54 protein-coding genes (2 of these 54 cut by a window edge) are annotated in these 57,671 nt (G+C 35.1%); 17 read left to right on the top strand and 37 right to left on the bottom strand.

Annotated elements, in window-relative coordinates; translation table 11 throughout:
* Nucleotides 1-344, bottom strand: partial view of a hypothetical protein gene (locus tag RZ79_RS00910; protein ID WP_054449619.1) — the 5' portion only. 190 nt of this gene lie to the left of the window's left edge; 344 of the gene's 534 nt are visible here — the first part of the coding sequence; it begins with the start codon at nt 342-344; its stop codon lies off the left edge, out of view.
* Between the two features lie 18 nt (nt 345-362).
* On the bottom strand, nt 363-743 hold the full coding sequence (locus tag RZ79_RS00905; RefSeq protein WP_054449618.1) for a hypothetical protein: 381 nt from the start codon (nt 741-743) through the stop codon (nt 363-365).
* An 86-nt stretch (nt 744-829) separates the two neighbouring features.
* Here RZ79_RS00905 and RZ79_RS00900 point away from each other — a divergent pair, with 86 nt between their 5' ends.
* Nucleotides 830-1,720: an RluA family pseudouridine synthase gene (locus RZ79_RS00900; RefSeq protein ID WP_054449617.1), complete on the top strand. Its 891-nt coding sequence runs from the start codon at nt 830-832 to the stop codon at nt 1,718-1,720.
* Between the two features lie 76 nt (nt 1,721-1,796).
* On the opposite strand, the gene RZ79_RS00895 is transcribed toward RZ79_RS00900, so the two are convergent.
* From RZ79_RS00895 to RZ79_RS00880, 4 genes are all read right to left on the bottom strand, one after another.
* Nucleotides 1,797-4,187: a phosphoketolase family protein gene (locus RZ79_RS00895; protein ID WP_054449616.1), complete on the bottom strand. Its 2,391-nt coding sequence runs from the start codon at nt 4,185-4,187 to the stop codon at nt 1,797-1,799.
* Nucleotides 4,188-4,428: 241 nt separating this feature from the next.
* Nucleotides 4,429-5,148: a GntR family transcriptional regulator gene (locus RZ79_RS00890; protein WP_054449615.1), complete on the bottom strand. Its 720-nt coding sequence runs from the start codon at nt 5,146-5,148 to the stop codon at nt 4,429-4,431.
* A 67-nt stretch (nt 5,149-5,215) separates the two neighbouring features.
* The gene (locus tag RZ79_RS00885; RefSeq protein ID WP_054449614.1) at nt 5,216-5,545 is read right to left on the bottom strand and encodes an ArsR/SmtB family transcription factor; all 330 of its coding nucleotides are present in this window, start codon (nt 5,543-5,545) and stop codon (nt 5,216-5,218) included.
* A 12-nt stretch (nt 5,546-5,557) separates the two neighbouring features.
* Nucleotides 5,558-6,121: a cadmium resistance transporter gene (locus RZ79_RS00880; RefSeq protein WP_054449613.1), complete on the bottom strand. Its 564-nt coding sequence runs from the start codon at nt 6,119-6,121 to the stop codon at nt 5,558-5,560.
* Nucleotides 6,122-6,235: 114 nt separating this feature from the next.
* Here RZ79_RS00880 and ybaK point away from each other — a divergent pair, with 114 nt between their 5' ends.
* On the top strand, nt 6,236-6,733 hold the full coding sequence (gene ybaK, locus RZ79_RS00875) for a Cys-tRNA(Pro) deacylase (RefSeq protein WP_054449612.1): 498 nt from the start codon (nt 6,236-6,238) through the stop codon (nt 6,731-6,733).
* A gap of 12 nt (nt 6,734-6,745) precedes the next feature.
* On the opposite strand, the gene RZ79_RS00870 is transcribed toward ybaK, so the two are convergent.
* From RZ79_RS00870 to RZ79_RS00860, 3 genes are all read right to left on the bottom strand, one after another.
* The gene (locus tag RZ79_RS00870; RefSeq protein WP_054449611.1) at nt 6,746-7,387 is read right to left on the bottom strand and encodes an HD domain-containing protein; all 642 of its coding nucleotides are present in this window, start codon (nt 7,385-7,387) and stop codon (nt 6,746-6,748) included.
* Nucleotides 7,388-7,454: 67 nt separating this feature from the next.
* On the bottom strand, nt 7,455-7,952 hold the full coding sequence (locus RZ79_RS00865) for a DUF1836 domain-containing protein (RefSeq protein WP_054449610.1): 498 nt from the start codon (nt 7,950-7,952) through the stop codon (nt 7,455-7,457).
* Between the two features lie 53 nt (nt 7,953-8,005).
* Complete coding sequence (locus RZ79_RS00860; protein ID WP_237756522.1) at nt 8,006-10,144, bottom strand: HAD-IC family P-type ATPase; 2,139 nt, start codon at nt 10,142-10,144, stop codon at nt 8,006-8,008.
* 306 nt (nt 10,145-10,450) lie between these two features.
* Here RZ79_RS00860 and RZ79_RS00855 point away from each other — a divergent pair, with 306 nt between their 5' ends.
* From RZ79_RS00855 to RZ79_RS00845, 3 genes are all read left to right on the top strand, one after another.
* Nucleotides 10,451-11,308: an aldo/keto reductase gene (locus RZ79_RS00855; protein ID WP_054449608.1), complete on the top strand. Its 858-nt coding sequence runs from the start codon at nt 10,451-10,453 to the stop codon at nt 11,306-11,308.
* Between the two features lie 69 nt (nt 11,309-11,377).
* Nucleotides 11,378-11,608 carry a hypothetical protein gene (locus tag RZ79_RS00850; protein WP_054449607.1) on the top strand — a complete coding sequence of 77 codons (231 nt, stop codon included), beginning with the start codon at nt 11,378-11,380 and terminating at the stop codon, nt 11,606-11,608.
* A gap of 306 nt (nt 11,609-11,914) precedes the next feature.
* Nucleotides 11,915-13,147 carry a serine hydroxymethyltransferase gene (locus RZ79_RS00845; protein ID WP_054449606.1) on the top strand — a complete coding sequence of 411 codons (1,233 nt, stop codon included), beginning with the start codon at nt 11,915-11,917 and terminating at the stop codon, nt 13,145-13,147.
* 293 nt (nt 13,148-13,440) lie between these two features.
* Here the strand turns inward: RZ79_RS00845 and RZ79_RS00840 are convergent, their stop codons facing one another.
* The 10 genes from RZ79_RS00840 to RZ79_RS00795 all read right to left on the bottom strand — a co-directional run bounded on the left by RZ79_RS00840 (nt 13,441) and on the right by RZ79_RS00795 (nt 22,322).
* Complete coding sequence (locus RZ79_RS00840) at nt 13,441-13,917, bottom strand: P-loop NTPase family protein (protein ID WP_054449605.1); 477 nt, start codon at nt 13,915-13,917, stop codon at nt 13,441-13,443.
* A gap of 57 nt (nt 13,918-13,974) precedes the next feature.
* Nucleotides 13,975-14,361, bottom strand: a complete 387-nt coding sequence (locus tag RZ79_RS00835) for a VOC family protein (RefSeq protein WP_054449604.1) — start codon at nt 14,359-14,361, stop codon at nt 13,975-13,977.
* Nucleotides 14,348-14,530, bottom strand: a complete 183-nt coding sequence (locus RZ79_RS00830) for a hypothetical protein (RefSeq protein ID WP_054449603.1) — start codon at nt 14,528-14,530, stop codon at nt 14,348-14,350. Before RZ79_RS00830 ends, RZ79_RS00835 begins: the two co-directional genes overlap by 14 nt.
* A 61-nt stretch (nt 14,531-14,591) precedes the next feature.
* Entirely contained in the window at nt 14,592-15,140 is a 549-nt protein-coding gene (locus RZ79_RS00825) for a biotin transporter BioY (protein ID WP_054449602.1), read from the bottom strand.
* A 142-nt stretch (nt 15,141-15,282) separates the two neighbouring features.
* Nucleotides 15,283-18,522, bottom strand: a complete 3,240-nt coding sequence (locus RZ79_RS07225; RefSeq protein WP_054449601.1) for a coiled-coil domain-containing protein — start codon at nt 18,520-18,522, stop codon at nt 15,283-15,285.
* A gap of 300 nt (nt 18,523-18,822) precedes the next feature.
* Nucleotides 18,823-19,134, bottom strand: coding sequence for a carboxymuconolactone decarboxylase family protein (locus tag RZ79_RS00815; protein ID WP_054449600.1), 312 nt, complete (start codon nt 19,132-19,134; stop codon nt 18,823-18,825).
* Between the two features lies 1 nt (nt 19,135).
* A complete protein-coding gene (locus tag RZ79_RS00810) occupies nt 19,136-19,561 on the bottom strand; it encodes a cupin domain-containing protein (RefSeq protein ID WP_054449599.1) in 426 nt (141 codons plus the stop codon).
* Between the two features lie 12 nt (nt 19,562-19,573).
* A complete protein-coding gene (locus tag RZ79_RS00805; RefSeq protein WP_054449598.1) occupies nt 19,574-19,978 on the bottom strand; it encodes a MerR family transcriptional regulator in 405 nt (134 codons plus the stop codon).
* A gap of 108 nt (nt 19,979-20,086) precedes the next feature.
* Nucleotides 20,087-20,890 carry a hypothetical protein gene (locus tag RZ79_RS07280; protein WP_054449597.1) on the bottom strand — a complete coding sequence of 268 codons (804 nt, stop codon included), beginning with the start codon at nt 20,888-20,890 and terminating at the stop codon, nt 20,087-20,089.
* Between the two features lie 475 nt (nt 20,891-21,365).
* The gene (locus RZ79_RS00795; protein WP_080997418.1) at nt 21,366-22,322 is read right to left on the bottom strand and encodes a biotin--[acetyl-CoA-carboxylase] ligase; all 957 of its coding nucleotides are present in this window, start codon (nt 22,320-22,322) and stop codon (nt 21,366-21,368) included.
* 141 nt (nt 22,323-22,463) lie between these two features.
* Here RZ79_RS00795 and RZ79_RS00790 point away from each other — a divergent pair, with 141 nt between their 5' ends.
* From RZ79_RS00790 to RZ79_RS07120, 4 genes are all read left to right on the top strand, one after another.
* Nucleotides 22,464-23,186, top strand: a complete 723-nt coding sequence (locus RZ79_RS00790) for an ABC transporter ATP-binding protein (RefSeq protein ID WP_054449595.1) — start codon at nt 22,464-22,466, stop codon at nt 23,184-23,186.
* Nucleotides 23,186-24,265, top strand: a complete 1,080-nt coding sequence (locus tag RZ79_RS00785; protein ID WP_054449594.1) for an ABC transporter permease — start codon at nt 23,186-23,188, stop codon at nt 24,263-24,265. The genes RZ79_RS00790 and RZ79_RS00785 overlap by 1 nt, the downstream gene beginning before the upstream one ends.
* Nucleotides 24,266-24,268: 3 nt before the next feature.
* A complete protein-coding gene (locus RZ79_RS00780) occupies nt 24,269-24,910 on the top strand; it encodes a TetR/AcrR family transcriptional regulator (RefSeq protein ID WP_054449593.1) in 642 nt (213 codons plus the stop codon).
* Nucleotides 24,911-25,034: 124 nt separating this feature from the next.
* Nucleotides 25,035-25,631, top strand: coding sequence for a helix-turn-helix domain-containing protein (locus RZ79_RS07120; protein ID WP_080997417.1), 597 nt, complete (start codon nt 25,035-25,037; stop codon nt 25,629-25,631).
* A 32-nt stretch (nt 25,632-25,663) separates the two neighbouring features.
* Here RZ79_RS07120 and RZ79_RS00770 read toward each other — a convergent pair whose 3' ends face one another.
* Both RZ79_RS00770 and RZ79_RS00765 read right to left on the bottom strand, forming a co-directional pair.
* Complete coding sequence (locus RZ79_RS00770; RefSeq protein WP_054449592.1) at nt 25,664-26,413, bottom strand: ABC transporter permease; 750 nt, start codon at nt 26,411-26,413, stop codon at nt 25,664-25,666.
* Between the two features lie 10 nt (nt 26,414-26,423).
* The gene (locus tag RZ79_RS00765) at nt 26,424-27,308 is read right to left on the bottom strand and encodes an ABC transporter ATP-binding protein (protein ID WP_054449591.1); all 885 of its coding nucleotides are present in this window, start codon (nt 27,306-27,308) and stop codon (nt 26,424-26,426) included.
* A 70-nt stretch (nt 27,309-27,378) separates the two neighbouring features.
* On the opposite strand from RZ79_RS00765, the gene RZ79_RS00760 reads away from it, so the two are divergent.
* Nucleotides 27,379-27,642, top strand: coding sequence for a hypothetical protein (locus tag RZ79_RS00760; RefSeq protein ID WP_054449590.1), 264 nt, complete (start codon nt 27,379-27,381; stop codon nt 27,640-27,642).
* Nucleotides 27,643-27,671: 29 nt separating this feature from the next.
* Here RZ79_RS00760 and RZ79_RS00755 read toward each other — a convergent pair whose 3' ends face one another.
* Both RZ79_RS00755 and RZ79_RS00750 read right to left on the bottom strand, forming a co-directional pair.
* A complete protein-coding gene (locus RZ79_RS00755; RefSeq protein ID WP_053795030.1) occupies nt 27,672-28,508 on the bottom strand; it encodes an SPFH domain-containing protein in 837 nt (278 codons plus the stop codon).
* 10 nt (nt 28,509-28,518) lie between these two features.
* Nucleotides 28,519-28,719 (bottom strand): hypothetical protein, encoded by a 201-nt coding sequence (locus RZ79_RS00750; RefSeq protein WP_053795029.1) that lies wholly within the window; start codon nt 28,717-28,719, stop codon nt 28,519-28,521.
* A 159-nt stretch (nt 28,720-28,878) separates the two neighbouring features.
* Here RZ79_RS00750 and RZ79_RS00745 point away from each other — a divergent pair, with 159 nt between their 5' ends.
* Nucleotides 28,879-29,487, top strand: coding sequence for a helix-turn-helix domain-containing protein (locus RZ79_RS00745; protein WP_054449589.1), 609 nt, complete (start codon nt 28,879-28,881; stop codon nt 29,485-29,487).
* A gap of 34 nt (nt 29,488-29,521) precedes the next feature.
* Here the strand turns inward: RZ79_RS00745 and RZ79_RS00740 are convergent, their stop codons facing one another.
* The 10 genes from RZ79_RS00740 to RZ79_RS00695 form a co-directional block, all read right to left on the bottom strand.
* Nucleotides 29,522-29,947 carry a YjdF family protein gene (locus RZ79_RS00740; protein WP_272946479.1) on the bottom strand — a complete coding sequence of 142 codons (426 nt, stop codon included), beginning with the start codon at nt 29,945-29,947 and terminating at the stop codon, nt 29,522-29,524.
* A gap of 127 nt (nt 29,948-30,074) precedes the next feature.
* Complete coding sequence (locus tag RZ79_RS00735) at nt 30,075-31,427, bottom strand: APC family permease (protein WP_054449587.1); 1,353 nt, start codon at nt 31,425-31,427, stop codon at nt 30,075-30,077.
* A 342-nt stretch (nt 31,428-31,769) separates the two neighbouring features.
* The gene (locus RZ79_RS00730) at nt 31,770-32,810 is read right to left on the bottom strand and encodes a zinc-dependent alcohol dehydrogenase family protein (RefSeq protein WP_054449586.1); all 1,041 of its coding nucleotides are present in this window, start codon (nt 32,808-32,810) and stop codon (nt 31,770-31,772) included.
* A 195-nt stretch (nt 32,811-33,005) separates the two neighbouring features.
* Nucleotides 33,006-33,248, bottom strand: coding sequence for a hypothetical protein (locus tag RZ79_RS00725; protein WP_054449585.1), 243 nt, complete (start codon nt 33,246-33,248; stop codon nt 33,006-33,008).
* A gap of 156 nt (nt 33,249-33,404) precedes the next feature.
* Nucleotides 33,405-34,568: an LPXTG cell wall anchor domain-containing protein gene (locus RZ79_RS00720; RefSeq protein WP_054449584.1), complete on the bottom strand. Its 1,164-nt coding sequence runs from the start codon at nt 34,566-34,568 to the stop codon at nt 33,405-33,407.
* A gap of 185 nt (nt 34,569-34,753) precedes the next feature.
* A complete protein-coding gene (locus tag RZ79_RS00715; RefSeq protein WP_054449583.1) occupies nt 34,754-35,935 on the bottom strand; it encodes an LPXTG cell wall anchor domain-containing protein in 1,182 nt (393 codons plus the stop codon).
* A 146-nt stretch (nt 35,936-36,081) separates the two neighbouring features.
* Nucleotides 36,082-36,369 (bottom strand): hypothetical protein, encoded by a 288-nt coding sequence (locus tag RZ79_RS00710; protein WP_054449582.1) that lies wholly within the window; start codon nt 36,367-36,369, stop codon nt 36,082-36,084.
* An 89-nt stretch (nt 36,370-36,458) separates the two neighbouring features.
* Entirely contained in the window at nt 36,459-37,313 is an 855-nt protein-coding gene (locus RZ79_RS00705; protein WP_054449581.1) for a DUF4097 family beta strand repeat-containing protein, read from the bottom strand.
* Entirely contained in the window at nt 37,300-37,908 is a 609-nt protein-coding gene (locus tag RZ79_RS00700; RefSeq protein WP_054449580.1) for a DUF1700 domain-containing protein, read from the bottom strand. The genes RZ79_RS00705 and RZ79_RS00700 overlap by 14 nt, the downstream gene beginning before the upstream one ends.
* 2 nt (nt 37,909-37,910) lie before the next feature.
* The gene (locus RZ79_RS00695; RefSeq protein ID WP_054449579.1) at nt 37,911-38,216 is read right to left on the bottom strand and encodes a PadR family transcriptional regulator; all 306 of its coding nucleotides are present in this window, start codon (nt 38,214-38,216) and stop codon (nt 37,911-37,913) included.
* A 292-nt stretch (nt 38,217-38,508) separates the two neighbouring features.
* On the opposite strand from RZ79_RS00695, the gene RZ79_RS00690 reads away from it, so the two are divergent.
* Entirely contained in the window at nt 38,509-40,011 is a 1,503-nt protein-coding gene (locus tag RZ79_RS00690) for an AbiH family protein (RefSeq protein ID WP_054449578.1), read from the top strand.
* A 205-nt stretch (nt 40,012-40,216) separates the two neighbouring features.
* On the opposite strand, the gene RZ79_RS00685 is transcribed toward RZ79_RS00690, so the two are convergent.
* Nucleotides 40,217-41,623 (bottom strand): sucrose-6-phosphate hydrolase, encoded by a 1,407-nt coding sequence (locus RZ79_RS00685; protein ID WP_054449577.1) that lies wholly within the window; start codon nt 41,621-41,623, stop codon nt 40,217-40,219.
* A 262-nt stretch (nt 41,624-41,885) separates the two neighbouring features.
* Here RZ79_RS00685 and scrK point away from each other — a divergent pair, with 262 nt between their 5' ends.
* The 3 genes from scrK to RZ79_RS00670 are packed head-to-tail and all read left to right on the top strand — an operon-like array spanning nt 41,886 to nt 45,062.
* Nucleotides 41,886-42,782 (top strand): fructokinase ScrK, encoded by an 897-nt coding sequence (gene scrK, locus RZ79_RS00680; RefSeq protein ID WP_054449576.1) that lies wholly within the window; start codon nt 41,886-41,888, stop codon nt 42,780-42,782.
* Nucleotides 42,783-42,800: 18 nt separating this feature from the next.
* On the top strand, nt 42,801-44,156 hold the full coding sequence (locus RZ79_RS00675) for a glucose-6-phosphate isomerase (RefSeq protein ID WP_054449575.1): 1,356 nt from the start codon (nt 42,801-42,803) through the stop codon (nt 44,154-44,156).
* Nucleotides 44,157-44,171: 15 nt separating this feature from the next.
* Nucleotides 44,172-45,062 (top strand): ROK family protein, encoded by an 891-nt coding sequence (locus RZ79_RS00670; RefSeq protein ID WP_054449574.1) that lies wholly within the window; start codon nt 44,172-44,174, stop codon nt 45,060-45,062.
* A gap of 35 nt (nt 45,063-45,097) precedes the next feature.
* Here the strand turns inward: RZ79_RS00670 and RZ79_RS00665 are convergent, their stop codons facing one another.
* A complete protein-coding gene (locus tag RZ79_RS00665) occupies nt 45,098-45,289 on the bottom strand; it encodes a hypothetical protein (RefSeq protein ID WP_034535354.1) in 192 nt (63 codons plus the stop codon).
* Between the two features lie 169 nt (nt 45,290-45,458).
* Here RZ79_RS00665 and RZ79_RS00660 point away from each other — a divergent pair, with 169 nt between their 5' ends.
* The gene (locus RZ79_RS00660) at nt 45,459-46,022 is read left to right on the top strand and encodes an NAD(P)H-dependent oxidoreductase (RefSeq protein ID WP_054449573.1); all 564 of its coding nucleotides are present in this window, start codon (nt 45,459-45,461) and stop codon (nt 46,020-46,022) included.
* An 18-nt stretch (nt 46,023-46,040) separates the two neighbouring features.
* Complete coding sequence (locus tag RZ79_RS07220; protein ID WP_155443265.1) at nt 46,041-46,211, top strand: hypothetical protein; 171 nt, start codon at nt 46,041-46,043, stop codon at nt 46,209-46,211.
* Between the two features lie 56 nt (nt 46,212-46,267).
* On the opposite strand, the gene RZ79_RS07215 is transcribed toward RZ79_RS07220, so the two are convergent.
* Both RZ79_RS07215 and RZ79_RS00650 read right to left on the bottom strand, forming a co-directional pair.
* Nucleotides 46,268-56,320 carry a DUF1542 domain-containing protein gene (locus tag RZ79_RS07215; protein WP_054449572.1) on the bottom strand — a complete coding sequence of 3,351 codons (10,053 nt, stop codon included), beginning with the start codon at nt 56,318-56,320 and terminating at the stop codon, nt 46,268-46,270.
* Nucleotides 56,321-56,751: 431 nt separating this feature from the next.
* A protein-coding gene (locus RZ79_RS00650) for an MFS transporter (protein ID WP_054449571.1) crosses the window boundary here: on the bottom strand, nt 56,752-57,671 show its 3' portion. 409 nt of this gene lie beyond the right edge of the window; 920 of the gene's 1,329 nt are visible here — the last part of the coding sequence; its start codon lies off the right edge, out of view — the gene reads right to left on this strand; its stop codon occupies nt 56,752-56,754.

Here is a 57,671-nt window from a genome sequence, read left to right as displayed (position 1 = left end):
TCAATACGCATCTTTGAACGGTTCACATCAGGCGATTCTACGAACATGTAGACATTTAACGGGCAGCCGGTCTCATCACTCATCATCTTTGAGATATTTTTGATATATCTGTATGGTAAGTTCACGATGTTATTTTGTAGGTAAAAACTAATATCTTCGCTTTTTACTTGTAGTAGCGCAGAAGCTAGTCGGCCGCTGTTCACTTGTTCTTCCATGAATTCCATCAATGGTTGAAATGCTTTAGCAGCGTCTTTCTTTAGATCTGCTAAAGATACTTCAGCTGAGTAAGTTTCAAAACTTTCAGCAGTTACATCATCGATAAATTTTTGTGCATCCATTTCCATATTATTAAAACACCTATCTTATTTTTTTACGTTCTTTTTAACGATTCTTACGTAGTCGCTTTTGATTTGTTTTGCAGCGATTCGATACCACAATAAGTTCACAATAATTCCTAGCACCGAAAATACGACTGCTAGTACTGAAACACCACTATGGCTTTGGGTCGCAAAGATAAATACAATTCTAATCATTGCTAAAGTATAGATACCCACAACGAATAATAGGAAGTGGTAAGCTAGACGCCACTTAAGTAAACCACCTATAATTAGAAGTAGATATAATACTGCAGCGACAATAATTGTCTTGATTAAATCTTGGGCATTTTCACCCATTAATAAATCACATATAATAAACATTACTAGTGATAAGATACTCCAAAGGCTGATAATCTTTTTATCCATAATGCCCTCCGGTTTAAAATTACTATTTACACCTTATCACAACTCGACTAAATATAGTAACACATTTGACTAAAAGAGGTGAAAAAATGAAAAAATGGGAATATAAACTCAATATTTCAGGGATTAACGTGGAAACATCGCTACGAGAATACCTACAAAAGCAATTATTAATCCCTAAGCACCTCATCTTCACCTTGAGGACCAACGAACGCGTCTTGGTCAACAATAAGTATATACCCATGAATTTTGCAATTAAAAACGGCGATAAAATCCATCTCACATTTGTGGAGGATGATTTTTCGTTACCGGTGCAAAACCTAATCCCAGATAATTCAGTCAAACCGGAAATCTTGTACGAAGACACAGACTTATTGGTTGTCAATAAACCACGCGGATTCAAGACTCACCCCAATCAACCCGGTGAAACCAACACACTATTGAACTTCTGTGAGGCCTACCTAAACCAAACCAATCAACATGCGTTTATGATTCATCGATTGGATCAGTTCACTTCAGGAGCCATCATCGTGGGCAAGAATCCTGCGGTGGTTCCTATCTTGGTTCGACTAATCAAGGATAAAGTCATTTATCGAAACTATCTCGCCTGGACCGATGGTATTATCAATCCAGCTTCTGGAACAATCGAAAAAGCAATTGGATTTGACCCTGAAGATAAACGCAAACGAAAGATTGATGGGGGCAAACCTCTTCAAGCTAAAACCGACTACATGGTGCAATCTACCACCAATGACCATTCTTTAGTGGAATTATCACTGCATACTGGGCGCACTCATCAACTCAGGGTCCATTTAGCATCCATTGGGCACCCAATTGTGGGCGACCCTTTATATAACCCTAATTCAGATAATGATGATATGCTACTTCATTCCTGGAAGTTAACACTAATTAGACCTTATTATATGGATCAAATCGAGATTAAATCGCCCCCTCCCGATTCATTTGAAAAATTTATGTAAACAAAAAGAACCGTATCGAAAGATACGGTTCTTTTCTTTATGGTTTGACCATGAGTAAATCAGATAAATTATCTAATTACTTTAATGGTTTCCATTGCCATTCGTTAACTTCTGGTAAGTCAGTACCAACTTCACGGATGTAAGCATTGTGCTTGTCAACCATGTCGTTCATACGTTGTACGAATGATGCACCCTTAACAGAGTATTCTGGAATGTCGTTTACAACTTCCTTAGCTAGGTCGTAACGATCTAGTTGGTTCAATACACGCATGTCGAATGGTGTAGTGATATCACCGTTTTCACGGTAACCGTGAACGTGAACGTTGTGGTTGTGACGATCGAAGAATACATCCTTAACAAGACCTTCGAATCCGTGGAATGCGAATACAACTGGCTTGTCAGTAGTGAATAGACGGTCAAATTCTTCATCAGTTAAACCACGAGGGTCAACCTTAGGTGAACGTAGTTTCAAGAAGTCAACAACGTTGATGAATCTGATCTTCATTTCTGGGAATTCGTCATGTAGTAATGAGATAGCAGCTAGTGATTCCCAAGTTGGTTCAGTACCAGCAGCAGCAATAACTACATCAGGTTCTTGACCTTGGTCAGTTGAAGCCCAGTCGATGTAACCTAAACCATTGTTTACAAGGTTAGTAGCTTCTTCAATTGAGAACCATTGTGGACGTGGGTGTTTTGAAGTAATGATTAAGTTAATCTTTTCTTGGCTGGCGAAAGCAACGTTACCAACAGCTAATAATGTGTTAGCATCAGCTGGTAAGTATTCACGAATGAATTCTGGTTTCTTTTCAGCTAAGTGAGTTAACATACCTGGATCTTGGTGAGTGTAACCATTGTGATCTTGTTGGAATACAGTTGAAGTATCAACAAAGTTCAATGATGGGTACTTCTTTCTCCATGGTTGGTCAGCAGCTTTACGTAACCACTTGAAGTGTTGAGTTAACATTGAGTCAACAACACGACCGAATGATTCGTAAGTTGCGAAGAAACCATGACGACCAGTTAATACGTAACCTTCTAACCAACCTTCAGCTTGGTGTTCTGAAAGTTGTGAATCGATTAAACGACCTGATGGTGCAACGTATTGGTCATTTGGTTCCATAATTTCTTCCATCCATTGACGGTTAGTTTCAGCAAACACACCGAATAGACGGTTTGACATTGATTCGTCAGGACCAAATGCACGGAAGTTATCTGGGTTAGCCTTCATAACGGCACCTAACCAGTTACTCCATACAGCCATATCTTGGGCTACAGTTTCACCTGGAGTCTTAACGTCAACAGCAAATTCTTTAACGTCAGGTAAGATAAGTGGCTTAGGATCGATACCACCGTTAGTAATAGGGTTAACTGACATTCTTCTGTCACCCTTAGGTGCTAGAGCCTTAATGTCATCCTTGATAGTACCATCATCGTTAAATAATTCTTCTGGCTTGTATGACTTCAACCAGTTAACGATTAAGTCAGCGTGTTCCATCTTGTCTGATGAAACATCAACTGGGATTTGGTGAGCACGGAATGAGTTTTCGATTGGGTTACCGTCTAAGTCAAACTTAGGACCAGTCCAACCCTTTGGAGTTCTAACAACGATAACTGGCCATACTGGTTCTTTAGCAGTGTCAGCAGTTTCGTTTTCACGTGCATTCTTTTGAACATCTTTAATTTCTTGAACAGCTTCGTCCATAACCTTAGCCATCTTTTCGTGGTAAGCCATGTGATCATCGAAGTCTTGTTCGTTTTCAACGAAGTAAGCTTTCCAGCCCATACCCTTGAAGTAGTCAGTAATTTCTTGGTCTGACATACGTGACATGATAGTTGGGTTAGAAATCTTGAAACCGTTTAAGTTAATGATTGGTAGAACGGCACCATCTTTAACTGGGTTGATAAACTTGTCTGAGAACCAACTTGCAGCTAGAGGACCAGTTTCTAATTCACCATCACCAATTTCAACAGCGGCAATTACATCAGGGTTATCAAAGATAGCACCAACACCGTGGGCTAGTGAGTAACCTAATTCTCCACCTTCATGAATTGAACCTGGAGTTTCAGGGGCAGCATGTGATGCAACTCCACCAGGGAATGAGAATTGTTTGAATAATTTAGCCATACCCTTTTCATCTTGTGAAATGTTTGGGTAAATGTCTGAGTAACTACCATCAATGTATGAGTTAGATACCATAACTTGGCCACCGTGACCTGAACCTTCAATGTAGAACATGTTTAGGTCATACTTGTTAATAACACGGTTTAAATGTGCGTAAATAAAGTTTTGAGATACGATAGTACCCCAGTGACCGATAGGCTTAACTTTAACATCGCTTGATGTTAATTCTCTCTTTAATAATGGGTTATCTTTTAGATATAGTTGACCTACTGATAAGTAGTTAGCAGTACGCCAGTATTTATCTAATTCTTCCAAGTATTGCTTGGAATCGAAATCTTGAGCCATTAATTAACACTCCTTTTAAAATAAAAACTATTGAAATTAATAATGGAAAAATCATCAGACTACGCCCGATAATTTTAATTACAATGAATATAATAAAGACTTTTTACAAAAAGTCAACCTTTTTGCAAATTGATACGGTCCAATTCCCACATTGCAATTAAACCATTATTACATCGTCATTATTATGAACGATTTTGGCATAATAGTCCAATGATTTTCATAACTTTTTCGTATTAAATTTTTATACCATAACGAAGGTATTGTAACGTAAATATTGATAGTGAAGACGCATGTTGGAGACCTCAAACGGAGTACCATCATCTAAGAAGAAAATCCCTTCCATAACACCAACTGGTTCCGTTGGTTTTAGATTAAGTAGTTTCTGATCTTGTTCATTCGATGGGCTCGCCAATATGGATAGGAATGAACGTGTGACACTCTTGTTAATTGTGTCTTCAACATAATTAAAGATAGACTTTTCAACAATCTCTTGTGTTAGTTCAGGAGCAATTTTAATTGGAATGTATCCTGTTTCTATCATGAACGGTTTGTCATCAAACAAACGAAGTCGTTGAATTTCGTACACGAAATCTCCATCGGCTAAGAATAAGTCTTGTTGAATTTCCTTGCTGGCAGGCACAACTTTGAAACTCAATAGCTTAATCTTTGGAACTTGTCCCTGACTTTTCATACTGTCAGTAATCCCTAAGTTAGAACCTTCATAATGAAAAATAGTCTTATTCTTCATAAATAGTGGATTAATAAAAGTTCCTGAACCACGTTTTTTGAAAATAATGCCGTCATCAGCTAACACCTTCAACGCCCGTTTCACTGAACTGCGGCTTACGTGGTATGTCTCACTTAATGTTCGCTCGTCGGGCAAGCGTTTGTTAGGAAATTCGTTATCGACTATCTTTTGCTTTAAGTCAGATGATACTCTCCTATAAACTAAATCAGCCATTTTCTACTCCTCACGATTAATTTTCTAAAAATCAGTATAACAGATTTATCGATACAACTTCGCAAATTTAAAACAAATTCCTTGGATGAGGTTTTCCAGCTATCTCATGTTTTACGTGTTGAATCATATCTGAAATCATTTCAACCACGTGCGGATCGTCGACACCATACATAACACTGGTACCAACTTTTTCCTTACAAACAATTTGATAATTATATAGGATACCCAATTGTTTTGAAACGACCGGTTGGCTTAACTGTGTCTGCTGACAAATCTCGTTTACACTCAATGGTTTATTATCCTCCATCAATACAGTAATAATTATAATTCTGCGTTCATTACTTAAAACCTTATAGATTGATGCCACTTCTTCAATGATTTGTTTTTTATATTGCATTAAAAACATCCCCTAAAACCAAGAAATAATATGTGCAACTAATCCACTATCAAATAGTACATAAACTCCGACACCAATATAAACCAGCTTCGTCAAAATTTCACCATATTTTTCCATCAAGTTATTAACCACTTTAACTTGTCCAATTGATTTAATAATGAAGATAATCAAAATAGATAGCACGGTCAACATCAAAATAACTCGAATGAATTGAATCGTATCAATATTAGAAAGAACTGGTAAGAACAACGCAAGATTACATCCTGCACATACGGATAAATAGGTCACTAGCGTAATCACTACTGGTGACTTGTGGCTGACTTCTCTAGCATCTTCGTCTTCATCCTTTAATGCCATGTAAATAGGTAGTAACCCAAGCAACCCTAATATCCACTCTGGTAGAAAATGTGATAGGATTTGTCCCACATTAAAGCTTAAAAGAAGCAGCCCCCACAACCCGATTAAATAACCAACTGTAACAGACTTTAAATCATACTTCTTTAACAAGAAAAGCAGAATAAAAAAGAAATCAAGATTAACTCCTAAAAAGGTAATTAGTATTAGTAACCAATTCATAAATTTTCCCTTTCGAACATACCTTTATTGGTATATATAATTTTTGGTATATTTTATATAATCGTTAATCGCTTGTCAATTCTATGCTAAAATGAATGGCGAGGTGATTTTGAAATGGGAAAAAAGAAGAAAAATAAGGTTCATAAGACATTAGTTGAACAAATTCTTGATAAAAATAACATTTCTTATATCCAACACCAATTCGCAACACATGACGAAAATAACGTCGCTCAATTAGAAGTAGAAGAAGGCATGGATCAACATCGTATCTACAAGACATTAGTCCTTGAAGGTAAAGATACTGGTCCCGTTGTTGGCGTGGTGCCATTGGATCAACATTTGGACGAAAAGAAGCTGGCCAAAGAATCCGGAAATAAAAAGGTCAATATGGTTCCTCTAAAGGACCTATTGAAGACCACTGGGTACGTTCATGGTGCTAACACGCCTGTTGGTATCTATGAAAAATTCCACTATCCAATCTACATTGATAACGAAGCCAAGCGACAAGGACAAATTCTAGTTTCATCTGGCCAAGTTGGACGTTCTGTGGAACTAGATGCAACTGATTTAGTTAATTTAGTCCACGGTCACTTCGTTGATATCGTCAAGTAATTACGCATCTAATTATTGAATGCCTCGCCATTCATTTTTAAATTCTCTTACAAAATCGTGCATATATTTACTACGTTTGTCTGCCATTTTTTTAGCAACCGACGTATTCATCAACTCAGGTAGCTTAAACAATTTTTCATAAAAATGGTTAATGACAGTTGTATGTTTGCGATATTGACTTTTGTCCATATCACTGCGAGGCACTTGTTGAGGGTCATAAAGGGTATCACCAAAGTGGCCCCCAAAATACATAGCTCTAGCAATACCAATTGCACCGATTGCGTCTAGTCGATCGGCATCTTGGACAATTTGACCGTTAATCGTAAGCTCATAGTGATGCTTTAAGTTCGCACTGTAAGACATGTGCGTGATGCTATCCATCACTTCATCAATTTGACTCGAGGTGTAATCCAATTCTTTTAATTTGGATTGCACCTCTTTTTGTTTGTCATATGTATTTTCTACTAACTTATCATCGATAACGTCGTGTAAATATGCAGCGGTTAAAACAATCAATAAATCAGCATTGTCAGTCTGATTGCTGATTTCTTTTGCCAAATTAGCAACTCGTATTATATGTGAAAAATCATGTCCGGTAGCATCATTAGCTAGCTGTTCACTTACATATTGCTTTAAATCATCTATTTTTTTCATCTTGATTCCACCTTTTTTATAATTATAAGCTAAACAAAAAGCGCTCCTCAACTAAGGAGCGCTTTTATTATTCATAGATCATATCTTCAAATATTTCGTTAGCAATTAAACAGTTCACAATTGTATCCGCAATAGAACTTAATAGTTGCTCAATTTCGGAATCATTATTAGCTACAGACTTTCCATCTGCAATGTGATGAAGTTTTTCCACCAACATTTCTATAAATTCATCATAGGCCTGTTTAGGAAATTGTTGTTTAGTAATTTCGTCAATTCCCCTTCTAATATCTTTAATGGAAAAGACCGGCTTTAATAAACTGATAATTATTATATCTGCCACATGGACAGTTTGATATTTCTTTTTTACTGGCGCAAATGTCGCCTTATTTTTGACGTAATTATTAACCATAGACTTAGTTACGGTATCCATCCCTAGTGGTCCAATCGCCTCGTTGACAACGGCCACTAGTTGATCCATGTATAAATCAAACTTAGGAAGTTCTTCCCATTTAGGCAAAGTAACTTCTTTCATTTGGTCCTGCCACTTAGTATATTTGCTGTTCATCAGATCACCTCAATATCAATATTATATCATATCAAGTAGTTTTATATACTAGCTTAAATGGAGTCGTCAAATTTACTTGGATTAATTTTAATCAAGATGCGACGAACAACTGACGACATCAAAATGAATACCGGTACTGCTGTGACAACAACCAATGCTGCTGGAATAAATATCGGCATTTTGAATACATCGACCAATGAGAATATTGATGGGAAAAATATAAAGATGGATGCAAAAATTACAATTGACGGAATAATAATTGATAACTTAACACGATTTAATGGACGAGATGCTTTAAATAAAGCTATCCAATAAATAAATCCAGTCACCAAAACACTAATCGTGGCTCTTTGCACGTAATCAAAGTGGAAAGCTTTGCCAATGTAAATAATCAACACAACGTATCCAACAATCGTCATAGCTGCCGGCAAGGCGATATTATAAATCTTAGCACTAAATTGGTTAGTAACCCTCTGGTAGTTAGGTGCCAGAGCTAATAGGAATGATGGTAACCCGACCATAAATGTATTGATTGGCGTTAATTGAATTGGTTGGAATGGATAGCTGTGAATACTAAACATAAACAAGATTGTTAATGACAATGAGAACATCGTCTTAATCAAGTAAAGAGATGCCACACTTCCAATATTATTGATAACACGACGACCTTCAGCTAAAACGTCTATCATTGCTGAAAAATTAGAGTTAATTAATACAAAATCAGCAATTCCTTTAGTACTTTCACTACCGGAAGCCATTGCGATTCCACAATTAGCTTGTTTCATTGCTAACATGTCGTTAACACCATCACCTGTCATAGCGACAGTGTTTCCATTCAATTGATAAGAACGAATTAACCGTTTCTTTTGTTGTGGGGTAACTCGGCCAAATACAGCGTTATCCTTAACCAACTCTTGATAATCTGCATCAAATGGCACTTGTGTCATATCAACCGTTTTATCACTGTCTTTTAGACCAACCCTACTAGCAATCGCGCTAACAGTTTTGGGATCATCTCCCGAAATTACTTTTAAGCTAACACCCTGTTCTACAAAATACTCAAGAGTACTCTTAGCATCAGGTCTAATCTCATCACTAATTAACACCAATCCTAACAATTCGGCATCATCTAAATCATCGGTTAAATCCTTATTACTCTTTAACAAGGCCATAACACGATAACCTTGATTAGCATAGTTACTAATCGTATCTGAAACCTCTTTTGTCATGTTTTCAATGATGAATTGTGGCGCCCCCATAATGTAGTTTCCTTCGTTGGTTTGCACACCACTCCATTTTTTATCTGAAGAAAATGGAAAACTCTTTAAAACAACCACGTTAGGGTTTGAAATAGCCTGCTTAATTGCAGCTGAAGTTTCATTATCATCCTCAAATGCATACACTAAACTACCCAAAATATGGCTTAATTCATCCTTTGAGTGGTTATTAAATGGCAATACATCTTCCAATTTCAATTTTCCTGAAGTAATGGTTCCTGTCTTGTCTAAACAGATTGTGTCAACACGAGCTAGCGTTTCAATTGCAGGCAAAGCACGGACTAAAACTTTATGACGAGCCAACTTGGCAGCAGATACAGCCAGTGTTACTGATGACAATAGAACCAATCCCTCAGGAATCATTCCAATCATCGCCGCAACCGTCCCTAACATGGCTTGGTTAATGTCATCACCACGCATAATTTTTGTATATAACAATAGCGCACCAAGCGGTACAATCACAAACGTTAACCATTTAATAATCTTATTAATGGTCTTTAGCATCTTGCTATCAGAATCTTTTTTGGTACGACTAACCTCAAATTCCATTCGATTCACAAAAGTGTCCTCACCGACTTCAGTCGCAACAATCCTGGCACTTCCACTCAAAACAACACTTCCAGAAGTAACAGAATCACCATGTTGTTTTTCAATGGAATTAGTTTCACCTGTAATTTGCGATTCATCTACTTGTAGAGAATCAGAAGTCAATACTTTACCATCAATTGGAATTTGATCTCCATGGCCGATTAATAAAACATCACCTAAAACAATATGGTCGTCTTCAACCTTTTTAATTTGGCCATCACGCACGACCCTAATTAGTCCTTGTGATAATATCGCCATTTTATCTAACTGGCGTTTGGATCTAATTTCTTGGATACTTCCGATAATTGTGTTTGAAATCGCAATCACTAAAAACAATAGATTTTTATAATCGCCCGTATAAAAAACCATTGCCGCCAAAACTATATTAATAAAGTTAAACAATGTGAACGCATTTCCTTGTAATATCTGAGGAATAGTCTTGGTAAAACCCTTCCGTTTAGTATTATGTAAGCCTTGATCATATAAATGTTTGGCTTGTATAGTAGTCAATCCTTTTTGACTGTCGATTCGTGATTGCAAAAAAACACCCCTAACGTGTAAAAAATTTGATTTGTCTAGTTTTTATGGACTATCATTGACCCTGGTACTTAAAAATAAAAGGAGGCCATTAACATGCCTAATTCAATTAAAGATACCATACAGCTAAGAGACGGAAATCAAATGCCTATAGAAGGCTTTGGAACCTATAAACTAGCTGATCAAGATAGTATGAATGCAGCTATTAAGTCGGCCTATGAAGCCGGATATCGATTATTCGATACTGCACAGTTCTATAATAATGAAGAACTACTAGGTAATTCAATTAAAAAGCTACAAATTAACAGAAATGAAATATTTATTACGACAAAAATTCCTGAACCAAAACAAGGATACCAATCAACATTAGATGCAATTGATGAGTCACTTGAAAAACTTCAAACTGACTACATCGACTTGTTATTAGTACACTGGCCTGTTCGTTCACACTTTTTTGATACTTGGCGTGCATTTGAGGATGCCAAAAAAGCAGGAAAAGTGAAGTCCATCGGGGTAAGTAATTACCATCAAACTCATTTAGATTTATTAAAAACTAAAGCTCATGAGATGCCTGTAGTAAACCAAATCGAAGTCCACCCTTACCTAAGTCAAAAATCCATGCTAAAAGCAAACAAGGATGAAGGAATTGTTACACAAGCTTGGAGTCCAATGGGTCGTGGTGCTACTCTAAATGACGATACCATCCAAGAAATTGCCAAATCTCATGGTAAATCAACGGCCCAAATCATCTTAAGATGGCACCTTCAAAACGGTGTAACTATCATTCCTAAGTCAAGTACACCACAACGAGTGGTTGAAAATGCGGACCTATATGATTTTGAATTATCAGATCATGAAATGAAGTTAATTGACGATTTAAATCAGGATTTCCGTACCGGTGATGATCCTGAAGTCGTTTATGAAATCGAGCATCAATATCCAAAACATAAATAACTTATTTATAACTAATTGTACGACGAGTATAATTAGTTATATTCATACATAATAAAGGGGCTTTTTCATATGTTAATGATTGTGCTTGTTATTTTAGGAATGTTTATTCTGTTGGGTATCGGATTCGTTGTCGTATTTGGATGTTTAGGCATCTTTTTACTAATTGACTCTTTCTTTCATCGAGACGAAAGAAAAGCTCAACGTCAAAAAATGGATGAAGAAAACCGCAAAGCAGAACAAATGCTTGCTAATATGCGTAGAGAAAACGAAAAACTAAGACAGCAAATAAAAAATAAATAAATTACAAATATTAAAAATATTATAAAAAAATTTGACAGTATTATTTTTTTAGTCTATTCTAATAAACAACTTGAAAGTAGTAATTCAAATCAACTTGTTAAGCGAGCATCTGATTTAGTGAAACGAGATGCCAAGTTCTTGAATGAAGGCAGTCAAGATATATCAATTGAATCGAAATCTTAATGCGCATTAAGAACCAGAGGTATCAAGTGCGAGCTTGATATAAAAATAAGGTGGAACAGTGTTGAAGACGCCCTTGTACGAAAGTACAAGGGCGTCTTTTTTGTTTAAAAAGGAGATTAAATTATGTACGATTTTTCAAAAGAAGATCCAGAAATTTTTAAAGCGATTGAACATGAAAACAATCGTCAAGATAACGTGATTGAATTAATTGCATCAGAAAACATTGCATCCAAGGCTGTACGTGCAGCTCAAGGTTCTGTATTAACGAATAAATATGCGGTAGGATATCCTGGAAAACGTGTCTATACTGGGAACGAAGCAATTGATGAAATTGATAGAATTGCTAAACAACGTGCAGAAGAATTATTTCACGCAGAATATGCAAACGTTCATCCTCATTCTGGAAGCCAAGCCAACCAAGCTGTATATGCCGCTTTCTTAAAACCCGGTGATAAGATTCTTGCAATGAGTGAGCATGCTGGTGGTCATTTTACCCACGGTCAAAAACATAACTTCTCCGGTCAACTTTACGAGTCTCATTTTTATGGTGTTGACCCTAAAACAGAATTACTAGACTTTGAAAACATTCGCCAAATCGCTCTAGAAGTAAAACCAAAACTAATCATTGCAGGTGCATCAGCATATAGTCATATTATCGACTGGAATGAATTTAGAAAAATAGCTGATGAAGTCGGCGCCATCCTAATGGTCGATATGGCCCACATTGCAGGACTAGTGGCTGCTGGAGTCCACCCCAACCCTGTTGAAGTTGCTGACGTTGTGACTACAACGACCCACAAAACCTTACGTGGACCACGAGGTGGTATGATATTAGCCAGGGCAAAATTTGCAGATAAGTTAGACTACGCAGTTTTCCCAATATCACAAAGTGGTGCTTTAGAACACGTTATCGCAGCCAAAGCCGTTGCATTGGGTGAAGCCTTGAAACCCGACTTCCATGAATATGCCGTTAATGTAATCAAGAATGCTAAGGCAATGGCCAAGGTGTTTAATCAAGATGAAAAGATTCGTGTTGTATCTGGTGATACCGAAAACCATGAAATGACATTGGATTTAAACGCAGTTGGTCTTACTGGTGATCAAGCAGCTGAACTACTTTACTCTGTGGGAATTGCCACTAACAAGGAACTATTGCCGCTAGAAAATGGTGATACTATGGAAGGAATCCGAATTGGTACTCCTACTATCACTAGTCGTAACTTCAGTGAAGATGATGCTATCAAAGTAGCCACTATCATTGTTGATGTATTAAATCATCCTGGGCATCAAAACATCTTAGATGATGCCAAGCAACAAGTACATGACCTAATCATTAAACATCCCATTAGCAGATAAATATGTAAAAAAAAGACCTTCTTGAGAGAGAGTGGTCTTTTTTTGAGAGAGATAAGAAAATATAAATGTATTAATGAGATGAGAGGTCTCATTAATATAATAAATATGAGTTAACTGATCGCCTTTATGCGAACAACTGTTCTTATTATATATGACGATCTAAAAAAACACAAGAATTAATATAAAATAAAAATGAATCATTAGCAAGGGTGTATAACATTTTTGTGCACATTTTAATTAGATATTAATTATTTACAAATATATTTCTCTTTTAAATCCAATTTAATATAAAATCAGAATAATGGTAAATCATTAATATCATCAATGATTTGATTAGTATATTCTTCAATTTCAGCGTTCTCTAATTTTATGTCTTCAACTGAAAGTATATCTGAATCATTCCACCACGATTTTAGTTTGTCGATATCGTGTGGCTGAATTTTTTGTTTGTTATGCTTCAATGTTTGTTCGAACGAATCATTAAAGTAATACACTAATTGTTGGCTACCAAAATCTTCAATGAAACTATGTAGCATTTCTCCATATACTTTCTTGGGCAAAATCCCATCCAAAATAACATAATGGAAGTGTTTTTTGCCATAGTTAACCAGCTTTTGAATCATTAGGATTTGTGTATCTGTGTGTTTTTCAGTTATATCTTGTTGAACCAACATTACGTTCGTGGTTCCTAGTCTTTCTTGTAGTGCGGATGCAACACTGGTCTTCCCAGTCACTGCATTTCCCCTAAGCACAATTAATACAGGATCCATATTACTCCTCCATTGTCTAATTATATAGCAAATAAAAAACAGCATAAAACGCTGTTTTTAATAATTAGATATTTCTACTAAATTATCATCTGGATCTCGTAAATAAACCGAAATAATTTTTCCATATGCTCCAGATTTTTCAACAGGGCCTTGAATAATATCGCAACCTTTGCTTTTTATTTCTTTAACGACATCGTTAATTGGAGTAGATGTCACTAAGCAAAAATCTGCCGAGCCTGGTGTAGGAACTTTTGCCTTTGGTTCAAATTCATTTCCAACCTCATGAAAATTAATTTTTGAATGACCAAATTTTACGGCGTATCTTTTAATATCACCTTTATTAAAGGTGATTTTTTCCATCCCTAAAATTCCATTATAAAAATCAAGACTATCTTGAATGTTATTGACTGTTAAAACAAAATGGTCAAAATTACTTATTTTCATATTGTGCTAATACCTTCTTCCATTCTGCAACATGTTCTGGCGTGTCTGGCTTAGGCATTAACATGTAGTTAAACTTGATATCTTCAATATCATCAGTTGAAGTCACTTTTTCAACAAGTGGACGTAACTTCCAACCTAACATAGGATTAATCATTTTTGATGTATCCATGAAAACATCCCCTTTTTGTTTTTGTCACCATTATATACGTCAATACGAGAAAGGAAAAATATTAAGCATTTTTATTAATGATTGGTAATAATCGTTTAGCAACAAAGGCAGCAATAACAGCCTTAATAATGTCGCCTGGAATAAATACCATGTTAGCAAGTAATGATTGACCCAATGTGATATGCATCTGCACACTGATCCACACAATTGCAATTGAGTATGATATTACGATACTTACTATAATAGTAGAAATTAATACATTCCAAAAACTATTTTTATCAACAAATGTACTACATAATCGATTAAAAAGCGCCATTAGTGAAGGCATTAATAGCCACGACAATAGGTATCCTCCAGAGGGGCCAATGAAACTAATTGCTCCACCATGTCCTCCAGTAAGAACCGGTAGGCCAACAGATACCATTGCCATTAAAATTGCTACTGAAATAGTTCCCTTCTTACCTCCTAATAATAAACCAGCTAACATAATTCCAAAATTCTGCAGAACGATTGGTACCGGAATAATTGCGACTGGAATCGCTGGTACGAATGCCAATGCAATAATTAACGCCGTCATCAGCGCGATTTGTGTCACGTCTCTCGTTTTCATATCTCTCTCCTTATTGTTAACCGTATTTTTGTATAAAGTTAACAATTTCATATATTATCAATTGTTAACCAACATGTCAAAATTAAGTTGTCAATTAAATGCATGCAAAAAAGACGCTATCGTTTGATAGCGTCTTTTAAGATTACTTAGTTAACTTACGAATTGCTTTTCTTAGTTGTGCACGTTTGGCGATTAGGCTACGTCTGTGCTTCTTAGTTAAGTGCTTGAATTTTAACTTCTTATTTATCTTAGCAATTGCCTTTTGATCGGTTTGTATTTTTTTAGCAGCACGTTTTGTTAACTTCTTTTGATGTTTCTTTGTCTTCTTAGCAACTTTCTTTGACTTCTTTGCTGCCTTTTTAGCAGCTTTCTTTGACTTCTTTGCTGCCTTTTTTGCTTTTTTAACGGACTTTTTTGCTGCCTTTTTAGTTTTTTTAGCATCTTTCTTTGACTTCTTATTTATCTTCTTACTCTTTTTAGAATGCTTCTTAACAGTCTTTTTGACTGCCTTTTTCTTAGTAGGCTTTACGTAGTTTTTCTTAATTTCCTTACGAAGAGCTGTTGCTTGCTTATTAAGATGTTTTCTAGTCTTCTTGGATATCTTCTTACTGTGTAACTTTTTGTTGATTTTTAAAAGTTTCTTCTTGTCTCGTTTAACAATCGCTAGTTTAATTCTTTTCTTTAATGCATTTATTTTCTTTATAATTGCTTTTTTTGAACGTTTAGTTAGTTTCTTATTCTTTAACTTCTTGGTTAAATTGGCAAGAACTTTCTTATTTTTTTTAATTGATGCTTTCTTAGTTTTATGATTATTCTTTGCATCCTTACTATTTTGATCATCATTTGTCTTGTTGGGTTGCTTATCATTGATGCCATTTTGCTTGCCTGATGGTTTGTTATCAACATTAGCTTTTTGACTATCTGACGCATTCTTATCATCATTAGCTTTTTGAGCATCTGATGATTTCTTATCATCATTAGTCTTTTGATCATCTGATGGCTTCTTATCATCACTAGCCTTTTGAGCATCTGATGACTTCTTATCATCGTTAGCTTTTTGATTATCTGATGACTTTTTATCATTCGACGCAGCATCAACAAGTGCAGTGGCATAGTTGGCTTTCAATTGATTAATTTCAGTGGTTATACTATCCAAATTCACCTGTGCTGAATACATTTCATTAGTATCATCTGTCTTGAGTTTATCAACATGGCCATATAATTGAGATAAATCATCGCTTAAGTCTTTAGATGAAATAACTTTCTTTTCATCCATCCCATTCAATAAAGTAAACTTATCTTTAAGTGACTTAACATTTGATAACTTCATTTCAAGATTATGAACAATTTCTGCTATTTTTGGTGATTTTTTTAGATTTTCAATCAAGTATTGATGGAATTGTTTTTCATACCCACTTGGTATACCAGTTAATGGGCTTTCTTGATAGCTATCAGTATCATCTTCCGCAAACATTCTTAGAAATAATTCATCATCATCTTTAATAACCATATTTGACTGTTGTTCATTAAATTTGTTACCGAAATCATCCTGTTTAGAATTTTGATCTGCATCTAATTTATCCAATGCATTTCCAAATAATTCATGATATTTATTAATATCATTTTCAACATCATCTACACCAATCAAATCAGTTTTAGCATCTAAAGAAACGTTGTCTTGCATTGACTTAACAATACTCTGAACTTTTTGTAATGAGTTTTTATCATTTACCCCAACTTTTTTCAGATCATTTAGCGCATTGTACAGACTATCATAATTATCTTTAGTATCATCATTCTTAAATTCGGCAACTACTGTAATAAAAGAAGCTATTTTATTATTAACATAATTTTCAGAGTTCTTCTTTACTTCAGCATTATAATTATTGTTATCTTTATCTGCTTGAGAGAATGCAACATGCAATGCACTCAACTCATTTGCAATTTTATTTTGAGTAGCATTTATTAAATTACTATCGTTTTTATTTAAATTATTATTTAAGTCATTAATTGATCTATTGAATGCTGATAATTTATCATTAATACTTTTAACATCAATACCCTTGTCTAAGTATGAACTGTCTAACTTTGCTTCATCTATCTTTTTTGAAAGATCATTTAAAGAATTAGTAATTCTTACTTGATTTAATTTATCAATATTATCTTTAGTAGTCTTATTATCATCCATGGCAGCATAAAAACTTCTATTAAGTGATAAATCAGCGTTAACAATTCGATTTTCAAATGAATTAATTCTTTTATCTGATTTTGAACTGTGACCTTTTATTTTATTTAATGTATTTTGCAAATCATTTGTTTTGGAAGTGATTTTTTCAAGAACCAAAATAATATCATTACTATTACTTTTATCGAAATCTTTAAGTGTTATATTTATCCCATTTAGCTTTTTATCAATTGAATTAACATGAGCTTTGCTCATATTTGAGGTATTTTTTTTATTTTCTTTCTTTACTTTTTTAATTTCTCTTCTTAATTCTTCAACTTTTGAATTAACGTTAATTAATTGATCTTTATTTAACTTATTGTAATCTTTTCGATTATAATTTTTTACATCATTAAAGACAGAATTTAATGAGGCAACTGATTCATTTATAGATTTTAAAGAACCGTCAATCTTCAATGATTCATTTGCATTAGCATTATTTAATTTTGATTGAGCATCCATTAACTCATTTAACAAACCATTGATTTCATCAACATTGGAAGCATAAATTTTATCATCGGATTTTGCTATAAGATTTTTTTGAACACTAATAGCCTCATCCATAGCCTTATCTAAATCATTCAGATAAACATCAATGTTCTTTTCTTCTAATTCAATAATTTTTGAATCAGTTTTATCATTGTTTGATTGAACCTCATTAATAGTATTACTTAGTTGATTTAAATCAGAATCAATCGAATCCTTTAATGACTCATATTCAGCATCATTTTCCATTTCACTATCATACTTATCAAGTATCTTCATCGCTTCATCCAGTGCTTTGGAAATAAAGTCTAGATATTTTAACTTTGCATCTGCTTCGTTTGAAGATTTATCAAATTTGACGGAATTCATTGCATCTTGAATTTCTTTAGCAAATGTTGCTTGAGTATCTTGATCATAATTAATTGCTTCGGATAAATCGTTAATAAAATTACCTTTAACATATCCCAACGTTTGTTGGTAGTAATCTTCTAATTCAGACTCTATCTTAAGAGCAGAATTAATAACCTCCTTGGTTTCGACACCATTATTTAATGTGGATAACTGATTTCCCTTATTTATTGACGCTTTCGCATAATCATTTGAACAATATGACATTAAAATAACCGAAAGCGGAATAATTGATAACGCCATATTTTTAAACTTCTTGTTCATTTAAAAAGAATCCTCCTAAAAATATAAATGAAAATAATACGAATATTTTCATGTTAGCATGTTACTTTTTTTAAAAATGAACTATGTTAAATATTTTATTATCTTTTAATAATAATTAATTTATAATTAATACAAATAAATATTTACACTAATTTTTCTCTAAACAAAAACAAAATATTCGAATATAAAGGATCATCTTTCAAGAAATGAAAATGAGAATAAAAAATAACCGGCCTTGTGCCGGTTATTAATACATATTAGTGTTTATTTGTTATACTCTTTCGTAACCAAAGAAAGTTATTAGAATATTTTTCTTGCCACATTAAACGCCGACCATGCTTTTGGCCAACCAACATAAAAAGACAAATGTGTGATGATTTCTGAAATTTCATCTTTAGTAATGCCGTTTTCTTTACCCATCTGAAGATGAGATTTCAATTGTTCGAAATTACCTGCAGCAATTAAACTACTGATTGTAATCATACTTCGTTGTTTTAAAGAGAGTTGTGATTCTCTACTCCAAACTTGACCAAATAGTACATCATCATTAATTTCGGCAAACTTAGGAGCGAATTCACCTAAATTATCTCTTCCAGCTGTCTGTTTTTTCATATTAATCACGCTTTCCTTCGTTATTGGCTTGATTGTACTGATTATCATTTACTGATTCTAGCCATTCTGGAGTACCAGCAGTGATTGCAATATGTGAAAACCAACTATCTGAAGTAGCACCATGCCAATGTTTAACACCATCATGAGTTACCACGACATACCCTGGTAGTAATAATCTAGCTGGTTTATCTTCTTCTTGATACAATCCCATTCCACCAGTCACCAATAGTAACTGGTATCCGTCATGGTGTATATGCCAATTATTACGACATCCCGGTTCAAAAGTAACATTTCCGACACCGACATTCACTTCGTCTTTTGGACTAATCATTCCACTTAGGTAGCTTTGACCAGTAAAGTATTTTGCGTATACATCGTTCTTAGGTCCACGATCAAAAATAATCCCATTCTTTACTTCTTCATTCATTAATGATAACTCCTATCTAAATCGTTTAATATATTCTTCGAAGTTTTCGTTGACCTTATACTTTAGTTTGCCATCATACCAATCAATTTTAAGAGATAAAATTTTCAAGTGAGACTTACGCTCGTTAATCTCAGCAATGCTTCTCTTCCTAACAGACTGTAGCAGCTGCTTTCTCTGATTAATGGTGGAATCTCCTTGTTTGCGCAATTCAACATATTCTTGAATTTCAGTCATCAACATACCTGTTCCCTTAAGGTGCAAAATAAAACCAATCCACTTTACGTCTTCATCATCATAGTATCGACGATTATTTTCGTCACGTTTAGGGATAATTAACTTCTGTTTATCGTAATATCTCAATGTGTATGTGGTTAATCCGACTTTGGTGGCAAATTTTCCAATACTGTATTTGTTCATAAAAAGTCCTTTCTACTAACTTCAATAACAAATGTACCAGTTAGAGTTAACTCTAAGTCAAGTATATAAAAAAAGAATCATCATTTCGATGATCCTTTTTTATTTTGACTATTCTTTGTGAGCAGCCTTTTTGTGTGAAGTCTTCTTAGCATGTTTCTTAGTTGCTTTCTTTGAGTGTTTCTTTACATGCTTCTTTACATGCTTCTTTGCGTGCTTCTTTGAAGCTGACTTCTTATGTGAAGTCTTCTTTACATGCTTCTTAGTAGCTTTCTTTGCATGTTTCTTAGCAGCCTTCTTTGCTGCAGCCTTCTTAGCAGCCTTCTTAGCTTCTTTCTTAGTTGTCTTCTTTGCAACTGTCTTCTTAGCAGCTTTCTTTGATGATTTCTTAGCTACATGTTTTTTAACAGTCTTAGTTTCAGCAGACTTAGTTGCTTCTGGTTTTGCTTCTGATTTATTAGTTTCAATGGCTGTATCAGTCTTGGTTGTTTCTGGTTTAGTTTCTGACTTAGTTGTTTCAGTAGCTGTATCAGTCTTGGTTGCTTCTGGTTTAGTTTCTGACTTAGTTGTTTCTTTCTTATCGCCTGTTGTAGCTGAAGTTGCATCCTTCTTAGTATCTGTTGTTACAGTTTTATCATCTGATTTTGATGAAGATGAGTCTGATGACTTAGAATCATTGGTTTTATCTGCTGATGCAGATGATGTATTTGTAGTACCTTCTGAATCACTCTTGCTTGTATCTTTTGATGCAGCTTGAGTTGTAGTACCTTCTGAATCACTCTTGCTTGTATCTTTTGATGTAGTTGGTGTTGAAGTAGGTGTTGAAGTTTCAGCAAATGCACTTACACCAGTTGAGAAAAATAGAGTTGCGGCAGGTACTAGAGCTAGCACGGCCTTTTTAAAGTTCTTTTTCATAATAAAATCCCCCTCAAAATCCTTACTCAGGATTCGTTTTTAATTTAAAAATTTCGGTAATGACGTTGTCATCATCGTGAAACAGTAAATCTAAAAAAACTGTATAGATGCATCATATATGTACTATACAATCAGGTGATCTTTTTGGTTAAAATGAAAAAATATAATCAAAAAAATCATCTTTATTGATACAAAAAATAAGAATACGATTAAGACGTATTTAAGCAAAAAACAACAGACAAGATACATTGCAAACCAGACTAGATTATATTGTTATAATCTATATTTAATATATCACTAATATTCAAAAATAGATGAATAGAATATCACTAAATAATGTACACATTGTACATATATATTCAAGAAACGCTGATAATATAACGTTTGAAAGCATTAAATTTTTTTAAAGATAATTATATATAATTCAACAATTTGTTTAATTGGTGAAAAAAAGACACCTTATTCAAGGTGTCTTTTAAAAATTCACTTTTACTACTTCACCATTATTAATTGTTGTTGATTTTCCCTCAACATCTAATAACAAATGACCCTCTTTATCGATTCCAGTAACTGTCCCATCAATTGTCTCTTTTGTCGTATCAACACTGACCTTTTTACCATTCAAAAATGACATTTTTTGATAATCTTCAATGAAGTTAGCTTCCAAATAATGAGGAAATTCTTCGTCAAATCCGTTGACGATGTCGGAGACTAGTTTATTCTTATCAATCTGTTTATCACTAATCCAACCAACCTTATCCTTCATTTCGTCCGGAATCTCTTTAGATGATAGACTAATGCCAACACCCACAACAATTGCGGAAGGCTGCATTAATTCAGCATCCATCACTAATTCAGTTAGGATACCGACAACTTTCTTGTTATTTACATAGATGTCATTGATCCATTTAACCCAGAACTCCTCTTCTGGATAACTCTTCTTTAGTGCTTTAGCAACCACTACTGCGGTCATGGTCGTTAGCAAACCAGGATTTAGATGTTTGGCATCATGGAATGGCACCACCATGCTCATGTAGATTCCACTCTTAGCTGGAGAATAAAAACTTCTCCCTCTTCGTCCGTGTCCTTGAGTTTGTTTTTCAGCAATCACCAAACGATGTTTTCCATCTTGACTTTGGTCATTGATTTGCTTGGCGTATGAATTCGTAGATGTAATTTCCTTCTTGAAAATGATTTCGTATTCATTATTTAAGTCTGATTCGATTAATTGTGGGTTTAGTTCGTTGTTTCCTATGTACTTGTATCCTTGATTAGTCTTGCTATCAATTTGATGACCTTGTTGTCTCAATTGATTAATTAGCTTCCAAATCATCGTACGGCTAATGTTCATTTTATTTGCTAATTGATTACCAGAAAGCCAGTCACCTTTATGTTCGATAAACAACTGCAATAATTGATCTTTTTTCATCATGAACTTCCTTTCGTTAATAAGTAAATAATATCATAATAAAATTTTTTCAAAAAAGTATTTGCTTTTTTAATTTACATGTTTTAGAATGATTCTCGCTAGGTGAGTTAGTACTCACTCACCTAATTGTTAGGAGGTATTATTATGACGGACAAAATCATTTCAATTAACAATTTAAAGAAAAAGTATGGAAAGCAAGTTGTTTTAAACAACGTATCATTTGAAGTCGATTACGGACAAATCGTAGGTCTAATCGGACCATCCGGAGCCGGAAAATCTACTATTATAAAGCTAACCTTAGGAATGGAAAAAGCTGACAGCGGCAACTCCGAAGTGTTTGGCATTCATATGCCTAACCGTAAAATCCTAAGCAAGATGGGATACATGGCTCAATCAGATTCACTCTACAATTCTCTGTCAGCAAGAGAAAACCTTCTTTTCTTTGCCAAGATGCGTGAATTAAAAAAAGAAGATTTGGATAGCGAAATAGAGCGAGTATCTAAAGTCGTTGATTTAACAGATCAATTAGATAAAAAGGTCGATAACTTCTCAGGAGGTATGAAACGTAGATTATCACTAGCAATCGCTCTTCTAGGTAATCCTCAGCTACTAATCTTGGACGAACCAACCGTTGGAATTGACCCAGTACTTAGAAAAAATATTTGGACAGAATTGGGTAAGTTAAGAGATAACGGTTGTTCCATTCTAGTAACTACTCACGTTATGGATGAGGCTGAACTAACCGATCGTGTTGCTCTTCTAATCGATGGAAACATCATCGCAGACGACGCTCCAAATAATCTAAAACAACAATATGATGTAGATAGCATTGAAAATGTATTTATGAAAGCCGAAGGTGATATGTAATGAAGACACTATCAATCTCAAGTCGTATATTAAAAGAAATTTTTCGTGATAAAAAAACATTGGCAATGATTTTTATCATACCTATTATTGTCATGGCATTGATGTCATACGTTTTTAAGTCATACAATAGTACAGATATCAATATAGGTACTGTAAATATATCACAACAAGTGGAATCCAACCTTACTAAAGTGAAGAACGTCAATGTCAAGGAATTCAAAAACGAAAAATCTGCCGAAAATGCATTGCGTGATAATTACATTGATTCATTTATCATTTACAAGAACAATGATTACAAAATGGTTCACGCTAACATTGATGCTTCAAAGACTAGCATGACAACGGCTGCGCTATCATCTGCACTTACTCAAACAAGCCTTAAGAACATGTCTACTACGTTAGCAAAGATTTCACCTGTAAAGCAACATCAACCTAAAATTCATCTAACTAATGAATACAAGTACGGTAGCAGTAAGACAAACTTTTTTGATAAGATGATGCCCACTTTAATGGCATTCTTTGTTTTCTTCTTCGTATTCCTAACTTCTGGGATGGCACTTCTAAAAGAAAGAACATCAGGTACATTGGACCGTCTATTAGCTACTCCAGTTAAGAGATCTGAAATCATTTTTGGATACTCACTAAGCTACGGACTAATGGCTGTATTCCAAACAATTATAATCGTATTATTTACAATCAAGGTATTAGATATTGAAGTTGTCGGATCAATATGGCTAATCTTATTAACCACATTCTTACTATCACTAGTCGCAATTGCCGCTGGGTTACTTCTATCGACTTTCGTTAAATCAGAATTCCAGTTAATGCAATTTATCCCTCTAGTGGTAATTCCACAAATCTTTTTCTCTGGACTAATTCCTCTAAATTCTCTTGATAATTGGGCAAAAGTATTATCATTTATCTTCCCAATCAAGTATGCATCAGAAGCAATTAGTAACGTGATGATGAGAGGCTTTACATTCACCGGGATTGTTATAGAATTGATAGTAATAATATTATTCATTGCTATTTTAACTTTCATAAATATTATTGGATTGAAACGTTACAGAAAGGTATAATCAATGGAACAATCTAATTACACCAGTTTTAATGATTGGCTTGAAAACAGCAAAATGCCAAATGGTAAACGTCAGGTATTAAAGTCTGCTGTCAAGCTTTTCTCACAAAATGGATACCAATCGACTTCGACCTCATCAATCGCCAAAGATTGCATGCTAAGTGAAGCCACTGTGTTCAAACACTTTAAAAACAAAAAAGAATTACTAGATACAATCATTACCCCTGTCGTTAACACATTAGCTCCAAGTTTTAGTGAACAATTTGTTGAATCAGTCAGTCATCACACCTTAAAAATCGATGAAATGATTGAATATATCATTACTGATCGTTTTCATTTTATCGAAGAAAACCACCAAATTATTAGTATCATGGTCAGCCAATTATTGATTGATGATAAATTAAGGGATCAAATTGAAGAAATCATGTTACCAAAACTATCCTTCATCATCGAAAAGGCAAATGATTTAATGAAACAAGATGACAGTGTTGCTGACGTTATTTCTGCTGAAGAATTATTTAGAATCATCAGTGGGCAATTGTTGGTATCAACCGTAATTGAATTTAAATTTCCATCAGACAACTGGGATACTGAAAAACAAATTCAATCAATGATTAAAATCTGCAAGAAAGTAATTCATAAATAGAAAAAGGCATCTTTAATAGATCCTTTTTGTTGATTTATCAACGTTGCAAAGAAACTTAGCTAGCTCTTCTCGGTAAAATTTTATATAATTCTGTTGATAAATTGAACGAAAGGACCCGATAAAAATGCAATTTGGTGATCGATTAAAACAACAACGCAAGATTAAAGAATTAACTCAAGATGAGGTAGCAGAAAAATTAAATGTTTCTCGACAAACCATCTCAAGTTGGGAAAATGAAAAAAGTTACCCCGATATCAAAAGCTTAATTGCCTTGAGTAATATATATGATATTTCATTAGATACCATGCTAAAAGAAGATAATGGTATGAAGGAATTCATCGAAAAAAATGACGTACGCAAAAACTTAATTGGACTAATATGTACCGCTTATTCTTTCGATATATTTATCATGTTTTTGTATGGAATTATTATTACTAATCCTTCTGTTATCGGCATTAATAAATTCATTATATCTTTGATAGCTCTTTTTGTTGTGATGATTGTGTCATTAATTAACAAATTCCTAAATAAAATAGGTTTTAAAAACTTCGACCTATTTGGTGAACTTTTTCATTTAAATTATAAATGGTCTAATATTATATCAATATCCTTTCTAGCGATTTTAGCAACTGCATTTTTTACCCAACATTTAATCATCGCATTTTTTCTAATTGTAATTTTAGAAACCGCAATTGTAGTCTATTATCTAAAAAATAAATAAAGCAAAAAAGGCCTGACATTCGTCAGGCCTTTTTATTTATTTCTTTGCACAAAGATGTAGTTTCCTATTAGCATAAAGATGAATACATAAATCGGTATTCCAATAAAGTAAGCATACATTGGCAATAGAGTTAAGTGACTATATGATGAATCACCAGATTGGTTAGTGATATTTAACATGTTAATTGGATTAAATCTTAGTAGCTTGTTTGATGCAATAACCATAAACATTAAATTAGACGCGATTGAAGCTGAGAAATACAAAATAATACTGATAGTAATTGATAGTCCAGATGATCTAAATATTGATGCTAAAAGGAAACATAGACTAACAATTAACCATGTTGAGAAAAACTCACAGACAATATTGGTAAACAATGATTTCATATCAGCTGATGTAATTGCAACTCTTGTGAAAACAAAGTTAATGATAAATGTCATTATAATCGCGAGTAAGTATAAAACAACTGACTGAATAAAGACAAAAATGACCTTACTAAAGTAAATCTGAGTTCGACTAAATTCTTTAGAAATTAATAACTTGATGGTCCCATATTTATATTCGTTTAAAAATATATTACTAGCCATGAAGATTAAGACGAAAACAATCCATAAAGTCGCATTATAATTTTCTATGAATAATGATTTACCTTTAAAGACATTACTATATTTCAATGACAAAATAGCCATTGATAACATAAAAAGCACTTGAATTATCATTGAAATAAACGTCGATTTTTTATGATAGTTTTTAAACATTTCTTGCTTAATTAGATACAACATTTTAACTCTCCTACTTCTCATCCAAGATTTGGATTAAATCATCTTCAAAATCATCATTAATGGTTTGAATAGATGTAAAACTAATTTGTTTGCCGTTTATCAAATCGATAATTTCTTGTAATTTAAAATCACCAACAATCGTTAAACCATCGTTGTCCAAAGAAACTTTAATATCATTGTCTTTAAGAATTTCTGCAGCAGAATTATTGTCTGATGTATTAACGACAGTTTTGTTCACTTTGTTACCAAAGAATTCCAAGTAGTTATCAAAAATTTTGGCACCCTTTTTAATGATAACAACACGGTTAATAATCTTTTCTAATTCAGCAAGAATGTGGCTGGATATTAAGAATGTAGTGCCTTCTTTGTTCAAATCAACAATTAAATCTCTAACTTCTTTGGTACTTTTTGGATCCAAACCATTAACTGGCTCATCCAGAATTGCGAAGCTTGGACGATTAACTAGTGCCATTGCAATTGCTAATTTTTGTTTCATCCCTAGCGAATAACTAATCGCATTTTTATTTATGTAATTTTGCATATTCAATCGATTGACTAAATAATCAATCATCTCGTTATCTTTGGTTTCAGAAAACAATTCAAGATGTTGCAATCCACTTAAGTATGGATATAACACCGGATTTTCAATTAACGAGCCAACACCTTTTAACCCATCTCTTTTGGAAACAGTAATTTCTTTGCCATTAATTCTAATTGAGCCGCCATTATTATCAATCATCCCTAAAATTAATTTCATAATCGTAGTCTTACCGGCACCGTTTTCACCAACTAATCCCACAATATCGCCTTGATTAATTTCAAACGAAATATTATTTAGAATCAATCTTTTACCAATTCGTTTGTCTAAATTGTTAATCTCAACACTTTTTGTCAATTGAATTCTCTCCAATTCTGCTATATTATATCTACATAATACATTAATTAAGAACGGATGTGAAAACGAAATGGGGTTCATTATTTTCCTACTAGTGATTGCTGCACTTTACCTACTGGAAGTTTACGTACTAACCGATACAAAATATTTTTGGGTTGGCGGAATTCTACCACTACTAATTGATATTTTGGTAATCTTTCTAATGGTTGTTTCAAAAAGTTATTCATTCCATGATTTCGCAATGGTATTTCTTGTCTTCTTTGGAACCCTTTGTATTTGGGGTTACGGCGATGATAGACACAAGAAGAAAAATGGCATTAAAAAAGATAAATAAAAGGCCTGACATTCGTCAGGCCTTTTTTATTATTCTTTTGTTTCTTTTTTTTCGTTGTTTTGCTTTAGTAGTTTCGCAAAAGTGGTCATTTGACCATATGAGTCTGCACCGTCGTTTGGCACTACTACCATATTGGTGTCTGAATTTGCTAAATTACTAAATGCTTCGATGCTTTGAGCATTGAAGTACTTGTCATCGGCACCACGTAAAGCTTCTTGAATCTTGTCGATTCTGTACTTTTCAGCATCAGCCTTAGTCTTAGTAGCTTGTGCATTGGCTTCAGCAGTCGCAACTAATGCTTCATTTTGTGCTTTAGTACGTAGTTCGACTGACTTTGCATCCCCTTCAGCACGTGAGATTTCAGCTTGGCGTTCACGATCAGCTGTAAGTTGAGTGTTCATAGCTTCTTGAATTGCCTTACTTGGAGTTAATTCATCGATGTTAATACGATCAACGTTAATTCCATAGATGTCGGTTAAATCACCGATTGCATCAGCTAATTCTTTATTGATTTCCTTGGTGGAACCCAATACTTCGTTTAAATCCATACGACCAATGATATCTCTTAAATGACCACGGACTAACTGAACCATCGACATTACTGAATCGGTGTTTTCGTATTGGTACTTAACAGGTTCAGTTACGTGATAGTTCAAACTGACACTTCCCAATACTTCAGCGTTATCTTTTGTAATCAATGAATACTTTGGTAGTAATTTTGGTTGCATTGCAAGACTAACAGTTCTAACGCGTTGAATCACTGGAATGTAGAAATGTAAACCAGAACTTAAAGTGTGGCTGTACTTTCCTAATGTTTCCACTAATCCTTCGTTATTTTGACGAATGACTTTAACTCCAAATGGCATAATCAATACCTCACTTAATTTTTTGTAAATGAAGAGTATTACCTGTGTTATTCACGACCTGGTAATCAGTTCCATCCTGATAAGTAGAATTACCGGATAAATGGTATCGATACCAAATACCCCCAACTTGAACCAATGATTTATCAGACGAGAAGTCATCGGTAGTAACGACTCTCCCTAAAAACATTCGATGTTCTAAATTGTCAGTCATGAAAAACACCTCCCCCTTTATTCATGACCCATTATCCCATTGTTATATTTAATAGTCGATACATTTTGTACAAAAAACATATAAGAAAATTTAATACTAAAATGAATCTTTTTTAGATATAATGATGACAAATAATTTAATAGAAAAGAGATAACAAATATGGAATTCGGTGAACGTATCAAAGATCAACGTGAACTTCTGCATCTTTCTCAAGAAGAAGTAGCAAAACGTTTACGTGTCTCAAATAAAGCAATTTCCAACTGGGAAGATGAAAAGAGTTATCCAGACACCAGTACATTAATTGACATTAGTAATCTCTATAAAATACCATATGACGAATTTCTAGATGATTATCCTCGCCTAAAAGAATCCATTTCAAAGGACAAGATTAGAAATAATTTTCTAGAATTAAATTACGGTATTTATGCAATATTCTTATTAGCATTGACCATATCACCTATGAATAATGGATTCTTATTCGAAATACTTATTGTAGGCATACTTTTTCTTAGAATAGCATGCGATTACTTCACGAAAAAAACTGGCTTATTAAAGTCAAACCATGATTTATCATTGGTAAATCGTAACAGCAGTTTACCAATTAAAATATTTTTTATTTTAGGTTTCACGATATTATTATTTTTACTTGTATGGGGAATTTACGGCATTTTCACCGATGAAGGTAATTTCAATTTAATCTTATCTGGAGTTTTCCTAGAAATAATGACATTAAGCATATATATAATTGATAAGTTCAATATAAAATAAAAAACGTCACAATCGTGACGTTTTTTTAATACCATCAATGTCCTTTATGTTTTTCCATCTTCTTATGTTGTTTCATTTTAAAATTAATTAATTTCTTTTCTTTATTATATTCACTTTTTTTCTTTTTACTGGTCTTCTTATCTAGTCGACTCTGTTCCTTTAAAGCTTGTTGGGCTTTGGTCCCAATGCCTTTAGACACTTCTTTTCTACTGATTCTTTGTAGTCTTTTAGGATTAATTCTTTTCTCTGAAACCTTAACTTCATCAGAAGATTTTTGATAAAACTTAAATCTTGACCACTTTTTATTTATAAGATTATTTATTGAGTAGGCGGATGGTTCTGATGTTCCTAGCGTTACTTTAGCTACTTCATAATTATCATCAAATGTATTTTCAATAATCAATCGATAAAAAGGAGGATCAAAAACTACAACCGCCTTACCTTTAACAAACCTATCGATGTTTTGACCCTCCTCTTCAATATAAATTATGTTTAAATAATAAAACTATTAGAACCATATATCAACATAACTTCGAATAATTTGTAAATACCAAAAAAACGCCACATAAGTGACGTCTTTTTTTTAATTAATCTTCTTTTCTTCTCTTTTTAATTACGTATACTACCAATCCAATAATAATCCATAAAATTACTGCGTATGGATATAAGTTGCCAGGGAAGTCTGGGATTGGATATAGGTTAGTCCACATTGGGTAAACTAACACTAAAATTCCTAGAACTGGAATCAAAATATGTTTAATAAATGAACGCTTAATAGTATCTCTATGCTTATGGAAATATAGAATCGTTCCAAGACAAGCTAGACCATAAACTGTCAACATACTTAAAACTCCAAGTGTTGAGGAGTTAGCATAAATTACTTCAGGTCCATAATGAACACCAAAAATAAGATAAGCCACTGCCATAATAGCCGTTAACAACCAAATTGAACGAGTGGGACTATTTAGTTTTTCATTAAATTTGCCAAAGTATTTTGGTAGATATTTTTTTACACCCATTGCGTAAATCATGTATGCACCAGCGTTCATGATACCAAGTACGGAGCCAAAACTACTAATTAGAATGGCAAAGTCCATAATCAAAGCCATTGGTCGACCCATATACATTAATGAAAGATCGTTTAATGGCGATGAAGAATGAGCGAAATCTGAGACATGGTGGATACCAAATCCGATTACTTGCATATAACTAGCAATAACAAAGAAAATTCCGGCAAAAATAATTGTAACAATAATAGATAATGGCACTGAACGTTTTGGATTCTTTGTTCTAACAGCTACAGTTGTAACACCTTCAAAACCACAGAAAGAAAGGATGGCAAATACCATTCCTTGTCCAATTCCAGATACACTACTGTGAGTTGGAACAAATGGTTGGGCACTAATGCCATCACGTCCACCTTTGGCAAAAATAATAACGGTTAGTACAACCAAAATAGCAATCGCCAAAAATTCAATTGCAATGGCTGATTTACTGGTAAGCTTTAGACCAAATGTAAGAACTAGTGCAGCTCCTAATAAAATTACAAACGCAATAATTGTATTGTTGAAATTAAAACCTAACTGAGCAAAGAATACATGTGCAAAGTTAGTATTCGCCCCCATACATGAAACCGCTAAATTCACATAGGCAAATGTTAGCGTCCAACCACTAACTAAACCTAATCTTTCTCCTAAAGCTTGTTGGTTATAAGCATATACTGAACCAACGTCTGAAATATGTTTTGATAATTCCGCAAAACAGATACCTACAAAAAGTAATCCGATCGCACCAAGTAGAAACGCTAATGGTACATTAATTCCAGCAAACGGCACTGCTGGTACGGCGTTAAAGGCAATTGAACCAGTTGGAGCAACAGCTGCAACGGCTAACGCAAACGTCTCAAATTTAGTAATCTTTTTTGACTCATCTAAATCCATTATTTATTTCACTTCCTAAGTATTATGATGTGATGTATGTATTCCCCTCCAAACAAAAAAGCCGCTGATCCCATCACTATAGGTCAGCAGCTCTTCTCAGATTAATCGTATGTATCACGACGCGATTAAATAACCAGAGGAGAAGCCGCTGGTTTACAACAATCGCACATGTACATGTTCATAAAATTATTCATATGTGTCTCCTCCTCCGATATATTTCCTAACGATTGTATCGTATACTAAACTTTTAATTATGATAAGTCAATTATAAACACTTAATAATTTTCTAATTTATATTATGAAGATATAAAAAAAGACCGACATTAGTCGATCTTTTAAATATTAATCGTTAACAACAGTAGCCTTGATAGTGTTTCTTTCAGCCATGTCTTTGTATGCTTGATTAATGTCTGCTAGTTTGTATTTACCAGTGAACACTTTACCTGGGTGAATGGCACCTGATAGTACGGCATCCAATAATTCTTGTCTATCGTAAGTAGTAACTGAAGCGATACCACCAGCAAGTGCAATGTTCTTACCAAATGGGGTCACAATATCTAAGTTACCTGAGTGAGGCAAACCAACACGACCAACCTTAGCGCCTGGACGAGCAACGTCTAAAGCAGTTTGAGTTGATAGTTCAGTACCAACACATTCTAAAACAGCGTCTGCACCGTTACCGTGAGTTAGTTCCATAACCTTCTTCACAGCTTCATCACCACGTTCAGCGATAATATCGGTAGCACCGAATTCCTTGGCTAGCTTTTGTCTGTCTTCGTGTCTACTCATTGCGATGATTTGTTTTGCACCGCGTAGTTTTGCAGAAATTACACCACATAGACCAACGGCACCATCACCGATAACAACGGCAGTGTCACCCTTTTGAACATCAGCAGTACGAGCTGCATGGTATCCAGTAGCCATAACATCTGATAGAGCTAATAGTGAATCTAACATTTCATCACTGTAGTCTTCTGGTTTACCAGGAACCTTAACTAGTGACCATTCACCGTGTTGAGCTCTTAGGTATTCAGCTTGGGCACTTTGAGTAAAGTTATCTGAATGGTTTAGACAACTTCCGTCGTAACCAGCTAAACAAGCGGCACAGTGTCCACAACCGTGAGTAAATGGTACGATTACAAAATCTCCAGGTTGTAGAGTAGTGATATCTTTACCAACGGTTTCAACAACACCCAATGCTTCATGACCATTGTTGTAAGCTTTCTTTTTGTATTCGTCTAAACCACGGTATGACCATAAGTCTGATCCACAGACACAGGTACGAACTACCTTTAGGATAACGTCATCATCTTTTTCAATCTTTGGCATGTCGACGTCTTGAACTTCGACTTTACCAGGTTCAATAAATACTGCACTTTTCATAATTGAATCCTCCATAATTTTGATAACTATAATTATTTCATATAAAGTACACTTTAAGTCAAATAATAAGACTCAAAAACATTTGATTTAATCGCTTGCATCTTACGAACAAATGTTCTATTATAACTGTAACATACATTTATCCATGAATTCATTCAAAAAAGACATCTTACAACGCTGCGTAAGATGTCTTTTTTATTCACCTTCGAATCTAAGTCTAACCTGATTAACGACTAATATGGATTCTAGAACATTTAGGAATCCTTGCCCGTAGATGATGATTGTGTATCGGTGTAAATCAATCGTTAATATTACGGTTAGAATTACCACGATTAAAGGGATTATTAGACCCGCTAATACAAAGTGTTTTCCAGATCTAACGTAGTAATGTGTGCAACATAGACCTAAGAAAAAGATAAAAAATAGAGTTTCTAACATTAAGTACTTCTCTCCTCTTGAAGTACACTTTACACCCCTTATTCTAAAATGTCTTTAATAAATTTTCTCATAATTGAAAAAATTTTACAAAACACTAATAGACCAATCGTATTAACATTAAACTAAAAGTTACAAATTAGACATTTGTATAAAATACTATTTATTTTTTCTTCTTAGGCCGAAGTAAGCAAGGCCTAATCCAACTGCAATGGTAGCAACACCTAATGCGATTGCTCTAGTTTGGTTAGTGTTATCACCAGTTTGTGGTAATTTAGCACGAACGTCTTTCTTATCTGCAGCTGGAGTTTGTTGAGCCTTCTTGTTTTCACCCTTGTTGACAGGATCAACAATGACCATTGTCTTTTCATCATTCTTTGGAGCTTGTGATGCAGCTGATGATTGTGCTGAACTTTCAGTTGAAGTAGCAGCTGATGAGGCAACGGCTGATGAAGCACTTTCTGATTTTACAGTTTCAGTTGCTGAACTTGATTGTTTAGTAGTTTCGCTTGATTGTGATACTGGCTTAGTTGCTTCACTAGTTGAAGCTGATGAAGTACTTTCCTTCTTGTCATCGTTTGATGCAGATGATTGTTCTGCTGAGCTTGATTGTGATGAACTCTTTACAGTTGCGTCAGAAGCACTTGATTGAACTGTAGTAGTATCAGAACTTTGAGTAGTAGTTTCAGTAGTTGTGTTGTTTTGTTGAGTGTTTTCGTTAACAACTGTGGTGGTAGGTGCTTTTACTGAAATGTTTACAGTAGTTTGACTGTTATCAACAACTGATGGGAATGAATCGTATCCATATTGGTGAGCTTTAGCCCAAGCAATTAAATCATTAGTATCAGTTTGGCCAAAGTTAGTTACACCAGGTACTGTTTTAGTTTCAACAGTGTGACCGTTTTGGTCAACTAGGTTGATGGTTAATGTGTGAGTTGGTTGAGTTAGCTTATAAGTGTAGCTACCAGCTCTGCTTAAATCCAAGGTATCAGGAACATTGTTATCACTTGTGCTAACACCAGGATAATCGCTTAAACTGTTTAGTAAGTCTGACTTATTAACTTGTGCATTTTGAACTGGATAGGTAATTACCGATGGGTAAAATTGATTATCACCAGCTGGTTTTTGGAATTGATTTCCATATTGATCAGTAAATGTAATTGTTACTAATGATGTTTGTACAGTTTCATCCGCGTGAGCTGTGTATGTAAATGCGAATCGTCCTGCTTGTGTTCCGGTCAATAGTACCCCCGTAATTGCTGAAACGTAAACGAACTTTTTAGTGTTCTTGAATAGTTTTGAATTCTTCTTATTAAACTTCATAGTACAACGTCTCTCTTCTTTATAAAATTTTAATTACAATAAAATTAAGCTTCTTTAAGTATTATATATTTTTTTAAATTTTTTATGCACTTTTTGGCTCGATTTTATACTTTTTTAAACTTTTAAACCATTTAATGACAAAAAAAGAAGACCCTAAGGGTCTTCTTTTCGTATTTATAGATAGATTATCTATTCTTTCTTCTTAATCCAAAGAATCCAAGAACAGCACCAACAATCATAGCGATAACACCAACACCAACAATTGCTTGTTGATTAGTCTTGTCACCAGTTTGTGGTAACTTGTTAGATTCAACATTTGCAGGTTTACCAGCATTGTTACCAGCCTTTTCTTCACCTGGGTTTACAGGATCATAAATAACTGATGTCTTTTCGTTATCCTTGTTAGCTTCTGACTTCTTTTCAGCCATTGATGATGCTACAGATGAAGCAACTGATGATTCAGCTGATGAAGTGTTTGTTGATTCAGAGCTTTGGTTTGCAGCTTGTGATGAGTTAGTTGCTTCATTGCTTTGGCTAGCCTTTGAAGATTCAGCTGAGTTTTGTGTTGAGCTTTCTGCGCTTGATGCATTTGAACTTCCAGCGCTTGAAGCTTCACTGGATTGACTTGAACTAGCTGCACTTGATGTTTCAGCTGATGAGCTTTCACTTGAAGTAGAACTTTCATTAGTGTTAGTTCCAGTTGAAGCAGCAGCTGACGATGTAGTTGTTGAAGCACTTTGTTTGCCTTCGTTATCGTAAGATGCTGAAGCTTGACCATGAATAGTAGTGCCACTAGCGCTTGATACATTAGCCTTTGATACTTCAACGTTGTATTGATTTTCATAGTTGAATGGATCTGAGTAACTGTAGCTGTAGTCATTTGAGAATGGTGCAACTAAGTCCTTGATGTCAGTTGTACCAAAGTCGGTTACAGTGTAGCCCTTAGTAGCAAGAACAGCATGAGTATCCTTATCAATGACGTTAACTGTCAAAGTGTGAGTTGGTTGGTTCAAGGTGTAATTGTATTCTGGCTTGCTCAAATCAATGGTGTCAGGAATATCCTTGTCGTTCTTGATTTGGTCAGTGAAGTCATATGTCTTGTCATGATAATGCAAAGTGTATGAAAGTCGTGACTTTTGGAAGTTATTGCTATCACTTGAAGCAGTCACACCACCAAGGGAGTTCTTGTTTTGATCTTGGAAGTTAATTGTTGAATTGTATTTGTATTGATGTTGAGACGTATTGTTGGTGGTATCCGCCTTAGCTAAATAATTACTGGATGAATTAGCATATTGGGCTCCAGCAAATAATACCCCAGTCATGGCTGCGGCATATACCCATTTCTTAGTATTATTGAATTTAGTCATAATACACAGCTTCTTTCCTATTTCTTTTTACAACTCCATTTTAGGAGTTTTTTTGACGAAGTGTATATTAATGGCGGGATTTTTACCATTTCTTAAAAAAAATTACAAAAAAATAAAGACTGACTCAATCGAGTCGGTCTTATTCTTTAAATATTCCACTTACCGTCTACCTTTTTGAACTTAGGTGCACGGTGTTTTTTAATATCTTCTTCAGCTTCACTTACAGCTTGTTCACGAATGTCTTCTGTGTATTCGGAAATCATATCAATGAAGTCGTCGTCGGTGATATTTTGATCATTTTGGCTGTTATATTCTTCCTTACTATTCTTTAATAGCACTTGGCCAATTTCTTCGACGTCAGCGTCACTTAAGTCTGAGTAGACAGCTACCCATAAATTATACATGTAATTAAAAACGATTTTATCGTTAAACACGTTATTGTCCCTCCTGATATGATTTTCATTATTATACTTATAATTTTACTATATTTGCTAATAAATTTATATGCTATATCGTAAAATGATTATTCTAACACCGTAATTGTTCCTGTATTGGACTTAAATCGATATTGTTTGTCATTGTTCACCGCCTTAGTTGCTGTTTTCACATCCGGCTTCGGACCAGATGTCTTCACATCTAGTTGCGCATCTTCTGATTTCTTTAATTGTGCAAAGATATTACCAGTATCCGTAGTAACTGACAGATGGCTTTCAATCGTTGGTCTGTCGATGTTAACATCCCCATTAGTTGCCCTGACTTCCAATGACTTAAAGCTACTATTGTGTAGGTCCACGTAGTTGTCGCCGGCATAGATTTGGCTAGTATCCCCATTGAAAGTACTATCGACGACTGAGACACGGCCTTCGATGCCGCGCACGCGAATTGATTTGGCGTTAGCGTCCTTGATTTTGACGTTACCCCATCCGGTAATATCCATTGGTAACTTGTTGCTGTAATGTTTTATCTTTAGACTGAAACGATTGTCTAGTCCATCAACCTTAGTCAATTGGTGACTTGGCACGGTCACGGTCACAAATGATAATCGTGATAATTCACCCATTTGGAAGTTGGTTGAGAAGCTACTTTCGTTATTGTCTTGGCGTAATTCCAGCGTATTATTTTGCACCTTGTATTCCAGTGGATGATCCTTGGAATCGGTTGATGTAATGGAAAACTTGCCACCAGATTTGATTGTTAAATTGATGTTTCCATATGCACTAATCTTGTCGTATGCTTTTACCGGCTTGGTGTATGTCTTGTCCATATTACGACTAAAGAAAATATCGGTGATACTCTGGTCGGCCTTAGCGTATCCAATTGAGAAGACGATTCCACCAGCAACGATTAGACCTAATCCGATTAGACTAAATTTCTTCATTGTCGACTCTCCCTTCAGCATTGCCATATCTTAGGCACTTCTCGTATGTCCAGATTGTGACGTGTTGAATCCAGTTGGCCAACTTTCTCACTAACCATTTTGATAATGGATATAGTTCCATGGAAAGTCCTAGGGAGAATAGTGCCACTCCTAATACCATGATGCTTTCAAACAAGTGACCGGTAATGTTAGTCACACCCCATACCGTTGTACATAGAAAAACGATAAAGGTCAAAATTAATACTAATACCACTGCAAGAACCATTAAGCTGGCTGCCAAAACAGCACCAAAAATCACTAGAATTAGACTGATGACTACTGGAACTAGTAGTGGACTGGCAAACAATGCCAAGATCACAATTGATGGTAGTTCCCAGAATTTTTGTGGTATTGAACTATCTGAATTGTTGATAGAAACATCGGCACGAATTTGTAGTGCTAAACGGTTTGGTGAACCCAATTCCTTCACACATTCCTCGTATGTAATTAAATTTCCGTCAGTTAGATAGTCAGTGTAGTAGCTGATAGCGTCCATCGCGTCTTGTTCTCTAAGTTTCTTTAAGTGTTGAGTCAGTTCCCCGATATACTGATTCAATTTTATCCCCCCATTAAGTCATCGATGCCGCTCTTAAACGTCATCCATTCTGTCTTTACTTCTTCTAGCTGTGTCTTCCCTGCTTCAGTAATTCGGTAGTATCTGCGATTGCGTCCTTCAAACGATTCGTCGTATGTGTCGACTAATCCCTCTGATTTTAAACGGCGCATGACCGGATACATTGTCGAATTCGAAACGTTAATGGATTCTTGAACCCGCTTAGTAAGTTCATATCCATACATTTCTTCTTGTTCCAATAGACCCAAGACACAACCATCTAATAGCTTTGTTGCTACTTTAATGGCCATTTGAACATCTCCAGTTATATTTCAAATTATATTATACGACATATAATATTATACAAAAATAAAAAAAGCAACTAGAAATTTAATCTAGCTGCTTTTTGCTAAAATTTTTAATTATACTTTTTTAAATTAAAATTAAATACAAATTAACCAATCCGATCATATAAAAAACAGTGAACTTATATATAAACATATGTATATTTTTTTCAACATATTTTTATGGAAGCTTAAATTTAATTAAGATAAATAGATGTTATTATTCCTCTGATAATACTAATATATATGGAGGTTTTTTATGGATAGTTCATCTAAAAACAAAAGTTTAATTATTTTAGGGAATGGGGCGGATTTATACTGTAAATTAAATACAACCTTCAAAGATTTTTTAACACAGAAAAATAATAATAATATTTCCAATATATATGAATCTTTAAAGGCTATAAAAATATGTGATCTTAGCCTAAAAAACATTTTTTTGACTTCGACATATGAAATAAAAAATCATAAGTTTCTACAAAAAATTTATCGATTTCCTATTTATAAGTTATTGAATAAAAACATTTCCATTGATTCATTTCTGGATGGTGAATTTAATCAAGACAATTCTAATCCCAAAGAAATAGAAGAAACAAAAAATAAAATTAAACAAGAAATAAATAAGGTAATAGAAACTCTCGAAACAACCATGAAAGATATTTCAGAAATGAATTTCTGGGAAATACTATTAATCCTGATGGATCAGACTAACGGTTCATGGTATGACATAGAGACTTGTATTCGAGATTTTTTAACAATGCAAAGTTTTCTTAGTGAACCTGATAAGTCTGCGATAGAATATATTCACGATTCTATCAGGGATTTAAATAGTGAGGAGTTCTTCTCACTCAACGAAATAAATAACTATAGTCCATTAAATAATTTCAACTTTAGGTTTATAATTTATGTCATTATTAACAAGATTATTAATGATGACAATAGTAGAAAACTATGTTTAACTACTATCCAATATCAAAGTTTTTTATTAGACGAACTACATGAATTTGAAAATAAATTCAGTGATTTTGTTATTTCTGAAATAGATAAAAAAAATAAAAGCCGAAATATTTATTACATTTTAATGAATAACCTAATTAGTTCTTTAATTGACTTATCATATAATGATAAAGCAAACATATTATCTTTTAATTACACTTCCGTAAACACAAATGATAAATTAGTAGACAAATTTAAACACATTCATGGTGGTATATACTTAAAAGGAGAAAAAAGTGGGAACATAAACAAAAGCAATGTTATTTTTGGAATAGATAGCAATACCTTTTTCCCGATTAAGTTAAGTCAGAAAAGCATTGATTTAATTTATCCGTTTACAAAAACACAAAGAGTTATTGAATTATCAACTGATTATAAAAAAGAAAGTAAACATGTAAACGTGATAGAAAACAATATCAATGAAATTGTTTTCTTTGGACATTCTCTCGGTGAATCGGACTACTCATATTTTATATCCATTTTTGATTACTATAAGCTGCATGATTCAAAGATAAAATTAAAGTTTGTTTTCAATCCCAAAAGAAATAATAGGAAACCAGATGATAACGATGTAAGAAATGCCAGATCACGCCAAGCAAAAAAAATATCGAACTTAATTAATAGATATGCAAATACATTAGAGAACAAAAGTCATGGAAAAAATTTACTGCATAAATTATTGGTCGAAGATAGAATTCAAATTGTTGATATTAGAGATGTCGATACAGATGAAAATGCAACGTCGAAAAAAGATAAAGCAAATTAGAAGAAAAAAACAAAAATAGAAATTTAATCTAGATATTTTATCAAAGATAAGTGCTTTATTAGGACTGATATGACAAATGTGCAAAATTTTCATTTGCTATAATGTGGTAATTTACTGCATAACCTTACTTAGGTATTTTCAATTTTTTGTTTCTTATAAACATAAAGCAAAAGGCAACTAGCCATCAAGCTAGTTGCCTTTTGTCTTACATATTGCTCATTTTATTTTGTTTAACACTCATATTTTCACTATTAACCCTGACTTCATTACCGTCGTGGAAGAACTGTCCGGTCATGGTAATCTTGCCACCTAAGATGTAGATTTCAAATACAGTGTTGTCTAAATAGAAATCAACTGAGGAAGCTTCACCCTTGAATGTTCGAATTGAAACTTCTTGACCCACATTTTTGCGTTTCAATGTCCATTCTTGGTCGCTTTCGTCGTATGACAAACGAAGATAGCTATCTTCTGATTCCAAGTTCAAATTGAAGTGTTCATCAAATGGAGCAGCCTCAATGTGTTTTTGTAAATCAGTGTCACTTGCTTCGTCTTCTTCAATTAGCTGTTTGAATTCTTGAACCGGGCGCTGGGTTAAATCGCCGTTTTCAATGTGCAATTCCCTTACCATTGAAAGTTCACCTTCCCAGCCTTCTTGATCAGATAGGTATTCGGTATCAGGTAAACCAATCCAGCCGACTGATAGCAAACGACCATCTGGAGCGTTCAAGACTTGGGTTGCGTAGTAGTCGAATCCTTCATCTAATTGTTTCATTTCAGAAGGATTGATTAACTTCATTTCTTCGAAGTCCAGGTCATCCGCCACAATGTATGCATTTGGGTGAACATTATCATAATGGAATTCGTGTTTATCAGCGCCTTGTGGACAGAATATAACAACAACCTTACCATCGATGAAACCAACATTTGGGCATTCAGCCATATATCCTAAGTTGTCGGTTCCTAGGTCTAACTTCTTGTATAATTTCCAGCCGTTTTCAATGTCTTTGGTGCGGTAGGTTAGGATTTCACCGGCATTATCGACGGTTTGGGCACCCAAGAATGCGTAGTAGTAGTCACCGTGTTTGATGACTTGGGGGTCTCTAAAGTGACCGGTAACTCCTGCTGGTTCACTTTCAATCAATGGGTGATCTAGTTTTGAAATATTATTATTGTCATCCATCCACGCACCTAATTGGTATGGATGTCTAGCCATCTCTTCACCCTCAAATGTGTTTCCGGTGTACATCAAGAATAGCTTGCCGTCAACGTTAATGGCACTACCGGAATAACAACCATTTCGATCGGAGTATAAGTCCGGCACCATTGGTTTGTCGATAAACTTCCAGTGAACTAAGTCGTCTGACACCATGTGTTGCCAACTCTTTAGTCCGTGCACAGCCCCGTATGGGAATGCTTGGTAAAACAAGTGCCATTGGTTATTGAAGTATGAAAAGCCGTTGGGATCATTCAACAAACCGGTCTTAGTGGTAATGTGATATCCAGGTCTCCAGTGGGATTTCGCAATCTTTGTTTCTAATTCTTTTAATACTTTGGGGTCCCAATCTTTGTATAGTCGACCTAATCGATCAATATTCCAATACTTTGTATCCATTTTTCTAGCCTCACTTTTTCTTATTATTTGTGCATAATTGTAGCAGTTTCAAAGTGCAAATGAAACCGTTTACATCATCTTTATAAAATCTTTAAAAAGCCTGTCACCATAGTTATATATCCATGGTAATCCATATTTTAATTCTTAACCTTTTTTTAATCATTTTTTACTTGTATTTAGTAAAATCGGGTCCATAATAAAAATTGGGAGCGCATACAAAAACTAATACTCCCCATAGAAAAAGGTTAAAGGAGATTCAAATATGAAATTTGGTAGCATTGAAGCAGGCGGAACAAAATTTGTTTGCGCCGTAGGTAATGAAAACTATGAAATTCTTGATAGCGTGAGAATTCCTACCACCACTCCTGATGAAACATTAAGAAAATGTATTGAATACTTTGAAAAATTTGACGATTTAACAGCCATGAGTATTGCGTCATTTGGTCCCATCGAAGTACGCACAGACTCACCAAAATATGGTTATATAACAGACACGCCAAAACCAAACTGGTCCAACACTAACTTCTTAGGAACAATGAAGAAACACTTCGACATTCCAATTTTTTGGACTACTGATGTTAATGGATCTGCTTATGGTGAATACATTACATCAATTAGAAATCATAATCCATTACAAACACTGGTATACTATACTTTCGGTACTGGTGTTGGAGCCGGAATTATCAATGAAGGTTCATTCATTGGTTCTCTAGGTCACCCTGAAGCTGGACACATTTATCTAAAACGCCACCCAGACGATTTAGACTTCAAAGGATTATGTCCATACCACCACAGCTGTCTAGAAGGTCTAGCAGCTGGTCCTACTTTTGACGTTCGTTGCGGTAAGAAAGGTAAAGATGTTTCTATGGATGATCCTGTATGGGACATCATGGCTTACTACATTGCCCAAGCGGTAATGCAAGCTACCCTATTCATCCGTCCACAAAAAGTTATTTTAGGTGGTGGAGTAATTTCAGAACCAGTGATTCAGAAAGTTCGTGAACAATTCAAGGAAATGTTCAATGACTACGTTGGAGTTGGCGACTTAGACTACTACATCACTATGCCTGCATGTGAAGACAACGGTTCAGCTACAATCGGTAACTTCGCATTAGCATCAAGACAATACTACAAAGAAAACATCGTTAAGATTGATTAATCGATGGAGGAACATAAAATGAAACGAGTAGAATTAGACACAAAGGGATTAAAATCCTTTGTTCAATCAAATGAATTAAAGGAAATCGCACCAATGGTACAAACCGCTCGTGACTTACTAGTTCACGGAACCGGTGTTGAAGCCAAAATGGGTGACTGGGTAAATCTACCCGAAGAATTCGATCAAGTAGAATTTGACCGCATTAAGGATGCTGCAAGAGACATTCAAGAAAACTCAGATGTCCTAGTTGTTATCGGTATCGGTGGTTCATACCTAGGTGCCAAGATGGCATTAGATTTCCTACACGGAAGTTTCTTCAACCTTGAAGGTACTGACAAGCACCCGCAAATCTTCTTCGCAGGAAACACAATTAGTCCTGCCTACACTGCCGACTTACTACGTGTAATCGGTGACCGTGACTTCTCAGTTAACGTGATTTCTAAATCAGGTACCACTACTGAACCAGCAATGGCATTTAGAATCTTCAAAGAAAAGTTAATTGAAAAATACGGTGAAGAAGAAGCTAACAAGCGTATTTATGTAACTACTGATGCTAAAAAAGGTGCTTTACACGACGAAGCAATTGATCAAGGCTACACTAGTTTCGTCATCCCTGATGGAATTGGTGGGAGATACTCTGTCCTAACCCCTGTTGGTCTTCTTCCAATCGCAGCATCGGGAGCTAACATCGATGACTTAATGGGTGGTGCACATGAAGCCCAAGTTGAATTAAAGGATGCTCCTTTATACGAAAACGATTCACTTCTATATGCAGCATACAGAAACATCTTATATCGTAAGGGCTACACTAACGAGATTCTTGAAAGTTACGAACCACATCTTCGTTTCTTAGCAGAATGGTGGAAACAACTTGCGGGTGAAACTGAAGGAAAGAACTACAAAGGGATCTACCCTAGCTCAGCTATCTTCAGTACCGATTTACATTCATTGGGTCAATACATCCAGGAAGGGATGCGTAACCTAATGGAAACAGTTGTTGAAATCAAACAACCTGCTTCAAACCTAGGCATTCCTGCCAACGAAGAAAACTTAGATGGTCTAAAGTACCTTGAAAACACTACAATGGACGAAGTTAATAAAACTGCTAGAGAAGCCGTTGTTATCGCCCACACAAACGGTGGCGTGCCAAATATGTTGGTAAATGCTGAAGACAACAGCGAAGCTACTTTAGGTTACTTAATCTACTTCTTCGAATTTGCGATTGCAGTTTCAGGTTACCTAAACGGTATTAACCCATTCAACCAACCAGGTGTTGAAGACTACAAGCAAAACATGTTTGCCCTACTTGGTAAACCAGGATACGAAGAAAGACGTAAGGAAATTCAAGAACAAGATAACGAAAAATTTCACTAAAAAGAGGCGTTGAATATGTTATTAGGAAGTCTCTGTACCACTGATCACAACCAAATGGTTTGTGCTGTTGGTGACGGTAAGTGCAACATCTCAGACTGGATTGTAATTGATTTAACTGAACCTCAAGAAACTTTGAAAAAAGCTATCGACTACTTCAAAGGTTTTGACGATTTAGCAGCTATTGGTATCTCCTCATTCGGTCCTTTGGAACTTCGTACTTACTCTTCTCAATACGGCTATATTAAAGAATCCTCCCGTCCTAACTGGCAAAATATTAACCTATTGGGCACATTCAAACATCATTTCAATATTCCAATCTCATTTACAACTGATGTTAATAGTCGTGCCTATGGAGAGTACATTAGCTCAATTCTAACCGATGATCCTATCTTGAGTCTGGCATATATCACAATCAGTGATGGTGTCGGGGTCGGAATTGTAAACGATGGAAAGTTTGTTGGACACATGGGTAGCCCTGAAATTGGTCATATCATCCCCCAAAGAAACGTTAACGACCAAGATTTCAAAGGAACCTGCCCATATCAAGGTGATTGTCTAGAAGGTCTTGTATCAACCAAGGCCATTGAAGCCAGAACTCACCAACGTCCACAAGAAATCTCAATGTTTAACCCCCTATGGGATACTGTGGCGTTCTACATCGCACAATCCGTAATTCAAACCACTGTCTTCATCAGACCACAAAAGGTTATCTTGGGCGGTAGTATCTTAAACGAAATAGAATTAGGTAAAATTAAGGAACAATTCAAGAAGCTATTTGATGGCTACCTTGATGTTGGTGATATCGATCAATACATCACCCTTCCTAGTCAAGATGCTGACAAGTTATCAATTATTGGTAATCTTGCTTTAGCAAAACAACAATTCTATTCAGAAGACATTAGATAATAAAAAAGACGCCAAAGGCGTCTTTTTTATTATCTTTACTTGTCTTCGTTTTCACGTTCGTTTCTACGTTCTTCTGACTTACGACGTGCTTCGTCAAAACTGTCTTTAGCTTTACCTAAAAAGTTTTGAGCCTTACCCTTTATTTCATCTAATTTACTACCTGTTGCTTTACCTTTTAATTCGGTTGCTTTACCAACAACTTTATCTTTTGCATTTTCTAAACTCATAATATCACCTCAAGATATTTATTGGATAAATTACTTTATCTGACACTATAATAAAACATTTTTGCTGTAATGACGGTAAAGTTTTTACTAAGATTATGTTACAAATTTAGAATTGGTAAAATGATTTGTATAAAGATATAATGATGATAAATATTCCGGAGGAAATAATATGAGAATTCTAGTTATCCAAGGTCATCCAGATGAAGATTCCTTTTCACATAGTAATGCATTGAACTATGTGAATCACGCCAAATCATTAGGCCATGAGGTTGAATTAATCGACTTAAGTAATACCACATTCGATCCCGTCTTACGTTATGGTTACAGACAACACATGGAAGATGAAACTTTTCCCAAACATGTCCAAGAATTGGTAAAGAATGCTGACCACATAACATTCTTCTTCCCAATTTGGTGGTCTGCTGAACCTTCTGTATTAAAGGGACTGTTTGACCGCGTTTTCACGCCTAAATTTGCCTATATTTATCATCCAGATGGCAAACGCGAAAAATTACTAACAGGTAAAACGGCTAGTGTATTCACAACAAGCCATGGACCTGCTTTCTTCTACAAAATGTTTGGTAACGTCTTATTCAGATGGAAGTACCTATTATTGGGATACTGTGGAATTAAAACCACCCACTGCCTTGATTTAGGAAACATGGAAGACCAGCAAGATACTCTTGAACGCCGTCAAAAATACATTCAAAAATGTGCTAATACAATTAAATAATATTCGGAGGATTTACCAATGAAAAACATCTACACAATCTTGATGATTGTCCTACTATTAATCAATTTAGCACTAATTAGTAACGATATCTTGCCACACACCACTGTCGGCACTATCTTTCATTTAGTCGTAATTATCGCTTTATTCGTCACAGTTATCATGTGGATTAAAGATCGTCATAAAAAATAAAAAGACTGCTCATCTGAGCAGTCTTTTTTGTTTACCTAAATTACTTTAAGCAAATGTTATTTAATTTTTTGAACTAAGTTCTTGTTAGCACTGATGTAACTACCATTAGTTAATTGTAGTCTGTAAGTAGTACCAACCTTCTTCACCGCTTTAACATTCAAAACAGTTCCGCGCTTGTATGACTTCACAGACTTAGTTAACTTAAGATCCTTATATGCACGAATTCTAGAACCAATTACTCGAACCGCGCGCACATTGCTGATGTAGTACAAAGGCTTTACGTATGAAGGATTAGTGGTGATGTAACCCCACTTCTTGTGATTTACTCTAAATAGTCCCTTCTTGTTACGTACAATTTGGTTAACCTTGTATCTCTTTAGTCCATTCTTGTTGGTAGTTTCGCCAACAATTCTGAACATTACAGCATTTGGACGTGCTTGTTTCTTGTAACCTTGGATTCTGTTCTTGTGACTAAAGTTAACACTTGAATATCTGTAGAATCCTTTGACCATGTAAACGTTACGTGGTGTAGTTTGCTTGCGAACCAAGTTCTTGTTAGCGGTAATGTAGTGACCGTTAGTTAATTGCAATCTGTAAGTGCTACCATACTTCTTTACTGCCTTAACCTTCAAAGCAGTGCCATGTTTGTAGCCTTTAACAGCCTTACTAAACTTAACGTTCTTGTATTCACGGATTCTTCTACCAATAACCTTAATTTGTTGAACATTGCTACTGTAGTACAAAGGTCTCATGTAAGAAGGTCTAGCGGTAATGTAACCCCACTTCTTACGGTCGACTTTAAATAAACCGTTCTTCTTAACAACAATTTGATATACCTTGTATCTCTTTACTCCGTTCTTGTTGGTAGTTTCGCCAATGATTCTAAACATTGCTGCGTTTGGACGAGATGTAGCCTTGTAACCTTGAACACGGTTCTTCTTAGTGAAGTTAGTGCTTAGATATCTGTAGAAATTCTTAACCATGTAAACATTACGTGGAATAGTTTGTTCAGGGCCACTTCCGTTGTTTTGTTTCTTAACGTGTTGAGAATCAATGATTTGGATGTAATCAGCAACTGCTGCATTAATGTCATCAGCATTAGTCAAACCATCAATGGCTGCTTGTGCATCCGCTCGAGCACGTTCAACGTTGTTTCTTTGACGTTGCTTTTCAGTCTTACTCAAGGTCTTATCAGCATCAATGGCTGCCTTAACCTTGTTGGCTTCATTATTGATAGCATCCTTAGCTGAGGTCTTTTGATCATCCACTGATTGACCAGAAACATGGTCTGCATCAATCTTTGCATTACCATTGCTGATGGCTTGGTTAATGCTGTCGGCATCTGGTGCGTTGTCAATGTCTTGTTCAGCAGCAGCTTTATCATCATCCACTTGAGCCATTTGAGCATCCTTTTCAGTCGTAGTCAATGTGGCGTCATTTAAGATGTCGTTCTTAACCTTGGCAGCTTGGGCGTCTAATTGTGACTTAGCATTTTCCTTTTGTTGAGATAATGAAACATCACTTGATTTGTGTTGTTCATCAATATTAGATACACCTTGATCACTAGCGGAATTAATATCATCTGCATTTGTTGATGCATCAATTTTATCTTTGGCAGCTTGGTTTTGGCTATCTACATTTTGCTTTTGTTGTGCCTTTTCATTGCTGTTTAATGTGACATCATTGTCGATAGCATTCTTAATCTTTTCTGCTTCTGCATCTAGTTTCTTCTTAGCAGCAGCTTTTTGATCATTGGTAGAATTACCTGGTTTATAATCACCGGATGTCTTGGTATTACCAACTTTTAATGATTGGTTAATTTCATCAGCATCTACAGCGTTATCAATGGCTTGTTCAGCTGTAGCTTTGTCAGCATCTACTTGCTTAGTTTGAGCATCTTTTTCGGTTTGAGTTAAGGTGTCATCATTTGCGATGTCTTGCTTAATCTTGGCTGCATTTGCATCTAATTGTGATTTAGCAGCATTCTTTTGAGTATCGATTGAATCAGCAGACTTATGAACGTCATTAACATCAATCTTGCCTACGCTTACCGAACTATTAATATTATCGGCATTTTGGGCATTATCAATTGCTCGCTTACTTGCTGTCGCATTTTCATCAACCTTAGCGTTTTGAGATTCTTTTTCAGCACTAGTTAGAGTGTTATCTGCATAGATAGCCGCCTTGATGTTCTTTGCCGCTTCATCAATTGCTGATTTAGCATTTTCCTTTTGAACATCTAATGAAGCAGCAGGTTTATGTTCAGAACTAACTTGAGAATCCGAATCACTTCCAGCCTTGTTGATTGAGTCAGCGTCGGATGCATTATCGATGGCTTGGTTACCAGATTTTACATCGTCTTCAACCTTAGCTTTTTGTGATTCCTTTTCTGCTTGCGTCAATGTTACATCGTTTTCAATGTCTTGCTTAATCTTATCTGCTTTTGCAGTCAATTGATTCTTAGCGTTTGTCTTTTGAGTATCAATGGAATCAGCAGAATTATGATCATCACCAACTCTGGCACTTGTATCATCTACGGCTTTGTTGATACTGTCAGAATTTTTAGCGTTGTCGATAGCTTGTTTTCCAGCAGCGACATCTGAGTCAACCTTAGCCAATTGATTGTTCTTTTCAGTTTGGGTTAATGTTGCATCATTTGCGATGGCATTCTTAACCTTAGCAGCTGTTTCATCTAATTTAGCCTTAGCATCATTCTTTTGATCTGATAATGAAGCTCCTGGGATGTAATCAGCATCAAGTTTTGGATGAGCATCACTTAGCGCTTGGTTAATATTGTCAGCGTCAGATGCGGCATCAATTGATTTTTCAGCGGAAGCCTTATCATTATCTACCTTATCCTTTTGAGCATCCTTTTCTGCTTGCGTTAATGTGTCATCACCAAAAATTTGGTTGATTAAATCTTGCACATATTGAGATAGTCTATCTTTAGCTGCTTGTTTTTGGGCATCTAATGATGTTCCCGGAACATAGCTTTGGTCAATATCACCAATCATTCGATCACTTAATGATTTAATATCATCAGCATTAGTTGCAGCATCAATCTTATCTTGGGCAGTTGCATTTTCACTATCTACCTTATTCTTTTGAGCAGTCTTTTCAGCACTGGTTAAAGTGTTATCTGCATCAATGGCTGCCTTAGTTTGCTTTGCTTTATCTTCAGCAACTTGTTTAGCAGCTTGTTTTTGAGCATCTAACGATTGACCTGGTACGTGTTGTGCATCTACTTGTTCATTAGTATCGTTTACTAATTTATTGATGCTATCTGCATCTGTAGCTTTTTCGATGTTTTGCTTACCATTAGCTACATCTGAATCCACCTTAGCCTTTTGGGTTGTTTTTTCGGCACTAGTTAAAGTGTTATCCGCATCAATGGCTGCCTTTGTACTATTTGCTTCTGCATCTAATTTGGCATTTGCAGCTGTCTTTTGATTATCTAATGAAGTTCCTGAAACATGGTCAGCAGAAACCTTGTCGTTAGCATCACTGACTACCTTATTAATACTATCTGCATCTGATGAATTATCAATTGTTTGCTTGCCAGCAGTAACATCTGAATCCACTTTAGCCATTTGATTGTTCTTTTCAGTTTGAGTTAGTGTTGGATCATTTTGAATATCCTTCTTAACTTTATCTGCTTGATCATCCAACTGTTTCTTAGCATTTGTCTTTTGATCAGCCACAGAAGTGCCTGGTTGGTGTTCATTTTTGACCTTGTCGTTAGTATCGCTGACTAGCTTGTTGATACTATCAGCATCATTAGCATTATCAATTCCTTGCTTACCAGCTTTGACATCGTCATCAACTTTATCTTTTTGAGCATCTTTTTCAGATTGAGTTAATGTTGCATCATTATCGATTGCATTCTTAATACTTTCGGCATAAGCATCCAATTGACTCTTAGCATTTGTCTTTTGATCAGACAATGGTTTGCCAGATACATGTTCACCGTCAATCTTATCGTTGGTGTCAGCGATGGTTTTATTAATGCTGTCAGCATCTGATGAGTTATCAATTGCCTGTTTACCGGAAACAACGTCTGCATCAACTGCTGATTTTTGAGCATCTTTTTCTGATTGACTCAATGTTTGGTCAGCATCAACAACATCTTTAATCTTCTTAGCTTCTGCATCTAATTGATTCTTAGCAGCAGTTTTTTGATCACTAACTGACTTGCCTGGTTGATGTTGAGCATCAATAGATTGACTGTTTCGTGAAACTAAATCGTTAATTTCATCAGCGCTAGATGCAGCGTCAATCTTATACTTAGCAGCTTGGTTAACTTGATCCACATTATTCTTTTGTTGTTGCTTTTCTGCACTAGTCAAAGTGTTGTCAGCATCGATGGCTGCCTTAACCTTGTTCGCTTCTGCATCAAGTGTTGATTTAGCGTTTTCCTTTTGGTCATCAACTGACTTACCTGGGTGATGTTCACCATCAATCTTCGCATTACTGCTATCAATAACTTGTTTGATACCTTCTGCATCGGATGCATTGTCGATGGCTTTCTTACTATCAGCAACATCTGCATCAACATTAGCCTTTTGAGCATCCTTTTGAGATTGAGTTAGTGTATTGTCAGCATCAATCGCTGCCTTAATCTTGTTTGCTTCTGCATCTAGTTCAGCCTTCTTGGCTGTCTTTTGATCATTTACAGCTTGTCCTGGCACATGAGCACCGTTGATTTTATCGCTAGTGTCACTGATTAACTTCTTAATATCATCAGCATTTGCAGCATTGTCAATGGCTTTTTCACCAGATGTCTTATCAGCATCTACCTTGGCCATTTGGGCATCCTTTTCAGCTTGGGTCAATGTTTTATCATTGGCGATGTTATTTTTCACCTTAGCTGCTTGATTGTCCAATTGTTTCTTGGCGTTTGCCTTTTGAGTATCTACAGAATCTCCTTGTACGTGGTCCTTGTTAATCTTATCGTTACCACTATCGATTGCTTCCTTAATACCTTCTGCATCATCGGCGCTATCGATGGCCTTTTCTGCAGATTCTATATCAGAATCAACTTGAGCCATTTGGGCATCCTTTTGCGTCTTAGTTAAAGTTGTATCATTTGCGATGTCTTGCTTTACCTTTGCTGCTTGGGCCTTCAATTGTTTCTTAGCATTTGTCTTTTGGTCATCTACCGATTGATGTGAAACATGGTCGGAAGCAATCTTATTATTATTTTCTTGAATAGCTTGGTTAATTCTATCAGCATTTGCAGAATTATCAATTGCTTGTTTACCAGCGGATGTATCTGAATCCACCTTAGCCTTTTGTTCATCCTTATCAGCTTGAGTTAATGTAACGTCATTTTCAATGTTTTGCTTAATCTTAGCTGCTGTGGCATCCAGTTGATCTTTATCTGCTTGTTTTTGGTCATTTAAGTCCTTACCAGCCTGATGTTGAGCATCAATATCGCTCTTACCTTGATTGATTTGAGCATGAATGTCATCAACATTGGTTAAACCATCAATCTTATTTTGGTCAGCAGCACTTACATTATCAACCTTATCCTTTTGAGCAGCTTTGTCAGCACTAGTTAAAGTTGAATCTGCGTCAATTTCAGACTTAATCTTATTAGCTTCTGCTTGAATAGCTGCTTTGGCATTAGCTTTTTGGTCAGCAAGTGGCTTACCTGGTTGGTGGTCTGAGTCAATGTTTTTATTACCATCACTGATTGCTTTATTAACAGCATCAGCATCTTTAGCGCCGTCAATTGCTGTTTCAGCAAATTCTTTGTCAGCATCAACCATAGCGATTTGCTCATTCTTTTGAATTTGAGTTAATGTGGCGTCATTTGCGATGTCTTGTTTGACCTTAGCTGCTTTAGCATCTAGTTGTGCCTTGGCATTGGTCTTTTGATCAGCTAATGAAGTCTTGCCTGGAACATATTGAGCATCAATGTCTTTAATCCCTTGGTTGTATGCAGACTTAATATCATCAGCATTAACTGATGAATCAATCTTAGATTGGGCAGTTGATTTCACATTTTCGACATTGTTCTTTTGTTCAGCTTTTTCAGCACTAGTTAATGAAACATCAGCATCAATTTGATTCTTAACCTTAATTGCTTCTGCGTCTAAGTTGGCATTATTAGAATCCTTTTGGCTATTAACTGAAGTACCAGCTTGGTGGTCTGAAGCAATTTGATCATTGCTATCTTTAGTTGCTTTGTTAATGCTATCAGCGTCCTCAGCGTTATCAATTGCTTGTTTACCAGCAGATGTATCTGAATCAACTTTGGCGATTTGCGCATTCTTTTCATCGTTAGTTAATGTTGCATCATTTTCGATATCACTCTTAATCTTGGCTGCTTGAGCATCTAATTGACTCCTAGCATTATCCTTTTGAGTATCTACTGATTGGCCTGGTTGATGGTCACTATCAATGTTGGTTTTTCCATTGCTAATTGCTTTATTAACTCCGTCAGCATCAGCAGCCTTATCGATGTCGGCTTCCGCAGCTGCTTTATCTGAATCGACTCTGGCTATTTGAATATTCTTTTGTTCATTGGTTAATGTTGCATCATTTGCAATAGCTTGTTTGATATTGTTGGCCTCATCGTTTAGTTGTGACTTAGCGTTAGCTTTTTGTGTGTCTAACGATGTACCAGCTACGTGTTTTCCATCAACGTCGGAAATACCTTGTTTGCTTGCTGAATTGATATCGTCGGCGTTTGTTAAACGGTCAATATTACTTTGGGCCGCGGCAGAAGCTGAATTTACAGCATTCTTTTGCTTATCTTTTTCTGCACTAGTCAAGCTGGAATCGGCATCAATGGCAGATTTTATCTTGTTAGCCTCAGCTTGAATAGCTTGTTTAGCAGATGCCTTTTGATTATCAATTGCTTGGCCAGGTTGATGGTCTGCTTCCATATTCAAATTACCATCACCCAATGCCTTATTAATGCCATCAGCATCAGAAGCATTATCAATTGCTTGCTCAGCAGCAACTTTATCAGCTGCTAACTGATTCATTTGATCATTCTTTTGATCTTGCGTTAATGTAGCATCATTTGCGATATCATTTTTAATCTTAGCTGCTTGGGCATCTAAATCAGCCTTAGCATTAGTCTTTTGGTCCGCTAGGGATGTCTTACCAGGAATGTATTGATTATCAATGTCTTGGATTCCTTTGTGGTATGCAGTATTAATATCATCAGCATTGGTTGCCGTATCAATAGCAGTTTGATCAATTGATTTAGTGCTGTCAACATTGGCTTTTTGCTTTGCTTTTTCCGCACTAGTCAAAGTATTATCAGCATCAATTTGTTGTTTGACCTTGGTTGCTTCAGCATCCAATTGGGCTTTAGCATTGGATTGTTGATCAGCTACTGATGCCTTACCAGCAACGTATTGATTATCAATGTCTTTGATGCCTTGTTGGTATGCTGAATTAATGTCATCAGCATTGGTTGCAGCGTCAATCCTACCTTGATAAGTTGACTTTACACTATCGACATTAGCTTTTTGAGTTGCTTTTTCTGAGCTAGTTAAACTATTGTCGGCATCAATTTGTTGTTTAACTTTAGTTGCTTCAGCATCTAATTTGGCTTTCGCATTAGATTTTTGGTCAGGTAGTGATGTCTTGGCTGTGGCATATTGACTATCGATATCTCGAATTCCTTGTTGGTATGCTGAATTAATGTCATCAGCATTGGTTGCAGCATAAATTTTTCCTTGATCAATTGCTTTTACACTATCGACATTGTCTTTTTGAGTTGCTTTTTCTGAGCTAGTTAAACTATTATCAGCATCAATTTGTTGTTTGACCTTGGTTGCTTCAGCATCCAATTGAGCTTTTGCATTGGATTGTTGATCAGCTACTGATGTCTTGCCGGCAACATATTGAGCATCAATGTCTTTGATACCTTGTTGGTATGCTGTGATAATGTCATCAGCGTTTGTAGCGGCGTCAATTTTTCCTTGATCATTCGCCTTTACACTATCTACATTAGCTTTTTGACTATTCTTTTCTGCACTAGTCAAAGTATTGTCAGCATCGATTTGTTGTTTGACCTTATCTGCTTCAGCATTTAATTGAGATTTAGCATTACTCTTTTGATCAAATAATGAGGTTGAGCTTGTTTGATGTGCATTGTCGATTGAAGAAATTCCTTGGCTTTGTGCATCGTCTACACCATCAGCATTAGTGGCAGAATCAATCTGGGATTGTGCTACTGCTTTAATGCTATCCACATTACTCTTTTGACGATTCTTTTCATCATTGGTCAATGTATTATCAGCATCAATTGCAGCTTTAATTTTGTTGACTTCATTATCTAAACTATCTTTGGCCGTTTGTTTTTGCGTACTCAAAGAAGGCCCTGGAGTATAATCACTATTAATTTGGTTAACAGCATTATCACGTAAACCTGAAATCTTTGATAAATCGTTACTTGATTGAATCAACCCAGTGTAATAAGTTTTATCAACTGAAACTAATCTAAGTTGTCTATCTGACTTTTCTTTAGATAGTGTAATATCCGAATTGATTTTATTAGTGGTATTTGCAACCGCATTGTTAATATCATTAATGACTGAATTAATGGTTGCTTGTAATTCAATTTTTTTAATGGAATTAACACCATCTGATAAAGCACCAGCAATGTCACTTGATTGAGAAACACCCATCACATTCGATTGAGCGGTTTGTAAAGCACTCTTAATCCAATTGTTAGCGGTTTGCTTATCATTAGCAGGTAAATTCCCAAGATTTGAAACATTGTTTGTAGAAGTTGCTGCTTGGCTGTTCAATTGTGAAATAGCATTAGATAACGAACTGTTATCTGCTTTGTATGCATTTTTGATGGAGTTTAAAAGATTAACGAAATCATCATTGGTGGTAACAGCGTTGATTCGAGAAACGTAGTTATTCTTAAGTTGGGGAGTTTGACTCAATGGAGAGGTTTGATTTAAGTCATTTAAAACTTTACCTTGCAATTGGGCAAGTAATTTAGAATTAAAGTCATTGCCGAATTGGTCATATGTCAAACTTCTAGTGGATGAGAAGGCAATTTGAGTACTAAAGTTAATAAGTTCTCCCCTGTTATTTTCTCTATGTGTGGACATGAATGCTGAAATCCAGTCCCCAGGAGTTGCCTTAATTGGATCAACATAAACTGCTAGATCAATATTTCCACCGACAACTTTACCGGTCTTGTACTTAATATAATATCTACCATTATTCATGGTTAGATCTTTAGTACCATCATCATTGGTAACAGTTACCTTGCTAACTCTGCTTGATAGGTTTGGACTCAAGTTCAATGCGAACTCTAGAACACGGTCAGCCCCACCAGTACTACTAATTACTTCAGATCCAAATTGGAAGTTAATCATGTATTTATTAGTAGAAGGGTCATAATTTACCCCGTTATAAGTTAACTTAGTGTTGGCAATGGCATTCTTATATTGGGTACCATTTGCTCCACCAGGTCCAGTAATGAAAGTATTGCTATCAGCAGGAGCACTTGATCCGCTGTCTCTTAATGATAGCCCATCATCACTTTCGTTCGAACTTGATGCAGAACTTGCTAAAGAAGCCCCTGATGATGTGCTTAATTGTTGTGATTTAATAGCACTTGAGCTTTGATTAGCACTGGAACTAGTATTGCTAGATTCATTTGAATCAGTGCTGTTATGGCCTGCAACATGACTTGCATCAATGTTATTCTTACCATCAATTAGTGCTTGGTTAATGCTGTTTACATCTGTTGCACTATCGATTGATTGTTCGCCAGCTACCTTGTATGAATCTACTTCAGCATTTTGGCTATCCTTGTCAGATTGAGACAAAGAAGCATCGTTATTGATGGCATCCTTGACCTTGCTTGCTTCGGCATCTAGTTGAGCCTTAGCTTCGTTTTTTTGGTTATCAATTGTTGAATTATTGTTATTATTTTGATTAGTAGTTGAATTTGATGAAACTTGAGTTTCACTAGCAAATGAAATATTTTGATTAGATTGGATTACAGCAGCTGATCCAATTAGTGCAAATGAAGCTACTGATAGAACAACCCAATTTTTCTTTACTTTTCTCATTATTTTCTTGTCAGAATTTTTTCTGAACTGTTTGTGGTTGTATAACATTTCATTAACCTCCCGTCGAAAAATAAATTTTCTCAGCAAGAAAAATTATAATCAGATTTTGCATTCTATCAAGAGGCTAAACCGTTGATATACCAGCATTTAATTAACTTTTGATAATATTTCTTTAATCAAAACAATTGAAATATTGACTTACGGGCATCGCAAAAATAGAAAAGATTAGAAAATGGACAGTTTAAGTTTTGTTTAAATTTCATTCAACAGTAGTAGTTCGATGAAAAATGAGATAAAGGTGAATGTCTGATGTAAAAGTATTAAAGCAGTGGTGTGTGTATTGTGTCTATTAAAATCACAGATTTTTTTATAAAAACATCTAATTATTTAAAATAAAAATACTGCCCAATTGAGCAGTATTTTTTGTTTCAATTATATTGGCTCCATGGATAAATGGATACATGTATCTTTGGCTACATTTATTTTCGATGAAGTCGTTTAATATTAATCGCCATAAGTAGTGGAACAAGCATCAATATTGCCATCAAAAATGTTTGATAATGATAAGCAGTTATCACATTGGTAATACCCGCCGTCAAAGTCACTACGACTGATAATAATATTGAACTACCTAATTGATGAAAAACATTAACTGCACTGGAAGTTGCCCCTCCTAGTTCTTTAGGAGTATTGGCAACTCCTGATACTGTCAATGGACCAAATGAAAATCCTTGGCCGATTCCGATGATGATCATTGGTAATGCCACTGAAATTAAGTACCCGTGTTTTAAATCTAAACCAAATAACATTAGTACTCCAATAAATGTCACAATAGTTCCAAAAAGTAATAAGTTTTCATTTTTGTACTTGTTTGATAGCTTAGATTGAAGCATCCCAAATAAGAATTGTGGAATCGTTTCTGGCATGAAACCAAATGCGGAAAGTAGCGGCGTGAAGCCATAGTACTTTTGTAATACTTGTGGGACTAAAAAGAAGAATGAAAACATTGATCCGATATAAAAGAAACGTGCAATGTACGCTGAAACACGTTCTTTATCCTTAAAGATTGCCATTGGCATAATTGGATTATCAATCTTTATCTCACGGAATAAAAAGATAATCAATAAAGCGATAAAGATACCAATAAATAGTCCTTTATGACCGGCACCATTAATTGCATTAACCAATGATAAGATGGCTAATACCGATAAAATTGAACCGATATAATCCAAATGAGCGTGTAATTGTGTCTTCGATTTAGGCACAAATAAAATTGTAAGCACAATCAATAATATTCCCAAAGGTACATTGATCAAAAATCCTAGGCGCCAGGAATAAAAAGTAATTACCAAGCCACCGATAATTAATCCTACACTGGCACCCAATCCTGCAGTAACTC

Origin of the sequence: Apilactobacillus kunkeei DSM 12361 = ATCC 700308 (assembly GCF_001281265.1) — a bacterium.
GTDB classification, from domain to species: Bacteria; Bacillota; Bacilli; order Lactobacillales; family Lactobacillaceae; genus Apilactobacillus; species Apilactobacillus kunkeei.
This window is presented reverse-complemented; position numbering and strand designations above follow the sequence as displayed.

What these genes read in the sequence shown, in the direction of transcription:
- RZ79_RS07120 (WP_080997417.1), top strand. Translation starts at nt 25,035, where the DNA reads ATGCAATTTGGTGATCGATTAAAACAACAACGCAAGATTAAAGAATTA.
- RZ79_RS00790 (WP_054449595.1), top strand. Translation starts at nt 22,464, where the DNA reads ATGACGGACAAAATCATTTCAATTAACAATTTAAAGAAAAAGTATGGA.
- RZ79_RS00905 (WP_054449618.1), bottom strand. Translation starts at nt 743, where the DNA reads ATGGATAAAAAGATTATCAGCCTTTGGAGTATCTTATCACTAGTAATG.
- RZ79_RS00770 (WP_054449592.1), bottom strand. Translation starts at nt 26,413, where the DNA reads ATGTTGTATCTAATTAAGCAAGAAATGTTTAAAAACTATCATAAAAAA.
- RZ79_RS00855 (WP_054449608.1), top strand. Translation starts at nt 10,451, where the DNA reads ATGCCTAATTCAATTAAAGATACCATACAGCTAAGAGACGGAAATCAA.
- RZ79_RS00695 (WP_054449579.1), bottom strand. Translation starts at nt 38,216, where the DNA reads ATGGCCATTAAAGTAGCAACAAAGCTATTAGATGGTTGTGTCTTGGGT.
- RZ79_RS00660 (WP_054449573.1), top strand. Translation starts at nt 45,459, where the DNA reads ATGAGAATTCTAGTTATCCAAGGTCATCCAGATGAAGATTCCTTTTCA.
- RZ79_RS00780 (WP_054449593.1), top strand. Translation starts at nt 24,269, where the DNA reads ATGGAACAATCTAATTACACCAGTTTTAATGATTGGCTTGAAAACAGC.
- RZ79_RS00850 (WP_054449607.1), top strand. Translation starts at nt 11,378, where the DNA reads ATGTTAATGATTGTGCTTGTTATTTTAGGAATGTTTATTCTGTTGGGT.
- RZ79_RS00835 (WP_054449604.1), bottom strand. Translation starts at nt 14,361, where the DNA reads ATGAAAATAAGTAATTTTGACCATTTTGTTTTAACAGTCAATAACATT.
- RZ79_RS00785 (WP_054449594.1), top strand. Translation starts at nt 23,186, where the DNA reads ATGAAGACACTATCAATCTCAAGTCGTATATTAAAAGAAATTTTTCGT.
- RZ79_RS00690 (WP_054449578.1), top strand. Translation starts at nt 38,509, where the DNA reads ATGGATAGTTCATCTAAAAACAAAAGTTTAATTATTTTAGGGAATGGG.
- RZ79_RS00705 (WP_054449581.1), bottom strand. Translation starts at nt 37,313, where the DNA reads ATGAAGAAATTTAGTCTAATCGGATTAGGTCTAATCGTTGCTGGTGGA.
- RZ79_RS00720 (WP_054449584.1), bottom strand. Translation starts at nt 34,568, where the DNA reads ATGAAGTTTAATAAGAAGAATTCAAAACTATTCAAGAACACTAAAAAG.
- RZ79_RS00840 (WP_054449605.1), bottom strand. Translation starts at nt 13,917, where the DNA reads ATGGATCCTGTATTAATTGTGCTTAGGGGAAATGCAGTGACTGGGAAG.
- RZ79_RS00735 (WP_054449587.1), bottom strand. Translation starts at nt 31,427, where the DNA reads ATGGATTTAGATGAGTCAAAAAAGATTACTAAATTTGAGACGTTTGCG.
- RZ79_RS00795 (WP_080997418.1), bottom strand. Translation starts at nt 22,322, where the DNA reads ATGATGAAAAAAGATCAATTATTGCAGTTGTTTATCGAACATAAAGGT.
- RZ79_RS00685 (WP_054449577.1), bottom strand. Translation starts at nt 41,623, where the DNA reads ATGGATACAAAGTATTGGAATATTGATCGATTAGGTCGACTATACAAA.
- RZ79_RS07280 (WP_054449597.1), bottom strand. Translation starts at nt 20,890, where the DNA reads ATGAAAAAGAACTTTAAAAAGGCCGTGCTAGCTCTAGTACCTGCCGCA.
- RZ79_RS07225 (WP_054449601.1), bottom strand. Translation starts at nt 18,522, where the DNA reads ATGAACAAGAAGTTTAAAAATATGGCGTTATCAATTATTCCGCTTTCG.
- RZ79_RS00810 (WP_054449599.1), bottom strand. Translation starts at nt 19,561, where the DNA reads ATGAATGAAGAAGTAAAGAATGGGATTATTTTTGATCGTGGACCTAAG.
- RZ79_RS00805 (WP_054449598.1), bottom strand. Translation starts at nt 19,978, where the DNA reads ATGAACAAATACAGTATTGGAAAATTTGCCACCAAAGTCGGATTAACC.
- scrK (WP_054449576.1), top strand. Translation starts at nt 41,886, where the DNA reads ATGAAATTTGGTAGCATTGAAGCAGGCGGAACAAAATTTGTTTGCGCC.
- RZ79_RS00715 (WP_054449583.1), bottom strand. Translation starts at nt 35,935, where the DNA reads ATGACTAAATTCAATAATACTAAGAAATGGGTATATGCCGCAGCCATG.
- RZ79_RS00730 (WP_054449586.1), bottom strand. Translation starts at nt 32,810, where the DNA reads ATGAAAAGTGCAGTATTTATTGAACCTGGTAAAGTCGAAGTTCAAGAC.
- RZ79_RS00665 (WP_034535354.1), bottom strand. Translation starts at nt 45,289, where the DNA reads ATGAGTTTAGAAAATGCAAAAGATAAAGTTGTTGGTAAAGCAACCGAA.
- RZ79_RS00825 (WP_054449602.1), bottom strand. Translation starts at nt 15,140, where the DNA reads ATGAAAACGAGAGACGTGACACAAATCGCGCTGATGACGGCGTTAATT.
- RZ79_RS00870 (WP_054449611.1), bottom strand. Translation starts at nt 7,387, where the DNA reads ATGAAAAAAATAGATGATTTAAAGCAATATGTAAGTGAACAGCTAGCT.
- RZ79_RS00895 (WP_054449616.1), bottom strand. Translation starts at nt 4,187, where the DNA reads ATGGCTCAAGATTTCGATTCCAAGCAATACTTGGAAGAATTAGATAAA.
- RZ79_RS00830 (WP_054449603.1), bottom strand. Translation starts at nt 14,530, where the DNA reads ATGGATACATCAAAAATGATTAATCCTATGTTAGGTTGGAAGTTACGT.
- RZ79_RS00670 (WP_054449574.1), top strand. Translation starts at nt 44,172, where the DNA reads ATGTTATTAGGAAGTCTCTGTACCACTGATCACAACCAAATGGTTTGT.
- RZ79_RS00845 (WP_054449606.1), top strand. Translation starts at nt 11,915, where the DNA reads ATGTACGATTTTTCAAAAGAAGATCCAGAAATTTTTAAAGCGATTGAA.
- RZ79_RS00890 (WP_054449615.1), bottom strand. Translation starts at nt 5,148, where the DNA reads ATGGCTGATTTAGTTTATAGGAGAGTATCATCTGACTTAAAGCAAAAG.
- RZ79_RS07215 (WP_054449572.1), bottom strand. Translation starts at nt 56,320, where the DNA reads ATGTTATACAACCACAAACAGTTCAGAAAAAATTCTGACAAGAAAATA.
- RZ79_RS07220 (WP_155443265.1), top strand. Translation starts at nt 46,041, where the DNA reads ATGAAAAACATCTACACAATCTTGATGATTGTCCTACTATTAATCAAT.
- RZ79_RS00755 (WP_053795030.1), bottom strand. Translation starts at nt 28,508, where the DNA reads ATGCCATTTGGAGTTAAAGTCATTCGTCAAAATAACGAAGGATTAGTG.
- RZ79_RS00750 (WP_053795029.1), bottom strand. Translation starts at nt 28,719, where the DNA reads ATGACTGACAATTTAGAACATCGAATGTTTTTAGGGAGAGTCGTTACT.
- RZ79_RS00885 (WP_054449614.1), bottom strand. Translation starts at nt 5,545, where the DNA reads ATGCAATATAAAAAACAAATCATTGAAGAAGTGGCATCAATCTATAAG.
- RZ79_RS00865 (WP_054449610.1), bottom strand. Translation starts at nt 7,952, where the DNA reads ATGAACAGCAAATATACTAAGTGGCAGGACCAAATGAAAGAAGTTACT.
- RZ79_RS00675 (WP_054449575.1), top strand. Translation starts at nt 42,801, where the DNA reads ATGAAACGAGTAGAATTAGACACAAAGGGATTAAAATCCTTTGTTCAA.
- RZ79_RS00900 (WP_054449617.1), top strand. Translation starts at nt 830, where the DNA reads ATGAAAAAATGGGAATATAAACTCAATATTTCAGGGATTAACGTGGAA.
- RZ79_RS00880 (WP_054449613.1), bottom strand. Translation starts at nt 6,121, where the DNA reads ATGAATTGGTTACTAATACTAATTACCTTTTTAGGAGTTAATCTTGAT.
- RZ79_RS00725 (WP_054449585.1), bottom strand. Translation starts at nt 33,248, where the DNA reads ATGTTAGAAACTCTATTTTTTATCTTTTTCTTAGGTCTATGTTGCACA.
- RZ79_RS00760 (WP_054449590.1), top strand. Translation starts at nt 27,379, where the DNA reads ATGGGGTTCATTATTTTCCTACTAGTGATTGCTGCACTTTACCTACTG.
- ybaK (WP_054449612.1), top strand. Translation starts at nt 6,236, where the DNA reads ATGGGAAAAAAGAAGAAAAATAAGGTTCATAAGACATTAGTTGAACAA.
- RZ79_RS00745 (WP_054449589.1), top strand. Translation starts at nt 28,879, where the DNA reads ATGGAATTCGGTGAACGTATCAAAGATCAACGTGAACTTCTGCATCTT.
- RZ79_RS00815 (WP_054449600.1), bottom strand. Translation starts at nt 19,134, where the DNA reads ATGAAAAAACAGACAGCTGGAAGAGATAATTTAGGTGAATTCGCTCCT.